Raw genomic sequence first — 57,671 nt, 5'->3', positions numbered from 1 at the left:
TACTACTTCACAAGATGATGAATTTGCAGGATGATGGCTACTTCGCAAGATGATGCTAGTTTGCAGGATATGGCTACTTCGCAGTATGTTACTATTTGGCAGGATGTTGCTACTTCGCTGACGTTGCTTTCTCCTCGCAGGATGTTTCACATTTTACTGAGTTTCACATTTCACTGGACTTCACTCCTCCTTATCTACTTGCCATCTTGACTCTTTCACCCTGCTAACTACTGTTACCTCATTATATTTACTGTTACCTTACTATCTACTGTTACCTTATCTACTATTACCTCACGCTACCTCATTGCCGCCTTTCTGCAACCTCATTCCTATCTCACTCCTGCCGCATTCCTACTTCACTCTTACCTCACTGCCATCATACTTCGAACGCCAAACTTCGACACAACCAAACACCAGTTAGCGCCATGGGTCGAACTCTTGCTTGGGCACCTGCATAGCATATAGCACAATATGCTTGGAAAAGGAGCGTGACATCATGATGAGAATAGAGCTATCGGCGATTCATTACGTGTATCTGGCCTTCATCGTGTTCATTTTGGTGCTGATGATCAAGCGGCGGGATACGACAATGATTTGTGTGACCGGCATATTTGCGCTGGGATTGCTTGCGACGGGAACGCTCAGCGGTTCGGTATCGGGCATTTTCAATTCGTTTATCTACGCCACCAAAGAGTTGATGAGTACGATCATGATCATCTCGATCATCGTGGCGATGAGCCGGGTGCTGATGCGGACCGGCATCAACGAAACGATGGTGGCGCCACTCACGCGTTTTTTGCGCACGCCTTCGATGGCGTATTGGGGCATCGGCTTCATTATGATGGTGACTTCTTTTTTCTTCTGGCCGTCGCCGGCGGTCGCCCTGATCGGGGCCGTCCTGCTTCCGGTGGCGCTCCGCGTCGGGCTGCCGGCGCTTGGCGCGGCCGTCGCGATGAATTTGTTCGGACATGGCATCGCCTTGTCCGGCGACTATATTATTCAAGGCGCGCCGAAATTGACGGCGGATGCCGCCGGGCTCCCGGTCGGCAGCGTCATGGCGGCGAGCGTGCCGCTGGTGATCGTGATGGGCCTGGTGAGCACCGTCACGGCCTTTTGGATGATGCGCCGGGACATGCAAAACGGGGTCTGGAGAGACGGGCTAGCCGCAGCGAAAACCGGCGCGGGCGGCGTGCTGGGGGATGAACATGCACCCGGCAAAGTGGAGCCGGCCGCGCTTCACCCCAAAGCCCGCCAATGGCTCGCCATCCTGATTCCGCTGCTGTTCGCCGCCGACGTGGTGGCAATGCTCCTGCTCCACCTTCAAGGCGGCGATGCGACGGCGCTTGTGGGCGGGACGGCGGTGCTGATTTTGATCGCGGTGACGCTGCTGGCTCACCAAAACCGCGGCCTGGAGAAGGTCACGTCCTATCTGATCGACGGGCTTGTCTTCGGCTTTAAGGTGTTCGGCCCGGTCATTCCGATCGCCGCCTTTTTTTACCTCGGCGATGCCGCGTTTGCGGAACTGTTCGGCGAGGTCCTGCCCAAAACGTCGCACGGCATCGTCAATGACCTTGGCGCGGCCCTGGCCGGCGTCGTACCGCTGAACGGCATCGTCGGCGCGATTACGCTGGCCGTCACCGGAGCGATCACCGGCCTGGACGGCTCCGGCTTCTCGGGCATTTCGCTGGCCGGCTCAATCGCGGGGCTGTTCGGCACCGCCATCGGCTCGGGGACGGCGACGCTGACCGCGCTCGGCCAGGTGGCCGCCATCTGGGTCGGCGGCGGCACGCTGATCCCGTGGGCGCTGATCCCGGCCGCGGCGATTTGCGGCGTCAGCCCATTCGAACTGGCACGGCGCAACCTGAAGCCAGTGCTGGTCGGGCTGGCCGTAACGACGGTGGTGGCGATGTTTTTGGTGTAGCTAACGAGCGGTTCTCCCGGTTCGCGTTGCGTGCTGCACAACGGCTGGTCGGACCGTACCGGTTGTGTCGATTGGGAAAGACGGGAGAACGCCGGGGATGCCTACATCGATGTTGATAAAATCGAACTCAGGTTTATTTTGGGATCAGGGAGGCGATTTTCTGCCTACTTGCGGGCATGGTAGAGGGCGATGCGCAGGTAGAGAGGGGAGAGAATCTGGGGGCTAAGGGACACCAGAGCCGTTATTTTCAAAAAAACGGAGGATTATAAAATGTAACGGACACAGAAGACCTTATTTACCTCAAATCGGCCCGGATGAACGGGTTTAGAGCGAAATAGGATCGCCTGTGTCCGTTAGACTGGGAAATACCCGGGAAATGGGCGGATAAGGTCGCTGGTGTCCGTTAGAGCAGCGCCCAAAGTTTAGGAAGATCCTCCAATCGCTCCAAAGTAGAAGTCAGAGCCAGTAAAGGACGCCGTCAGGCGTTTTTCTTAAAATTGTGCTTAAAGCTATTGGACGGGGTGACGAAGCTGATCGGGATACTGACCGGAATTACCACGTTACTTACCGCCCGCAAGCAGGCACAAGACAAGAAAAACCACCGGGATTAGGTTGGCGCCATCCGGTGGTTTTTCTGTTTATTTGATTGAAAATCTCGCCGTGGTTGCCCATCGTTCCTTGTCTACCGCGATCCAGCATCGCGGTATTTTTCATTTTGCGTATTTCCTAAACACATTATACCCACAAGCAGGGGTTACGTAAAAGCTTGATGATGGAGATATTCCGCAAGTTTAATCACCTGTGGAATCTAAAATTTTTATTCATCCCTTACCCTTGGTTTTTCCTGATCTTTCATGAAACTGGAGAGGCTCCATTACGTATCATTAGATAGTATGTTAAAGAGGTAGTTCAAAAAGTCATCTTTTGATCACGAAGTTGGTCATGAAGTAGATTCGACGTCGAATCTTGAATTCAGCCGGGCCTTCCGTTGCTCACGTAGCCCGACCTACGCTCCGCTACTCAGTCCCTAGCTTCATCCAACTTTCTCGGTGCTGAAAAGCCGACTTTTTGAACACGCATTTTATATGGAAAGGGTGAGTCGATTGGACCAAGGCATGAGCGTGAAATTATATGAGAAAATGCCGGACGGGGAGCTGCGGGAGCTGGAAGAGCGCACCTGGAGCGCCAACATGGTCGCCGCGCTTGAGCATGTGAATTATCTCGTTGTCGGCAACCGCGAATATGAAGCGGTGGAAGGCCGTCTGAACGTTGACGAAGGGAAATTGGAGCTTCTGCTCATTCCGATCGCGCACGATTAAAGGATGTTTTCGTAAGGAGGGTTCGGATTTGGCGAAAGAAGAGGAAGCAGTAACGAAAAAGCAAATGCAACCGACGGAGACCATATCGCCATTGTCGCCAACGGAAGAGCCGGCCGGCTCTAAATTTTTCACTCCGGACGGCAAGCCGCTGCGCGTATTGTCCACATCGCTGGGGATCGCCCTGCTGGCCAACGCCTTTTTGATTCCCGCTCCCGGAGTTTCGGCCACCAGCGGTGATACGGCAGGGGACGGACCGAAGCTGGTCGAATGGTCGACGGATGAAGTGAAGCAGTATTTTGACAAAAACGTAGACTGGAGCATTCCGCTTCCGGCGGACGAAGAGCAGCAGGGCGGCGCCGAAGCCGGCAGCGGTACGGGGACGGACGGCGCTTCCGGCTCCTCCGGCGGCACCACCGTCGTCAACCATTACAGCTCAGGATTCGGCTGGGATGACATGCTGCTGTACCATCTGCTGTTCAACAACGGTTCGTTTTATTCGTCGAGCCGCTGGTACGACAACCACCGCGGTTATTACGCGGGCACCAATACGCCTTACGCTCCGCGCACGTATTCCAGCGGAACGTTCCAGAACAAGCAGGTGGCCGGTTCCGTCGTGCGTCCGAAAACCTCGACCTCATCCACCGGGTCGATCGTCAGACGCTCCACCTCGTCGCAGGCTGGGGGAATCGGCGGCAAATCGAGCGGACTCGGCTCGTCTTCCAGCACGTCCTCCGGTTCTTCTTCGAGCAAAAGCTCGATTTCCGGCTCGAAGTCCGGCGGCGGCAAAGGGTTTTTCGGCGGATGAGCGGCGGGATGACCAACGGGGCGGCTGGCGGAATGAACGGCGGCGTGTTCGAAGTGATCGGCCGGCCCCATCCGGACCGGAGCGAACGGGTGAAGCGGCTGCATGAGCTCGGATTTACGTGGGCGAATATCGAAGAAGAGCAATACTGGATCGACCAGATCGTCCTGATGCCCAGAGCCGTCAATGAAGAGCTGGAGCAAGCGGCGACCGCCATCTGGCGCATTTTGGACAAAACCGTCCGTTACGTACATCGCCGCCGCGATTTGTATGAGCTGATCGGGATTCCGCCGATCCTGTGGAACATGCTCGATGATCTGCCGCTGCCGGAGCCGGGGCTGATCAGCCGTTACGCGCGGTTTGATTTCGCTGTGGCGAATGACGGCACCATCAAGCTGCTGGAGCTGAACGCCGATACGCCGACGGGTTACGTGGAAGCCTCGATCGCCACGCCGTGGGTGCTGGAGCAGGCCGGGTACGCTTCGCCCAACATGCGGATGAAAGAGCTGGTTAAGGAGGCTTGGGCGCTCGAACGCCCGGATACCGTGGCTTGCATGGAATACGGCCGCCATCTTGAGGACTCGGGGACGATCGAAGCGCTGGGCAGACACAGCGGGCTGGAGCTTTTTTACGAGGATTGCCTGGAGCTCTGGGTGGATGAAGGTGTTCTGAAAAATAAAGACGGCCGCGCGATTGAACGGATGTTTGCTTTGTACCCCAAAGAGTGGATGGCGGTGGACGATGGGGGCGAAGCGCTGAGCTACGCGATCGAAACCGGACGGCTAACCTTGTTTAATGGGCCGCACAGCATTTTGCTGCAATCCAAAGGCCTGCTCGCCGCCGCTTGGGGGCTGTATGAGCTGGGCCTGCTGTTCGACGCGGAAGAGCGCGAGGCGATCGCCCGCTACGTCCTGCCGACCTATAATAAACCGGTCTTCTCGGGCAGCTTCGTGTCCAAATCGATGTTTGGGCGCGAGGGCGGTTCCGTGCGCATGTTTGACGCGGAAGGGCAGCTTGAGCTGGAGGATCGGGAGGGCTTTGACAGCAGCGTGCTGTTCCCCTCGGTGTACCAAAAAAGAGCGGAACTGGCACGCATCGAAACGGCGGAAGGCGAACTTCATTTGTTGACCGGCCTGTTCGTCCTGAACGGAACGCCCTGCGGTTTGCTTGGCCGGGCCGGCGGGCCGATTACCGGCAACGCCAGTCATTTTATCGCGTTGGGAGTGAAATAAAATGCAGCTGCAAAATAGAGCCTGGGTCCGGCGTTTCCTGGCGGCGGCCGTCGCCGTTTTGGCCGTGCTGGCGCTAAGCGCCTGCGGTGGGCAAAATAGCGTGTTATCCACGGATGCCGGAGGGGCGGAAACGAGTTTAACGACGTCGCGCGTGCCGTGGGATTACCGGCTCGTCGAGGGGACGGTTGGCGACTTGGTCGGAAGCGACATGACGATTTTACCCGATAACGATCTGCTGCCGAACGACAATAACTATGCGACGGGCGACAAGATTTGGGTGCTCCAGTTCATGGATGCCGAGCTGACGACCGACGAGAACCAGAAAAACGAAGTGCGTTTGTCCTCCTGGACGACGCTGAAGTCTTACCCCGATCAGGCCACCGCCGAAAAAGACCTGGCCGAACTCAAGGTGTCCGTGACGACGGACGTTGATTTGGTCGGCGTGTACAAAACGGAATACAAGGGGCAGACCCGGAATTTTGCCGTGTTGGAGCTGCCGACCGGCAACCGCATTAAGCAGCCGATCGACGACGCGCGGTATACGGCTTTAAAGCAGGCCAAGACCGCGTCGGTTGTGCTGGAGGAAGTGCATGATTTTGCCGATTATGATTTGGCGTATGCGAAATTTCGGGGGTGGGCGAATTGACGGTAGTCATTAATCTTGTCGTAAGCGTGATCGTAATGATCTTGCTCCAGTTGTTGGGGATGATCATTTTTAATTGGATGACGCCCTATCGCGACATGGAAGAGCTGAAAAAAGGAAATGTGGCCGTGGCTTTGGCGCTCGGCGGGAAGTTCATGGGTACGGCGATTATTCTCGGGATAGCGGCCTATACGAACACCTCGATTTGGCACATGATGTTATGGTTTGCTGTGGGATACGTGTGCTTGATCGCTTCGTATTGGATTTTTGAGTTGGTGACGCCCGGGTTCAAAGTCTCCGACCAGCTCAAGAAGGGCAACGTCGCCGTCGGCACGCTGCTTTGCCTGGTGTTCATCGGCATGGCCTTTGCCGTGAGCAGCCTGATTATTTAATAGAATCCGGGGAAGGGGCGGCCCTCGTGCATTTTTTGCTCAGAATAACGACGCGGTTGATGCGTTTGCGCAAAACCTCGCTGGCGCTCGTGATCGTCCTGTTTGTCAGCTTGAGCGCGACGATCGCTTACGGGTTGGAGCCGGCTACGTTCGGGACCTGGTTTAATGCGCTGTACTGGGTGCTAACGACGATGGCCACCGTGGGCTACGGGGACTTTTTTGCCGAAACGGTGCCGGGAAAAGTGTTTACGATCTTTTTGTACATTTTTGGGATCGGGCTGCTCAGTTTGGTGATCGGCAAAGTGATCGATTCCATAGGAAGCCTTCAGCGGCAGAGAGGGGCGGGAGCTTTGAGCTTTCGGGGCGAAAATCATATCATTCTGATCAACTGGAGCAAAAAAGCGCAGTCGGCGGTGGAGGAAATTTTGAGTTATTCCCAAGGCAACCAGATCGTGCTGGTCGATGAGATCGGCCAGCATCCGCTGGCGCACATGCATCAGATTCATTTCGTCAGCGGCGACCCGGCCGCGGACGAAACGCTGATTAAGGCGGGCATCGGCAAGGCCAGGGCGGCGATTATTTTCGCCGATGCGCGGATTGACGAATTTTCCCTGATCGACGGCAAATCATTGCTGATCGCCTCCAGCATCGAGCGCCTGGCTCCGCACGTGCATACGACCGTGGAAATCACGCACGAGAAAAATATCCAGAACTTCCGCCATGTTCAAGTGAACGAGTTTGTTCTCTCCCATGACGCCATCTCCAGACTGGCGGTTCGTTCCGCGCTGCAGGAAGGGAACGCGGAACTGATACGCCAGTTGCTTAGCCGCCAGCATGGCGACGACATCTATGAAATTCGGGCGAAAGCCGAATGGAAAACGTACCGGGAAGCGTTTGAAGATCTGCTGCGGCAAGGAGCTACGCTGCTGGCCGACCGCGGCGATCTTGGCATCAACCGCAAGCTCGACCAGCCGATTCCGGCGGAAGCCCGCCTGTACATCGTGTCCGACGAGGCGACTTACCGCCGGATCAGCGGAGCCTAAATAGCGCTGGATTTTATGGATTAACCTAAAAACGCCGTCAGGCGTTTTTTTGTTTTTTAGAAAAATATGTATTGCCGACCTCAAGACAAGTGTGCTACTATTGCGTTGTGACTGAAAACGTTACCGATAAGGATGCCGGAACGGTTTTCGGAATCGTTACCGAGAGCGCATTCATCAATGTGCGGAAGCGTATTCATTCCACTAAAATTTATACCATTCTCTCAAGGGGGAACGAACATGAAGGTCGGAAAACTGTGGAGTCTTGTGCTGGCTTTGACTTTGTTCGCCGGACTGGCGGCAGGCTGCGGCGGCGGAAGCGGGCAAGCGGGTGACGGCGGAGGCGGCAATTCGGGGAAAGCGGGAGAAATCTATTTCCTGAACTTTAAGCCGGAGATCGCCGCGATTTACGAGAAAATCGCCAAAGATTACGAGGCGGAAACCGGCGTGAAGGTGAAAGTGGTCACGGCTGCGGCCGGAACATACGAAACGACGCTGAAATCGGAAATCGCCAAATCCGATGCGCCGACGATTTTCCAAATCAACGGCCCTGTCGGTTATCAGAACTGGAAGGACTACAGCCTGGATCTGAAGGATACGAAGCTGTACAGCTATCTGTCCGACCAAAGCCTGGCCGTTACGAGCGATGGAGGCGTTTACGGGATTCCTTATGTCGTGGAAGGCTACGGGATAATTTACAACAACGCAATTATGCAGAAGTATTTTGCTTTGCCGGACAAAGCCGTTTCGATTGCGTCGATGGATGAAGTGAAAAACTTCGATACGTTGAAAGCGGTTGTAGAAGATATGACGGCGAAGGCGGACAAATTCGGCATCAAAGGCGTATTCTCCTCGACCTCCCTCGCTTCCGGCGAGCAGTGGAGATGGCAGACCCACTTGGCCAACTATCCTTTCTACTATGAGTTCAAAGAGGATACGGCCTTCGACAATCCGATTTTGGCGGGGATGTCCAAAACGGAAGTGGAATTCAAATACAATCCAAACTTCAAAAACCTGTTTGATCTGTACATCAACAACTCAGTGACGAAACCGGCGCTGCTCGGAAGCAAATCGGTCACCGATTCCATGGCCGAGTTCGCGCTGGGGCAATCCGCCATGGTGCAAAACGGCAACTGGGCCTGGGCGCAAATCAACGAAGTTGACGGCAACGTCGTGAAGGCGGAAGACATCAAGTTCCTGCCGATCTACACCGGGATGTCCGGGGAAGAAAGCCAAGGACTGGCCATCGGTACGGAAAATTATTTGGCGATCAACAGCAAAGTGTCGCCCGAGAAGCAGCAAGCTTCGATCGCGTTCCTGGAGTGGCTGTTCTCCAGCGACAAAGGCAAGGCGTACGTGACGAACGAGCTTGGCTTCATCGCTCCGTTCAATACGTTTAACGAGGGCGAAAAACCGGCGGACCCGCTGGCGAAAGAAGTTTCCGATTGGATGAACAAAGACGGCATTACCTCGGTGCCGTGGGCGTTTGCGGCCTTCCCGAGCGAAGAGTTCAAAAACGTATTCGGCGACGCGCTGCTGCAATACGCGCAGGGCAACAAAACGTGGGACGACGTCGTCACGACCGTGAAGGACTCCTGGAAAGCCGAAAGAGCCAAATAAAATTAAGTTTTGTAGTGCGGCGGCGTTTCCGGCCGGGTGCGCCGCCGCTTTAATCCGGGTAAGGAGAGAGGCCCATGCAAAAATCGATACAAAAATACTTCGCCCTTTTTGCATTACCGACAATACTGGCTTTTACCGTTATGTTTATCATTCCGTTTCTGCTCGGCATCTATTTGTCGTTCACGGAGTTTACGACTGTGACCGACGCCAAATGGGTTGGCCTCGGCAACTATGTCAAAGCCTTCTCAAATCAGGATTTTCTGAATGCGCTTTGGTTTACGGTCCGCTTTACCGTCGTGGCCGTTATTAGCGTAAATGTGCTCGCTTTTCTCCTCGCGCTGCTGCTCACCCGGGGGAAAAAAGGAACCAACCTGTTCCGCACCGTTTTTTTCATGCCGAACCTGATCGGCGGCATCGTTCTGGGCTACATCTGGCAGCTCATTTTGAACGGGATTTTGTACAAGTTTGAAGTTACCTTGACCTCCAGCGCGGCGTACGGGTTTTGGGGGCTTGTGATTCTTATGAATTGGCAATTAATCGGGTACATGATGATCATTTATATTGCCGGCATTCAAAACGTATCCAAAGAAGTAATTGAAGCGGCCAAAATCGACGGATGTACCCGTTTCGGCATATTGAAAAACGTCACCATCCCGCTGGTGATGCCGTCCATCACCATCTGCTTGTTCCTGACGCTGTCGAATTCGTTTAAGCTGTTTGACCAGAACCTCGCTTTGACCGCGGGGGCGCCTTCCAAGCAAACCTCTATGCTGGCGCTCGATATTTACAATACCTTCTACGGCAGCGTCGGCTGGGAAGGGGTCGGCCAAGCGAAAGCGGTCGTATTTTTCGTGCTTGTTGCGCTGATCGCCCTGGTGCAATTGCTGGCTACGAGAAGCAAGGAGGTTGAAAACTGATGCCAAAAACAAAAGGAAGAGACGCGCTGCAATTTACCATGCTGCTCGTTCTCGGCGTGCTGTTTCTGTCTCCGATTCTGATCGTGCTGATGAACTCCTTTAAGGGCAAGTTTTTTATTAGCGATACGCCGTTTCAGTTCCCGAACGGTCAGACGTTCGTCAACCTGAAGAACTATACGGAGGGCGTGGCCAAAACCGGATTTTTCAACGCGTTTGGCATGTCGTTGTTCATCACCGTTTGCTCGGTGGCCGTGATCGTGCTGCTGACGGCGATGACCGCCTGGTATATCACGCGGGTGAAAACGAGATTTACGAAATTGATGTATTATATTTTCGTGTTTTCGATGATCGTTCCTTTTCAGATGGTGATGTTCACCATGACCAAAACGGCCAATATCCTGCATTTGGATAACCCCGCCGGGATCATCGTCATCTACCTCGGCTTCGGCGCCGGCTTGTCGGTGTTCCTGTTCAGCGGCTTCGTCAAGTCGATCCCGCTGGAAATCGAAGAGGCCGACCTGATTGACGGCTGCAATCCGGTACAATCGTTTTTCCATATCGTCCTGCCGATTTTGAAGCCGATTGCGATTACTGTCTCGATCCTTAACGTGATGTGGATTTGGAACGACTATCTGCTGCCGATGCTGGTCATCGGGACCGAATACCGGACGATTCCGATCGCCATCCAATATTTGAAGGGCGGATACGGCTCGATCGATATGGGGGCGATGATGGCGATGCTGGTGCTGGCGATTTTGCCGATCGTCGTATTTTACCTGCTTTGTCAAAAATACATTATCGAAGGCGTCGTTGCCGGCGCCGTGAAGGGGTAATCCGCGCGGGGCAAGGGCAAGGGGGTAACGGGCGTAACAGGCTTTTTGGGATTGGGGAATCTGAACCGGCCGTGCGCTAACTCTGTCCTCCCTTGTTTTCTACCAAGTATGTTGCTATATTTTGTAGAGAATAGCGGAAATTACGATGTAAGGGAAGATCGGATATGGCTTCAATGACAATAATCGATATTGCCAGAATTTGCGGGGTTGGCGTAACAACGGTTTCCCGGGCAATCAACAATCATCCTGACATCAGCGAAGAGACGAAAGCGATGATTATGAAGGTGATCAAGGAGAACCACTACGTTCCGAACAACAGCGCCCGAAATCTGAAGCGTTCCGCCTCAAAAACGATAGCCGTTTTGATCAAGGGGATCACCAACCCTTTTTTTAACCGGATGATACAAGTCTTCGAAAAAGAAATTCAGCGCAAAAAATATTCGTTCATCCTGCAGCGGGTCGATGAAAATCAGGATGAGATCGAAGTGGCGATCGAACTGGAGAAGGAAAAGCGGCTGAAGGGCATCGTGTTCCTCGGCGGTTATTTCGCGCATGCCAAGGAAAAGCTGGAGCAGCTGACCGTGCCTTATGTGCTCAGTACGATCGGCATGACGCCGGAGTACGATCCGCAGGAATATTCCTCGGTCTCCGTCGACGACTTTAAGGAAAGCTACAAGATGGCCGATTACCTGTGCAAGCTCGGCCACCGGAAGATCGCGATCATTACCGCCCCGATGTCGGACGTCAGCATCGGCAAGCTAAGATACGAAGGCTACAAAAAAGCGCTGGAGGACAATGGCCTGGAGCTGAACGAAAACCTGGTGCGCACGATGAAGGAGCATATCCAGAGCTATTCGATGGAAAACGGGTACGTCGTGACCAAAGAGCTGCTGGAGTCGGGGGAAGACTTTACGGCGCTGTTTGCCGTCTCCGACAGCTTGGCGGTCGGTGCCTGCCGGGCGATTTTTGAGAGCGGCAAATCGGTGCCGCAGGACTACTCCGTCGCCGGTTATGACGGCCTGGACATCGCTTATTATTATAATCCGTCCATTACGACCATCCAGCAGCCGGTGGAGGAAATCGCCGAAGAAACGATCAAAATCCTGTTTGATCTGATCAACAAAAAAATAACGCACGCCCACAAAATATTCCCGGCGGAGCTGCTGATCCGCGAATCCACGATCCCTCCGTCATAACGAAGCGTTGGCCATCTATAACGGCAAAGATGACTGCTGAATTATTCAGAGTCATCTTTTTTGTTTAAGAAAACCATCATCCACCGGTAGAGTAGACGCTGAATCAGAGCGGAAAGCTTCCCGATTTTGACAGCGACTTCATGAATCAGTTTCAGCAGTTGCTCGTTTTTCATAGGATGAAGGACGGCTCGATGGGATCAAATGCAAAAGTACATTTGAATTTCTGTAAATATTTTGCTTTTGAGCGGTTGAAGTGCAAAAATACATCTCATTTGCGGCTATTGGATAAAAAAGTAGCTTATAGTCGGAAATGAACTGCATATTTGCAGTTGAACCGCCCATTTCGAGGGATTTCGGCGAAAATCGCATGCCCTTTTGCATTTCGCGGGATTTCCCCAGGCTTGCTCACCGCAAATCTTGCTCACCGCAATTTGCGCTCGGTGCAATTTCACAGCAGTTCCTTCCGCTTCCGCAAATACGCGAACAATACGGCGCCGCACAGGGCGCACAGCAGCGCGCATACGCCGATAAAGGCGTATCCGGCCTGGAGGCCGCGCAGTAAGCCGAGCTCCGGGTCGCTGGCGTTCGCAAACAGCTTCTTGATGCCGTCGGTGATGGCGCCGATCAAGTAATTGCCGATAACGCTGCCCACGCCCATCAGCGTCACGATAAAGGTGATGGCGGAGTCGCTGCCGGAGCGGTATTTCTTGGCGATCAAGGCCATCACGGTCGGGTAAATCGGGGCGATCCCGATCCCGGCGGCGGCGAACAGGAATGCTCCGGGCTCGCCGGCCCAGATGGCGGCCAGGGTGCACAGCCCGGAAAAGACGGAGAAAAGGATCAGCGACAGCGTGAAGCCGATTTTATCCGTGACCGGTCCGAGCAGCAGCCGTGCGAACGTAAAGCATATGAAAAACGCCGACAGCATGCCTGAGGCGCTGGAGGTGTTCCAGTGGTAAGCTTTTTCCAGGAAGTTGACCAGCCAGCCGCCGACGGCCATTTCGGAAATGACGCCAAACGATAAGACGAGCACGATCAGCCAGATGGCGGGATCCCGCATCAGCTGTTTTACGGGCACGCGCTCACCGCCGTGCTCTTCCTCCCCCGGAAACCGGCTTAGAAACGCCGGAATCATCGGGATGACCGACAGCGACAACATGATCAGATACATGCCGCGCCAATCGAGTGTATAGCCGCCGATCGTCACGCTCATCAGCCCGGAGGCGATCATCGGCGCAACAATCGAACTAAGACCGTAGAAGAAATGGGCGAGATTCATCATCGTCCCGGTATTGCCGACGAAAATACGCGCCGCCAGCACGGCGAGCGCGATTTCCAGCATGCCGTTGCCGACGTACATGAAGAAGTAAGACCCGCTCAAGGCCGGGTAGGTGCGGGAAGCGAATATGAGCACGCCGGAGGCGGCCATCGATCCGAAGGCGAGCAGGGTGACGGCTTTCGCTCCCCATTTGCGCGCCAGATAGGCGGTAAACGAGCAGGCCAGCAAATAGCCGAGCGAGTTGAAGGACAGCAGCGTCCCGACCTGCATTTCGTCGATGCCGAAGTCGGTTTGGATGCGCGGAATCGCGGGCCCTTTAATGTTTTCGGAAAATCCGAAAATAAAAAAGCCGACAAATACCGTCGCCAGCTGCAAATAATAATTCCGTTTGGCAAACCGAGGTTTAACGCGGCCCGCTTCCGTACGGGTTGTTTCCGAGCCTTGTGCCGTTGTATCAGACTGCGCTTTCAAGTGATGCCCTCCCGCTGTCGATCCGACAAGTAGTGTTATGAATGAGTTCATATGCGAACAGAAGAATCGTAACACACTTCTAGGCGGGCGGCCATATAGAAAAACTCCCCTTCCATATAAAATTCCGGAAGAGAAGGGGAGGCTCGGTACTGCTTATTTTTGCAAAATTTGTTCCATGACGTCCAGCCCTTTGGATTGGCCCATGGCCAGCGGCCCGACGATTTCCGTGTCGATGATGTAAAGGTTGCCGTTTTTGACGGCCTTCAGCTGATTCCACACCGGGTTTTTGCCCAGCTCATCAAGTGAAAGCTCCGCCGTACCGGTAAAATCCTCGCCGAGAAAAATATAATCCGGATCGATCCCGGCCACGCCTTCCAGGCTGATTTCGCTCCAATCCTGCATGTCCGGGAATTTGGCGAAGCCCAGGCGCTCGTAATACGGCTCCATCCGCACGCCGCCGTAGTAGTTGAACCCTTTGCCCCAGGTCATCATGAAAATCGCGGTTTTCCCTTTCACCCCGGCCTTGTCCAGGTTGGCGGCCAGCGCGCCCGACTTCGCGTTATAGTCGGCGATATATTGCTCCGCCTTTTCCTCTTTGCCCAACACCGCGGCTACTTTCGTTATCGTATCCTGCCAGTTTTCGGATTGGTGGATAAGAATCGTAGGGGCGATTTGGGCCAACTGATCGTAAATTTTCAAATCGTCTTCCCAAGCGATGATCACGTCGGGGTCCAGCGCCAAAATGCTTTCCATATTGGCCGTGTCGCCCAGGTCGGCGATTTTCCCCTGTTTCGTAAAGCTATCGTATACCGGGAAATTTTGCAGCGATTTCAGCCCGACCACGCCGGCCACCGCATCTTGTTCCCCGATGGCAAAAAGATGCTCCGCATACGGGAAGTAGGTGATGGCGATCTTTTTCGGTTTTTCCTCCAGCACGGTTTCTCCCTTGTCATGGTGAATCGTGATCGGGAACTTGGCTCCGCCCGCGTCTGCGGATACGGAACCGTTCCCGTTTGTCCCCGTATTAGCTCCGTCTTGGTTGGAGTTTTGCGCGGCGGCGCTGTCGTTTCCGTTCGGCTGAGTGGAAGCGGATGGCGTTCCGCAGGCTGCCGTGGCGACGATGAACAGGATGGCGATGATGGGCAGGACGCCCCAGCGTTTAATGGATGCAAGCATCGGTTTTCCCCCACTTCGTTCTGTTGATAATGATTTTCATTTTCAGATCACATTATAATGAACGATCCAAGGGTTTGAAATAGACAATTGTCAAAAGAGAGGTGGATTATTTCCGCTTTGGGCACGGAATTCGCTGGGAGAACAACCGGTATGCTTTCTGAATAACCTGCTGAAATAATGGGCATCCCCGTAACCGACGCTCTCTGCGATCTCGCTTACGCTGCAGCTCGTGGCGACGAGCAATTGGCGTGCCCGGCTCATCCGGTGCCGGATAAGATAATCGATGGGAAACATGCCCGCATATTTGCGGAACGCGTAAGCGAATTTTTTGACGTCCATTTCGTATAATCCAGCCAAGGTTTTCAGATTGAGCGGCTCCATATAATGCTCATGGATGTAGCCTAGGGCATGCTCGATCATGCTTCGGCTTCCGGCATTCAAACGGCTGCGCGCACAGCTCAACATTTCATAAACCGTCCCGTAAAACAGCTCCTTGGACCTGACGGCCTGCAAAGGGCCGGGGGTCGTCATGGACGTTTGCAGCAGCCGCAGCAATTCCATGATCCGGGGCTGTTCGCCGGTATCGAGCATATAATGGGTCCGCGTATAAGCATCGGGGGAACTGCCCGCCGGCGAATCCAGCGTGTAGTGAATAAGGGCGTATTCGAATCCGCCGGGTCCAACCTCAACCTGCAATGCCATGCCCCTGGGGCCGTGGACGATCAGGCCAGGCTGCAGCTCGTAAGGCGTGTTGTCAAAGGTAAAGACGGCTTGTCCGCGCAGGGCGAAAACCAGGCCGGCGTATGGCGTCGGGCGGGACTTGGTATGGCCTTTGTAAATGCCGGGCTGCAAATGGGTGAAATACACCCCCTGCAGGGAGAGCTCTCCTGCGGCAAATTGCTTTGCTAATTCGTTCAGGTCCACGACCGGCGTCACCTGCTTCCTCAAAAATGTGGTGGCTGCAGCTCTATTTTACCGGAGGAACGGGACTTAAGAAAGGAATGAAACCTGTAAATTTATCCATAATATAAACGCTTCGTTCTACATTATCCTTAAACCTGGAGGAGAAGACGTAAATGACAGGTTTGCTATATAAAATAACGCGGCTTTTTCTGCCTCTGCTGGTGCTCGCCTCCTTGCTGCCGCTGCAGGCTGATGCGGACCCGGCGGTGGAAGAGTTGAAAGCCGGGTTCCGCCAGCTGTGGATGGAGCACGCTTTTTGGATGAGAAACTACATCGTCAGCGCCAGTGCCGGACTGGACGATCAAAGCGTTGTGCTTGCGAGGCTGCTGGACCATCAGCAGGATATCGGGGATGCGATTAAACGGTATTACGGAGAAACGGCGGGGAATAAGCTGGCGGATCTGCTCAGGGAACATGTTCTTGTGGCGGGTAAATATCTGGATGCGGTACAGCGGGGCCATCGCGAAGATGCGTATAAATACAAAGACGATTGGTACCGCAACGCCGAGGATATCGCTGTTTTTTTGAGCCAAACGAATTCCCGGTGGTCTTTCGAAACGCTGAACGGATTGTTAAACCGTCATATGGATTTAGTGACGGCCGATTTCAACGCCCGGTTGAACAAGGACTGGCCGGCGGATATTAACGCGTTTGATCAGGGGAAAGATCATCTGCTCAAGCTGGCCGATGTGTTGGCTTCGGGTATTGTACAGCAGTTTCCGCAAAAGTTCGGGATGCCGGGGACGGGGGGCAAATAGCATAGGAAACACCCGCTTGCCGCCGGTATATCAGCGGTGGGACGGGTGTTTTTTGGACTTATTCAGCCGATCCGATTTTGCGCAGAAAGTCGTTAATGTGATTGTGCATCTCCACGATTTCCTCTTTCGTCACCTTGGTGCCTTCGTACAGCTTAAGCGGCACCTGCGCGGCTTGCTCTTGCAAAGCCCGCCCCCGCTCGGTCAACGCGATGATGACGTTGCGTTCATCCGCCTTATCCCGCGTTCTTGTGATCAGCTCCATATTCTCCAGCTTTTTGAGCAGCGGCGTCAACGTTCCCGAGTCGAGAAACAGCTTCGCTCCCAGATCTTTGACGGTAACGTTGTCCTGTTCCCATAAAGAGAGCAGCGTAATGTACTGCGTGTAAGTGAGTCCAAATTCCGACAGCAGCGGGCGGTACAACTTCATGATCTCCCGGGAGCATGTATAAAAAGCAAAACAGAGCTGATTGTCCAATTTCATCCATTCATGCGGCTGCATGAGAGTATCACCTGCCATTGAATTGTATGCAATTTTTATTCGCGTAATTATAGCACCCGCGGGCGCGGCAAGTCAAAGCGATCGGCGGGCGGAAGGCGGAAGGCTCGGGCGGCAAAAAGTCAAGGCAGGATGAACGCGGGTCGACAGGGACACGGGTTAAGCCGAGCAAGAAAGTGTCATTTGACATCTCCAATTAAATTGCATACAATTTAATTATATCATACTTGTAAAAAATGGAGGAGATTTATCATGTCCCTATACGAAATAGAGGTTAAAACGATCAAGGGCGAGGTGCAGACGCTGGAGCCTTATCGCGGGCAGGTGCTGCTCATCGTCAATACGGCCACGAAATGCGGGTTTGCTCCGCAATTTAAAGGACTCCAAAAGCTGCACGACACCTACAAGGATCAAGGTTTTGCCGTGCTTGGCTTTCCCTGCGGGCAATTCGCCAACCAAGAGCTGGCCACCGATGAGGAAGTTGCTCAATCATGCGAGCTGAATTTCGGCGTTTCGTTCCCGCTCTTCGCCAAAATCGACGTCAACGGCAAAGATGCCCATCCTTTGTTCCGTTTGTTGGCGAACGAAGCGCCTGGTCTGCTTGGTTCCAAAGCGATCAAATGGAACTTCACGAAGTTCCTGGTCGACCGCAGCGGCAAGGTCGTGAAGCGGTTTGCCCCGGCGGAGGAACCGGAGAAAATCGAGGGTCATATCCGCGAACTGCTTGACGCTGGGGTTCGGGCGTAAGCAGGGATAGTAAAACCTCCACTTTTCAGGGTGGAGGTTTTACTGCGTCTGTACCTAATTGGAAAAAATCCAATAGATGGACGGAAATCGAACGCCATTTTGGGCTCTCATTGGAAAATATCCAATAGAATTCGCTCAAATTGCCCGTTTTACGCCCTCCCGAACCTCATCTGTTGGAAATATCCAATCAAGCTTTTGTATTTGCCAGAAAAATTCCAATTCTATTGGATAGTTCCAATCTGATACTAGTCTGATTGCCGGTCTAACTCCAAATTAAATCCAAACTAACTAACTCGCAATTCTAACCCCCAAACTAACTCCCAATCTGCCCCGGCCGTTACACCAGTTTTTTGCGCAGGGCGCCGGAGATCAAGTCGATGATCGTGATCATCACGATAATGCCGAGCATAATAATGCCGACGCGATCCCAGTCGCGCGAGCTGAGGGCGAAAATCAGCGGGGTGCCGATGCCTCCGGCGCCGATCACCCCCAGAATGGTGGCGGAGCGGAGGTTGATCTCAAACCGGTACAGCGTATACGACAGGAATCCCGGGAGCACCTGGGGCAGTACGGCGAACCAGAGGATCTGCAGCCTTGTGGCGCCCGCGGCGATTAGAGCTTCGGTCGGCCCATGATCCATGTTTTCGATCTCGTCGGCAAACAGCTTGCCGAGCATCCCGACCGAGTGCAGCCCGAGGGCCAGCACGCCGGCGAAAGACCCTGGGCCGACCGCCTTGATGAACAGCAGCGCCATGACGATTTCCGGAAATGTCCGGACGAAGCTCAGCAGCATTTTGCCCGGGCCGGAAATCCAGCGCGTACGGCTCATGTTGGCTGCGGCCCAGAAGGCGAACGGAAGGCAAACGACGGTGGAAATGACGGTGCCCAAAATGGAGATCGCCAGCGTCTCGAGCAGCCCCCTAAGCAAATCCTCGCCCTCCGGCAAATAGACGTAACCCCAATCCGGCGAGAACAGGCCGGCAAAAATCGACTTCGTGATCTGGCCGGCGGTTTCCTTGATACCGTCAAAAGGAATACCGGCAAAAGCCCAAATATAAACGAGGACAAGCAAAACGTAAATCAGCCAGCGGTAACGGCTTTTTTTCGGTTTGGTTACTTTTTCGCGCCATGTATTCGTCGTCATAACAATTTCTCCCGCACTTTCGCACTTAAATAGTCGATGATCAGCACGACCGCCAGCGTAAACAGGATGATCATGCACGTTTTGTCGTATTCCAGAAACCCTAGCGTCACCTCGTAATAATGCCCGATGCCCCCGGCGCCCACCAGGCCAAGCACCGCCGCCGCGCGGACGTTGATTTCAAACGTATACAGCACGTAGGAGATGAAATGCGCCTGGATTTGCGGGACGACGCCAAAAATAATGCGCTGCGCCGTGGTGGCTCCCACGGCCGTCATCGCCTCCAGCGGCCCGCGGTCGATCGTCTCCAGCGCTTCGTAAGCCAGTTTGGTAACCAGGCCAAACGAGAAAACGGACAGCGCCAGGATACCGGCCAGCGGACCGAGGCCGAAGATAGCGACGAAGATGGCGGCCAGCAGCAGGTCGGGAATCGCCCGTACCAGGTTCAGTACGAAGCGGACGGGCTGGCGGACCCAGGCGCTGCGGGTCAGGTTGCCGGCGCACAGCAGCGCCACCGGGACGGCGAGAATGGCGCCGAAGGTGGTGCCGATCAGCGCCATGCGGATCGTCTCCAGCATCGCCGGTACGATGTTGTCGAAGTAGCTCCATTTCGGCGGGAACATTTCCTTAAGCAAATCGAGCATATTCGGGGCTCCTTTGACGAGTTCGCCGAACGTCGCTTCCGTTTTTACTGCGCTGCCCCATAACAGCAAAATGATGATCACGGCCGTCAAATAATGCTTTAGCTTACTTGGGGCCTTCGGGCGGCCTGCGAGCGCGGCGGCCTGGGGTTGCCGGTTTGCGTTCGTATTCATCAGGCCCGCGCCTCCAATACAGCTTCGGCCGGCACCTGGCTGGCGAGCAGCTCTTCCCGGTCGATCGGCCGGCCATAAATTTCCGCAAACCGCGCGTCGGTCGCCTCCGATACGGGACCGTCGAAGACGACACGGCCCGCTCTTAAACCGATGATGCGGGTCGCGTATTGGCGGGCCAAATCGATAAAATGCAGATTGACGATCGTGGTGATGCCAAGCTCGAGATTGATGCGCTTCAGATCGTCCATTACCTGCTTGGTCGTCAGCGGGTCGAGCGAGGCCACCGGTTCGTCGGCCAATACGATTTTGGCTTCTTGCGCAAGCACGCGGGCGATCGCCACCCGCTGTTGCTGCCCGCCGGACAGCTCGTCGGCCCGGGCGTACGCTTTTTCCGCGATGTTCACCCGATCCAGCGCCTCAAAGGCCAGCTCGATATCCTCTTTTGGAAACAGGCCAAACAACGTGCGCAAAGTGGAGTGGTAGCCCACCCGCCCGGCCAGGACGTTGCGCAGCACGGTAGAGCGTTTGACGAGGTTGAAGCTCTGGAAAATCATGCCGATGTCGCGGCGGATTGTCCGCAGCTCTTTGCCCGCGGCCTTCGTGATCGCTTTGCCGCCGATGAGGATATCGCCTTCGGAAATGTCGTGCAGCCGGTTGATGGAGCGGAGGAGCGTCGATTTCCCGGCGCCGGACAGCCCGACGATGGCCACGAATTCGCCTTTTTCGATTCTGAGGTTGATTTGATCCAGCCCTTTGGTGCCGTTCGGATAATATTTAGATACATTGCGAAGTTCTATCACGTAAGGACCATCCTTTATTTAAAATATCTTAAAAAACGCATAGCCAGCACGGGGCCCCGGGGGCGCTCCGACTGGCTTGCACGTTTGCTTGGAGACTTGATTGTTGTTGAATGATGGAGAGGGGGGCCGCAGCGATTGCCACGGCGGTGTCTTAAACTACTCGGTTTTTACTTTTTCGTTGTACTCGCGGACGATGTCGAATACGCTATCGTTGGATTCAACGTAGCCTTCATGCGTGTAAATGTCGGCGATGATTTTGTGGCCTTCGGTATCTTTGCCGATATCGATGAAAGCGTCCTTCAGCTTTTGCACCCATTCGGCGCTCATGTCGGAACGGACGGAAATCGTGTCGTTCGGAATCGGCTCCGTAAAAGCCAATACGCGGGTGTCTTCAAACACGGTCGGATAGTCTTTTTTCACGGTGTTGCGCGCATCCTGGAAGATGGCGGCGGCGTCCACGTCGCCGTTCAGGACGGCGATCACGCCTTGGTCATGGCCTTTGACCGTGATCGGCTCAACGTCGGACAGCGGGTCCAGGCCGGCTTCCTGAAGTTTGGCGGCAGGCCATACATACCCGGCGGAAGAAGTTACGTTCTGATAAGCGATTTTCTTGCCTTTGAGATCTGCCACCGATTGGATCGGCGAATCTTTTTTCACGATAATCATCGATTTGTAGAAATCTACAAGTTCATTCGTAGGAGCGCCGGTGTCATCCTGCACCCCATAACGTTGCGCCTGCAAAATCACTTCCGCCGCGCCTTTTTCCTTCGCCAGCACGTAAGCGGTCGGCGGCAGGAAGCCTACGTCCACTTGCTTGGAAGCCATCGCTTCAATGATCGTGTTGTAGTCGGTCGACACGCTGACTTTGACCGGAATGCCGAGACGGTCGGACAGCAGCTTTTCGAGCGGTTTGGCTTTGGCTTCCAGCGTGTCGGCGTTTTGCGAAGGCACGAACTGCACGGTCAACGTCTCCGGTACATAACCGGTGTCGGCGGGTTTCGCGGCGCTATCCGTCTGGGCGTTTCCGCCGGCAGCTCCGGTGTTGGCCGGCCCGCTGCCGTCCGCTGCGGCGTTTCCGCTAGTGTTCGCCGGGGCGTTGCCGCCGCAGCCGCTGATGAGGGCAACCGTAAACAATAAAGGCAACATGAACTTAGCAAGCTTTTTCAAACCTATGACCTCCACACATTCTATTTTTTGAGTTCACTTGTTTAATATATAAGAGGTTTATTAACGGCCAGTAAGGAGATAGGCTGAGTTTTGTAAATTTTTGAGAGATCGGTTTAACATGGCACTTAAAAATGCCTGTTAGAATGGGATCACGTGCGGAGGCCGGGCTGGTTTCGGATCGTGTGCGTAAAAGGGAAAAATTCGAAAAGGATGGACGCGGAAAATGAGCAAACGTATGGAGTGGCGGCAGATAGATGGAGAAACGAGGGCGGATGCCGTGTCGGACCTGCCGCAGGCCGGCAAAGTGGAAGAGAGCAAGGCGGGAGGCGACCAAAGGCGGGGGCCGAGTGATGAAGCGGTTTGCGAATCGGTGTGCGAGATTCTGGTCACGAGCGATGTACACGGGCATATTTATCCGACCGATTACCGGACACATGAGGAGATTCCCCTGGGCCTGGCTAAGCTGGCGGCGATGATCCGCCGGGAACGGGAGCGGACGCCGGACCTGCTGCTGGTGGATAACGGAGATGTCATTCAGGGAACGCCGCTTTGTTCTTTCTATGTAAAACAACGTCAGGAAGAGATGCATCCGGCGGTCGCCGTGATGAACGAGTTGGATTATGATGCGGCGGTTCCGGGAAATCATGAATTCAATTACGGACCGCGGATGCTGCGGCGGGTAATGGAGGATTCGCGGTTTCCCTGGTTGTCGGCGGGGATTGTGGATGCGGGACAAAGGCAGCCGGCTTTCGGCCAGCCTTATCTCGTCAAAACGACCGAGGCCGGCGTCAAAATCGCCGTCTTGGGCGTGACGACGCACTATATCCCGCATTGGGAAAATCCGCGGCATATCGAAGGTTGGGAGTTCCGGGACGCGCTGGAGACCGTAAAGACCTGGGTGCCCCGCATCCGCGAACAGGAGCGGCCGGATCTGATGGTCATCGCTTATCATGGCGGCTTCGAACGGGACTTGCTTACAGGGGAGCCGGCCGAGCGGCTGACCGGGGAAAACCAGGGATATGCGATGTGCCTGGAAGTGCCGGGGATCGATGTGTTGATTACCGGGCACCAGCACCGCTTGATCGCGGCGGAGGTCGGCGGGGTTACGGTGATTCAGCCGGGCTCGGGCGGACAGGCGCTGGGGAAAATCTCCGTTCGCTTCCAAAAAAGCACGGACGGGGCATGGACGATTATGGAAAAAAAGGCGGAGCTGTTGACCCCGGATGAAACGACAGAAGCCGACGGCAAGGTGTTGGGCATAGTCCGGAGCCTCGAAGCTGATACCCAAACCTGGCTGGATCAGCCGATTGGGGAGGTCAGCGGGGATATGGAAATCCGCAGCCCGCTCGCCTGCCGGCTGGCGGATCATCCGTTTATGGAATTCGTGAACAAGGTGCAGATGGAGGCCGCCGGGGTGAAGGTGTCGAACGCGGCTTTGCTCAGCAATGCATCAAAAGGTTTTCGCGGGAGCATTACAATGCGTGATGTGCTGACCAACTTCATGTATCCGAACACCTTGGCCGTATTGCGGCTTAAGGGGAAGGATATCCGGGAGGCGCTGGAGCAGACGGCGAATTATTTCATCGTGGAAGAAGGCGGGAAAATCGCTGTGAATCCGGCTTATATGGAGCCCAAAGCGCAGCATTACAACTACGATATGTGGGAGGGCATCGAGTACGTGCTGAACGTGTCCCGGCCCCCCGGCCGGCGCGTGGCGCTGCTGAATTACAGCGGCGAGCCCTTGCGGGACGACGCGGAGATCGACGTGGTGATGAACAGCTACCGCGCCGGCGGGGGAGGGGATTACGACATGTACCGGGGCAAACCGGTGGTCAAAGAAATCCAGATTGACATGGCCGAACTCGTGGCGGAATATATCCGGGAGCGCGGCACCATCATGGCAACCTGCAATCATAATTGGCAGATCGTCCGCTAACGGGTAGTAGGCGGTTACTCCGCTAGGACGGGCCTAAATGGAGTGAAAGCGGACAATTCTTCCGTGCTTAGCGCGGTTATATCCGTGGTTGTGTTTTTCTCAATATCGTACCGGTACAGGTGGTATTCGTCGGACGGCTGTTCGCTGATGAAGTCCACGCTGTTGCCGTCTTTATGCCATAATGCGAATGCGGTCGTGATGTAATTTTTATCGCCGCCGACTTTGTGCAGGGAGTTTTCTTCCGGGTCGTACAGCGCCGGGATGGCGCTGCTGGTGTCGCCAAACGAAAGCGCCAGCGTATGGCCGTCGGGCGACCAGTTATAAGCATGGACCGTTTCGACGACCGCCTGGCCATATTCCTTTTGCATGGATCCGATTTCGGCGTTGGTGTCGATTTGTTTGCCGCTTTCGAGGTTCACCACGATCAATTTATCTCCGACATTACTATAGAACAGGTTTATGGCCAAATACCGGTCATCGGCGGACAGGGCCAACGAACGGATCTCCTTTGGGTCCGGATCGAACTTAATGGTATAGCTCTTCTGGCCTTCCGTTTTGACGGCTATGGAAGCGATAACCGGGGTTCCGAACTCCCCTTTCTTTTTCTCGGCCGTAACGGTGATGCCGCCGGCTGTCCAAGTGAGTTTGCTGTCATCTTCGCTAAGTTTCGCGGCTAAATCACGGGCATAATAAACGGATAAGTCGACCGGACCGCCTTGATCGCTTGGACTGCTGAGGTCGCCTTGACTGTTTTGGCCGGTCTGATCGCTCTGATCGCCCGGATTGCCGCTTGTATTGGCGCTTTGGTTTTCCGGTTGTTGTGCGGCGGAGTTCGTTGTTTGGCCCGGCGTTTGCGATTCGCTTGATGCGCTCCCGGGGGTGTTCGTATTTCCGCAGCCGGCAATGGCCGCGCAAACCAAACCTAGAATAAGGACAATGGTAATTCGTTTCATGTTGCAGCTCCTTTGGGTTTTGAATAAAAACATTTATAATTGTAAGACGCAAAGTAAAAAGAGGAAGTTACATGAAGTTAAGGGGAAATTTTCATGCCTGTGCCGGTTAGTTCCATCCTGTCCGCTTTGTTTCTTTTTTTCGCACTTCTGGCCATGTTGTCCATCGTATATAAAAGCTGGCGAAACGGGATATCGCCGATGCCCGCCTCGGCGGAGGTGCGCAGGGCTGTCGTTGCGGAGCTTAGCCGGCTGACCGGGCCGGCCGGGGGCAGGGGGCCAACGAGCGGCTGGATGCTGACAGGTGGTCGGGAGCAGGCGGCCGCCGAACCGGTTGCGCCGGCTTCCGCTTATTCTATCGTCGAGGCCGGTTCCGGCTGGGGGACGCTCGCTTTGCATCTCGCCCAAAGCCGCCCGGACTGGCGGATCACCGGCATCGAAAATTCCTGGATTCCTTGGGTGGTTTCCCGGCTGGCTTTGCGTTTAAGCGCCTGCAGGAACACCGTTTTTCTTAGGGGAGACCTGTATGAATATCGTTACGAACAAGCCGATGTAGTGGTCTGTTATCTCTATCCCGGCGCCATGAAGCGGCTCGATCCCCTGCTGCGCCGGCAGCTTCATACGGGGGCGAGGGTCGTCAGTATTTGCTTTGCCCTCCCCGGTTGGCAAGCGGAAAAGATCATCACTTGCCGGGACATGTACCGGACTAAAATTTATATTTATAAGATAGAATAAAGCAGGGTATGGTGTTTTCTGCCATGAATGGCTTAATCAGCCGCAAAGACGAATGACGGGAGTTGAACTTGATGAGCGAACGCATGAATGAGCAGGCGAACGTACAGGTGAACGAACAGGAGCTTGTCCAGTACATCGCCGGCCGGACGAAGGCGGACCCGCAGAAGATCCGGCTGGTATTGAAGCATGAAGCCGACTATATCGAACGCGCGCATCAAAATGCCAAGGATGAGGTTGAGATCGACGGGGACGAGCTGGTGGATTATGTGCTCCGCCAACGCGATGTCCAACTGGACGAGCTTACGGTTGAGTCGATTCTCGATTTGGAGATGGATTATTTGACGGAAAAAGGCCTCGCTGGTTATGTCGATTAGCCTCACTGGGGAAGCCGTAGATTTAAAATGAAGGTTTAAACGGCAAAAAGGGTGTTTCAGTCTAGTTCCTGCCGCCGAGCGGCAAGGTGAGGGTGGAGCGCCTTTTTGCTCATTTCATTGGAAAAATCCAATAGATTGACGGCCATCGATCGCAATTTTGGACTCTCATTGGAAATATCCAATAGATCTCGTTCAAATCTCAACTTTTACCTTCTGCAAAATAAATTAATTTATTTTAATCAACCAACTTTAAAAATATTTAAATTAGGAGTACTCTAGTAAATGAAAGTTCCATAATTTTACTAGGAGATGAGTGCAAGTGAAAGCTTTGAGATGGCATGGTGTCAAGGATTTGAGACTGGAAAACATCGAGGAGCCGAAGCCGGCTAAGGGCGAAGTGAAATTAAAGGTGGAATGGTGCGGCATTTGCGGCAGCGATCTGCACGAATATACGGCGGGGCCGATTTTCATCCCGCTTGAAACCCACCCGCTCAGCGGAGACAAGGCTCCAGTCGTGATGGGGCATGAATTTTCCGGACAGGTGGTGGAAGTCGGCGAAGGGGTAACCCGGGTGGCCGTCGGCGACCGTGTCGTCGTGGAACCGATCTATGCCTGCGGAACCTGCGCGGCTTGCAAACAAGGCAAATACAATCTTTGCGATAAAATGGGCTTTTACGGCCTGGCCGGCGGAGGCGGCGGATTTTCCGAATATACGTCCGTCCCGGAAGGAATGCTGCATAAAATCCCGGATTCGGTTTCCTTCGAGCAAGGGGCTCTGGTCGAACCGTCCGCGGTGGCGCTGCATGCGGTGCGCTCCAGCAAATTGAAAGTCGGCGACAAGGCGGCAGTGTTTGGCACAGGGCCTATCGGCCTGCTTGTAATCGAGGCGCTCAAGGCCTCGGGAGCTTCGGAAATCTACGCCGTTGAGCTGTCGGAAGAACGGAAACAGAAAGCCGCGGAACTGGGAGCGATCGTCATCGATCCGAAGGAATACGATGCGGTCGAGGAAATTCACAAGCGCACCCAGGGCGGAGTGGACGTAGCCTATGAGGTTACCGGGGTTCCGCCGGTATTGACACAGGCGATCAACTCCACCAAAATCGGCGGAGAAACGATGATCGTCAGCATTTTCGAGAAAGAAGCTTCGATTCATCCGCAAAACATCGTCCTGAAGGAACGCACCGTGACCGGTATTATCGGCTACCGCGACGTATTTCCGGCGGTGATCAGCCTGATGGCTCAAGGTTACTTCCCGGCGGACAAGCTTGTAACCAAACGCATCAAGCTGGATCAAGCCGTTGACGAAGGTTTTGAAGGGCTGCTCAAAGAGCGGAATCAAGTCAAAATCTTGGTGAAGGCCGAGTAAGAAGGTTTTCCGCGGGCGGGGATTACACCCGGTAAACGGTAATTCCCCGCTCTTGGAACGGTTTTACGTCATATTCGGAGGCTTCGGTTCCGGTAATCAGCGTATGGACGGCGCTGTTCGGGGCGACCGTGTGCAGCGACAGCTTGCCGATTTTGGTATGGTCGGTGACCACGATGATTTCCCCCGCCGCGGCGATCATGCCCTGTTTGGCCGGAACCAGCAATGCCTCGGGATGCATCAGCCCGTGCTGAGGGTGAAGCGCCGGGGTGCCGATAAAAGCTTTTTCCACATGCAGCGACTTCAACACATGATCGGTAAACATGCCGTTCAGCATGTAGCTGGACGGATACAGTTCCCCGCCGGTCAAAATCACCTTAATCCCCGGAGCGTCACGCAGCTCCACGGCTACGTTCATGTCGTTGGTGACCACGGTGATGTCGGAACGCCCGACGAGATGGGTGGCGATGTGCACCGTCGTCGTCCCCGAGTCGATGATGATGTTCTCCCCGTCCTCCACAAGGGAGGCGGCGTGGCGGCCGATGCGCATCTTTTCCTCCAAATGCTGGTTTCTCCGTTCGTGAAAAGCCGGCTCGTCATGCGTCCATTGCTCCATTATGACACCGCCGTGCGTTCTTTTCAGCACGCCCTCCTGCTCGATTTCCGCCAAATCCCGCCGTATCGTCGCCCCGTGCACGCTAAACTCCTGGGCCAGCGCGGCCACGGTGGCCGTCCGGTACTGCCTCACATATTCCACAATGCGTCTTTTTCTTTCGGCTGCCAACAAGGCGTATCTTCCTTCCTGCAGGACAAGTGCGCAAAAATGCGCATTTGCCCATACTGATATAATCGTGGTTTCATATTTGCCCCCATTTTATCAAAGCCATGTTTGGCGGGTGTTAAAACAAAGTAAACATTACGGCAAATTCGTGAAGCTTTGCCTGCTTTTGGGCGCTAATTACCGCTGTGCCAAGCCGCGCGATTCGGCAAGGAAGATGGCGGCGGACAGATTTACATTTCCTTGGATTTGTTCTAATACTCCCGAAATGAACGGCTTTTAAAATCAAATTAAGCTCAAATGAGCAAAACGGATCAAAAATTGCGCATATTGGATTTTTGCGGTAAGGAGGATGGCTCTTGGCATCCATTCAATTTGTGAATGTGACGAAGGCATTTGAGAAAAACGCGGTCATCAGGGACCTCAATCTGACGATCGCGGACGGTACGTTTACCGTGCTGGTCGGCCCGTCCGGCTGCGGCAAAACGACGCTCCTGCGCATGATCGCGGGATTGGGCCCGCAAACATCCGGTCAGGTGCTCATTAACGGAAAGGACGTTTCACGGATTCCGCCGGGGCAACGCGGGGTGGCGATGGTGTTTCAAAATTACGCGATCTATCCCACGATGTCGGTGCGCGAAAATATCGAATTCGGCCTAAAAAACAATAAAGTGCCGAAAGCCGAGCGCGCCCGGCTGGTCGAGAGCATCGGCGCGACGGTGGGCCTGTTGGATTATTTGGACCGCAAGCCGTCCGCGTTGTCCGGCGGGCAGCGCCAGCGCGTCGCATTGGCCCGCGCGATGGTGAAGAAGCCGTCCGTGTTCCTCATGGACGAGCCGCTCTCCAACCTGGACGCCAAGCTGCGCGTGCAGATGCGCATCGAACTGATCGAGCTGCACAAGAAGTTGGGCACCACCTTTGTGTATGTGACGCACGATCAGGTGGAAGCGATGTCGATGGCGGATACGATCGTATACTTGCTTTGGAACGCTCCCTTTGGAACGCTCCCTTTGGAACGCTCCCGTGTCCGCTTGTACTTTTTAGAAGGGATCAAATGCAAAAATGCATTTGATCGTTGGTTATTTTCCCGTTCCGAGGCGCTTCGCCTGCAAAAGTGCAGTTGAGTAGAGTGTATTTGGAAAAATATGGTTGTATGACAGAAAATGAACTGCACTTTTACAGTTCGATAGGCATTTTCGGGAGCCTTCGACATAAATCGCCTGCACTTTTGCATTTCGTCGAGGGCGCACCGTGATGAACGTTTGCGGCTGACGCGTGGCTGGTTCGCAGAAGACGTGTGTCTGATGTGCGACTGATACGTGGCTGAAGTGTGACTGACGTATAGTTGCTTGTGCCGACTTATAACCGACTTGTAGCTGATATGCAGCAAGACGTGCGGCTGACTGTGGCAGGTGTGTTCGGTGACGTTGTGCAGTCTGTTTGTGGTCGATGTGTAGTCTGGTCTTGTGCCGCCGATGTGCTATCCCCCGGGTTTCCCTCTAAACGGCGGACTTCTCCCCGGAAAACCGCCGGATCAACGCCGAGCGGGTCATCACCAGCCGCATCGGCACGAGCTTTTCCGCATGGGGGACGACGCGGCGGCGGTTGCTCGGGTGGAAAACCGCCAGCAGCAGACGCAGGTACGAAGTCGTCAGCGCGCGGAAGGTGCGGTTTTCCATCTGATACGTTTCAAAACCCAACCCGTGCGTGATGCCGCGATGCAGTAAAGTTACGCCCTGCAGCGCCTTGACCTGGCTCAGCTGCGGGTTTTTCTCCATTTCCGCGCAAATCTGCCGCATGGCGCCGCGCGTCAACCGGGCGATCATGAGCGCAACCCGGTTTTCTTCATGGGACTGCAGCAGCGCGAGGATTTTCCGGTTATCCAAATGCAGCTCCCCGATCCAGTCTCCGTCATGAATCCACGTTCCGTCCTCGCATAACATACACTTGCCGTGATACTTCGTGACGAACATTTTGCAGATGCCGTATTCCCCCGCATATTTGGAGCGCAGGCGGCTAAACACCTCGAATACCCGCTCCCAGGCCATCCAACCCCATTGGACGGCTCGCTTGATTACAGAAACCGAACGCATTTCAACTATCTCCTTCCAAAACTAATATTATTAATTCAGGCGGCTCCCGCAAACAAAACGACAAGCAGCGCGGTCAGCGACCCGATCAGACCGCCGGCGAGGCAGTCCGAAGGATAATGAACGCCCAGATATATCCGCGACATGCCAACGACAAACGCAAGCGGCAGCAGGATTTGAGCCAGGCCGGGGGTAGCGAACAGAAACGGAACGGCGGTGGAAAACGCGGCCGTCGTATGCCCGGACGGAAAGGAGTAATCCTTCAGCGGGCGAATCGAGATCCGGGCGCCCTGCAGCGCCGCGTAGGGACGGGTCCGCTGAAACGTCTTTTTGACCAGAACGGCTGCCAGATGGCTCAGCGCCAGAGCGCACAAGCTTTTCCAACCGGCTTTTTGCCAAGGTCCTACCGCAAACAGAATGACTGAAAGGGTGACGGCAATCGTGAACGCCGCGCTGCCCAAATGGGTGATTCCCTTCAAGACCAGGTCGAGCGCGGGATGGCTAAGCTTATGATTGCACCAGAAAAACAGCCGGTTATCGTATTCGCGCAGCCGCTCATAATAGCGATGCATCATGTAAAACACTCCACTCCCCTGAAAAAATAACGGACTATTCGTGGTGTGCCGCTTGGGTATTCCCCGCCCGCGCGGGATTTTTAAACGAGTCCGCTATCGGCAGGAAAGCTCGGCATTAGCACACGATTAAACGGATGATTTAATGCTCTTGCCCGTAACGTTCGAGCATTTGCCCGGCTTGGTGCCGGATCGGCCGGATCCAGTAGAACAGCATGATGCCGAACAACAGCAAAGCGCTGACGCCAACCGTTACCGTCTCCCCGAAGCTTTCGGCCACCCAGCCGCCTAAAATCGGACCGATGATCACCCCGATTCCTTCGATGCCCGACAAGACTCCCCAACCGGTCGCTTTTTGCTCGGTGGGGACGAAGTAGGACATAATGGCGTTCCAGGCGGGAAGCACGGCGGCATAGGCCGCGCCGAAACCCAAGGCCAGCAGCATCGTACTGACCATCTGCCGGGAATAAATGAGCAGCCCCAGGCAGACGGCCAAGGCGCCGAAGCCGGCGACGAGCAGCCATTTATGACCCCATTTGTCGGCCAGGCGGCCCATAGGGATCAAAAGCAGCACCGTCATCAACCCTCCGCCGAGCAGCACGATCGAATACGCCGAGTAATCCAGGGCCAGATATTCGGAAGCAAAGCTCGGCAGGACGGGCACCAGCAGCCCGGCGGCCAGCGTCTGCAAAATCATGCCGGGCACAAGCGGCTTCATTTGCGCCAGCTTGTTCCGCATTTGGCTCATCTGCTGTTTAAAGGGGATGGCTGTGATCATGCCCTTGGACCGGAACACGCTGCCCTTCACGGCCGCCAGCGCCCAGCCTCCTGCCCAAAGCCCGGCCAAAAGCCAGAACGACAAGGAATAGCTGCGGTCGAGCAGAAAATTAACGGCAACCGGCCCGAGGCCAAGCGATATGAGCCAAATCGTGTATATCGCTCCCATTTGCGAGCCCCGGTGGTCCTCCCGGATTTCCGAGAGGCAGAGCAGCCAGATCGGGGAGACGCCTATCCCGAGCAGCCCGGAGCCGACGATGATCGCCCAGGGAGCGCTGATGCCGAAGGATACGAGCAACCCAAGCAGACCGAGCAGCAAAAACGCGTTCAGGATCAATCGTGCCGGAAACCGGTCAAGCACGTATCCGGCGATGACCTTGATCAGGGTGTCGGCCAAATAATGGATCGATATCGCTGCCCCGACCGCCGCCAAGGTGATTTGCCGGTCATTGGCATAGGCGGGCAGGAATGAAATCAGAAAAGCGCTGCGGGCCATTTCGGTCAGGAACAAAATAGCGGAGCAGTGCAGAAAGGAAGGGGGCAGCTTGCTCCAAAAGCCCCTTTGCGCGGAATTTTTCATCGTTTCGAACCCCTATACAATGGAATTGGTTTCGCATGGTTGAACGCCCGGCGGTCAATGGCCGGCTGTCACCGTCAGCCGTTGGCCGTGGCAGGCAGTCCGTGAACCAGCCGCAGCACGTCCTTGACGATCGTGTCGGCGGCATGCCCGGCGGCGAGCGCGTCGCATTGCCGCATCATTTTGTCCCGGGTAGCTTCGGAGTTGAGGATTTCGCTCACCAACGGGAGAAGCTGGCGCACGTTTTTGGCCACGGCCGCGGCGCCTTTCCGTTCCAGGTAACGGGCGTTCTCGCGCTCCTGCCCGGAGAACGGCTTGTAAACGACGATCGGCGTGCGAATTTGGATCGCTTCGGATAAAGTGATGCCGCCGGCCTTTGTAATGATGCAGGAAGCGTCCCGCATCCGGTCGTGAACCGCGTCCACGAACCCGAACACCCGCAGCCGGGAATGCCCGCCGAACCGGCGCTCCAGCTTCCGCCGCAGCTTGTTGTTCCCCCCGCATACGATGTCGATCCGGACATCCGGCAAAGCCAGCAGGCTGGCCGCCAGCCGCTGAATATCCGGCAGAGGCACGAGGGCTCCCATCATGACAAGGATGGAACGGGCAGGCTGCTGCGTGCCCTGCGGCTCCGGAAAGGACGGCTCGTAAAACGGTTCCCGCAGCGGAATGCCGCTGACGGTGATCGTTCCCGGCCGCACTCCCCGGCGGATCATTTCCTGCTTCAAGTCATCGGTGGCCACATAAAACCGGTCCGGACGGTTATGCAGCCAGCGGCTGTGCAGGCTGAAATCGGTAACGACGGTAAATAGCGGGATGTGAATGCCATGTTTTTGCAGTTGATGCGAAATTCCCCCAAACGGGAACGTGCTTACGATGGCGTCCGCCTTTCGCTCCTTCAGGATGGAGATCAACTTCTTCATCCCCAGCACGCCGGCCCATTTGGCCAGGGCGCTGGTCTCCTCGATATTCCGGGTGGCGTAGTACGTCCAGCCGTAATAGTCCAGACCGTAATTGGAGAAAAAAGGGCTGCATATATACAAATAACGGGAAATGGAGTTCATGCCGGGGTGGGCTTCCTGATACAAGTCGAGGATGCTGGCCGATCCGATGCCGAACCGGGTGAAGGCTTGCTGCAGTGTTCGCGCCACTTGAATATGACCGTTCCCGTATCCGGCGGTCAGAATGACGATGCTGATGTCCTGCTTCATGGTTTATACCTGCCTTTTTGCCAAAATCGTTCGCTTTCGTCCGTTCCGTTATTGCGCTTTGGTATCCAGTATAAGGGAAGCGCGGGGGGAACCGAACTGGCCGCGCGTCGTGATTTCAATTCCGACTTAAGTCCAGTAACGATCTGGACTGGCCTGTGAACAGGCCGCCAAATCCCCCCGCGCTGAACCACTTCCACTGTATTGTCCCAGTGTTTTCACGGTTTCAACAGAGCGCCTGATCTTTGTTAACATAGGGGCGGACCTGCGGGATATTGCAGTTTTGAGTCTTTTTGCACTGGCTCACATTGGAATTTATTAGGTATAATGGAAGTCGATTTTTTATCACCCTAGTCATTTGGTTGCAGATGAGGAGAGGTTTTGGAGGTTGCGATGAAGGAGTTTAGGGATCGCCTGGTTCAAATCCAGGAGGATCAGGCCAAAATGCTGAAAGAGTACCAAGCGTTGGTCGCGGAGTATGAATCCTATGATTACATTCGCGAAAACGAAACGCTTCGCCGGCAATACGAGGAGCTCAAGCGGCGGGCCGACGCGCTGGAGGAACGGCTGGGGCGGCTCGATCATGAGAATCGGGAGCTGCGCCAGGCGCTTTCCGGACAGATGCTGGATGAGAAGCTTGGCTTGCTGGCCTTATCGAGAAAGAAGCTGTACACCTATTTTTCGGAGAAGGTGATCGGCCAGGGGAACCGGCTTGAAAGCTTGGAGGCGTCCGCCAAGCAAAGAATCGATCATTTGATCAAGCAGACGGACAGGCAGCTGGATGCCGACCGGGAAGGAATCAAAGCCCGCTTGCAGCAATTTCACGAGGAATTGGAGCAGCGTATGGCGGAGCACCGGAAGCGGCTGCTCGTAGAGGAGCATCGCATCCGTCAGGAGACCTGGGCCGGGTACGAGAAGCTCGCCGCGGAAGGCGTCGATGAGGAAACGGTGCAGCGCCGCCGGAAACAAAACCAGATCGAAATGAAGATCGGATTGAACTGGATCAACAAAATCGGTATTTTGCTGATTATTTTTGGGGTAGGCGCGGCGTTCAAGTATTCTTATACGACCTGGTTCAGCGGATATATGAAGGGGTTGGCCTTTTTCCTGCTGGGGACGCTGATGATCGCGGGCGGGGAATGGCTGTTCCGCAAAGGAAAAAAGATCTTCGCCTTGGGTTTGCTCGGCGGCGGGATTTCAGTGCTGTACGGCTCGGTTTTTTACAGTTACTTTTTATTACATATCATCAGCTTATACGCAGGGTTTGCCATATGCGTCCTGATCACGGCGGGGGCTGTGTTTTTGTCGCTCAGGTACAGGTCGCGGACGATTTGTTCCCTGGGCCTGATCGGCGGTTATCTGCCCTTACTATCATACATAAACGCGTTTGGCCTTGAGGGCGGCGCTGTTTATGCGGCCATGGGGTATTTGCTGCTGCTCAACGGTTTGATTCTGCTCGTCTCGTTCCGGAAGCGGTGGCCGGCCGTCACCTATATCAGCTTCCTGCTTCATACGCCGTCCATGATCGCCCTGGCAGCGCTGGCGGAACAGGCTTGGATCGCGATGCTGTACGCCGTTTGCCTGTTTTTGATGTATTTGGGGATCACGCTCTGGATTCCGTTCAAATCCAAATTGAAGCTAAGCTGGTGGGACTTCTCTTTGCTTGCTTTGAATACCATCGTTAGCTGCGGGACCATGTACGGTCTGATCGCGAAAGCGGAGCTGACCGAATTCAGAGGGCTGCTGGCCCTGCTCTTCTGCCTGGTCTACACGGCGTTGGGACGGTTTGCGCAAAAGAAGCTGGCGCAGGAGAAGGCCGCCCGCATTCTGTTTTATGCCACCGCGCTGACGTTTGCGGTTCTGATGATTCCGTTCCAGCTCGATGTCCGCTGGGTCACCATGGGCTGGCTTCTCGAGGGGATGGCCCTCGCCGTCTTCGCCGGCCGCAGCCGGTTGAAGCCGCTGGAGCGCGCCGGATGGGGCATCGTGCTGCTCTGCGCGGCCGCGTTCTTCTGGATGGATTTTATCCGTTATTTATTTGGCGTCGTCCGTCCGGGCGATTTCAATCTGCAGTACAGCTCCGTTTCTTTGGGGCCGCTGCTGCTACTGCTGTATTACGCGCTGCGTTTCAGAAACCCGGAGGGAAACCGCCGTTACCTTGCTTGGGAGCATTCGTTCATCTCCTGGGTAAAATACGTCTCGCTGAGCAATTTATGGCTGTACCTCGTTTATGAAGCAGGCTTCGTATACGATCGGCTCGTGCCGGCCTCTATGAGCCACGTAGAATTGTACAAGTGGCTGCTGATCGCGGCGGTAACGATGGTGCTGGCCTTTGCATTAACCAAATTCGCCTTGCTTTACGATAAGTTTGTAAAAATTTATACCCTGGTCTTGTATTCGATCAGCTACTTCATTGGTTTCGTCGTTACGATGGCGTTGCCTGCGCTGCAGGAAGAAGCGGCCCGGAACGGGGCGGCGGAGTATGTTGCGCTGATCGTGCTGATCGCCTTTAACATCGTCGTTTTCTTTAGCGGCAAAGACGTGCTGTTTGCGGCGGTCCGCCGCGATTTCCGCAGCACGGAATGGTATCCGGTCATCATGGGGGCGTACCTGTTTGCCGTCCTCACCGCCTTTTTAGCCGTGCAGTTCCGGCTGGGAGACGCCGGTTTATGGTTCAGCCTGGTCTACCTGTTGCTGGCGATCGGTTACATCGTTTACGGCTTCCGCTACAGATACGTGTATATTCGGCGGGTTGGTCTGGGGCTGACACTGCTGTCCACCGGAAAAATGCTGCTGTACGACCTGTCGCTACTGACGACGGGCAGCAAAATCCTCGCTTTTTTCGCGTTTGGCGTGGTGTTGCTTGCTATCTCCTACATTTATCAGCGGGTCACCCTCCGGCTGGAGGGTGTGAAGGAAGAAGGAACTGCGGAGGAAACAGCGGTATCAAATTCGGCGGAGTAATTTGGTATAATGGGTTAAAAATCTGAAGGAGTTTGGCTATGGAATTTACCCCATCGGATAAAGTGCAGCAAATGGCCACCGGTATTTTTACGGAGTTAGCCCGGCGCAAACGGTCCGCTTCCGCCCAGGGAATCGAAGTTATCGACCTGAGCGTGGGCAGTCCCGATCTTCCGCCGCCGCCTCTGGTCGCGGAGCAACTTGCGTCCTCGGCGCAGCATGCGGAAAATTACGGATATGCGCTGGGAGGAACCCGGGAGTTTCATGAAGCGGTCAGTCATTTTTACCGCAGGCGGTATGGAGTGGAGCTTGATCCGGAGGAAGAGGTGCTCCAAACGATGGGCTCGCAGGACGGGCTTGCCCATTTGGCTTTGGCGGTCATCAATCCCGGGGATTACGTGCTGATCCCTGACCCGGGTTATCCGATTTATGAGGCGGGGGTGGTCCTGGCCGGGGGCAAGGTGTACCCGCTGCCGCTGCGCGAGGAAAACGGATACCTCCCGCAGTTGGATCAGGTTCCGGATGAAATTGTGGCGCGGACGAAAATGATGATTCTCAGCTATCCCGGCAACCCGGTGCCGGCTATGGCGGATGCCGCTTTTTTTGAGGAAGCGATCCGGTTTGCGAAGCGGCATAACATACTGATTGTCCACGACTTCGCCTATTCCGAATTGATCTTCGACGGGCGCCCGCGGCTAAGCTTTATGGCGATTCCCGGCGCCCGGGAAGTGGGCATCGAGTTCAACTCGCTGTCCAAAACGTTTAATATGGCCGGCTGCCGGATTGGCTATGCCGTCGGCCATTCCGGGGTTTTGCGGGCGCTGGGCATGCTGAAATCGAACATCGATTACGGCGTGTTCCTTCCGGTTCAGCAGGCGGCCACGGCCGCGTTAATGGCGGATGATCGCTTGCTCGATACGCAGGTGAAGGAGTACGAAGCCCGCAGGGATACGCTGATATCCGGGCTGGCGCGGGTCGGCTGGGAGGTGGCGAAATCCCCGGCAACGATGTTCGTGTGGGCAAAAATCCCCGCAGGCTGGACTTCGCGCGAATTGGCGTTCGCGCTGATCGAGCAGGCGGGCGTGGCGGTGGTGCCGGGCGATGCGTTCGGCCGTCAAGGGGAAGGGTACGTGCGCATCGCGCTCGTGCAGCCTTCCGGCCGGCTTGCCGAGGCCGCCGAGCGGATCGGCCGTTTTTTGCGGCGGGATGATCTTCGCAGTCAAAATCAACCATAGGGCGGAATATCCTCGAACATGTGTTAGAATAGGTGAAGCACAAATTTTTATAAGTTGAATTTGAGAATATGGACAGATTAGGCAAGAGGGGGAAACGATTCTTTAGTTCATTCAGGAGAAATCCGGGAACAACAGCGATCGTAAGAACATTTCACCCGGCTGCCTCATCCGTACATCATTAGTCGACTTATAATAAATCAAAATATAGTGGAAGAGGATATTACGATGAATCAACGACATTCGATATATGGGTTGACCAAAGACCGGCTTGCCGCCTGGCTGCTCGATCATGGACATAAAAAGGGGCGGGCCGAACGGGTCTGGGATTGGCTGTACCGGCAGCGGGCCGCCGATTTTCAGGCGATGGACGACGTGAATGCCGAATGCCGGGTGCTGCTTGCCGAGCATTTTGCGGTAGAAACGCTAGAGGAGCATACCCGGCAGGAATCTGTCGACGGGACGATCAAGTTTTTGTTCCGATTGCAAGACGGCAATCTGATCGAAACGGTGCTGATGCGCCATAAGTTCGGCCTGTCGGTATGCGTGACGACGCAGGTCGGCTGCAATATCGGCTGCAGCTTCTGCGCGAGCGGCCTGCTCAAGAAAAGCCGCGACCTGACGAGCGGGGAAATCGTGGAGCAGGTCATGAAGGTGCAGCTTCACCTGGACCGCAAGGGCCGGGGGGAGAAGGTCACCCATATCGTGGTGATGGGGATCGGCGAGCCGTTCGACAACTACGACAATATGGCCGATTTTCTGCGCGTCATCCAGGATCCGAAAGGGCTGGCTATCGGGCCGCGGCATATCACCGTATCGACGAGCGGGCTGGCTGATAAAATTATCGATTTCGCCGACTCCGACCTGCAGGTCAATCTGGCGGTATCCCTGCACGCCCCGAACAACGAGCTGCGGACCCGGATCATGAAGATCAACCGGGCGATTCCGATCGAGAAGCTGCTGGCGGCGATCGACTATTACTTGGAGAAAACAAACCGGCGGATCACGATCGAGTACATTTTGCTGAAGGACGTAAACGATGGCACAGAGCACGCTTTGGAACTGGCTGAACTGATGGGCGACCGGCTCGTCAACGTCAACCTGATCCCGTACAATCCGGTGGACGAACACGCCCAGTATCAAAGAAGCTCGCAGGAATCGGTGCTGGCTTTTTATGACGTGCTGAAAAAGCAGGGCATCAGCTGCAGCGTCCGGCTGGAGCACGGCACCGACATCGACGCGGCGTGCGGCCAGCTGCGCAGCAAGCAGTTGAAGCGGCCGAGCTGAAGCGGCAGGGGCAGGCGGCCCGGCGCCGGACGAAAATGAAGGACTTGGAGCTCAGCTCCAAGTCCTTTTTTGAGTAGTCGAAGGCAGCACGACGTGTCGAGGGGGCGGCCGCTTAACCGGGCCAATTGCAAAAGTGCAGTTGAAATGATCCGAATTCCGGCTATTAGAGCGATGAGATGCAAAAGTACATTTGAAAATGGCGCTTAGAGACAAATTTGATCAGAATGGCGAAAACGGCCTGCACTTTTGCATTTGACGAGTCACTTTCGGGGCATTACACGAAAACCGCATGCACTTTTACACTTCGCGTGGAATTGGGGAGTAACCGCCGCCTGATGCCGCGAGAAAACTAGTTTTAAAACTGCCGCCAAGCGCGTTCCAGGCCGCCTAATATATATGCGGTCCAGTCTGCCTAGTATACGCGGCCCAGTCTGCGTATGCGGCCGAGTCTGCTTAAGGAGCCTCCCCCGATAAAATAGCGGAACTTTATGGTCTTATTTTCCAGGAGGGAGCCCGTTCATCTCCATTAGCGGAATTTTTTGTTCTTATTTTCCAATGGACGGTACCGAAAGCGGCCATTTCCCTGCGACTGGAGAAAATAGCGGCATAAAATTCCTCTATTACACTCAAAATGGGGGATATCGCCAAAATAGCGACATTTTTTTCCTTTATATCATCTTTTGCAGCGCCCCCGGCCCCTGGGGAGATAAATGCCGTCTAAATATGTCTTGAAATGACCGCTTCCAGTTGGGCGGCCACCGATTGCGATCCACGAAGGAGGTCGTCTCTGGACAGTACTACCCGCACAAACCGCTCATCCAGCTCCAGCGCTTCGGCGAACAAGCCGCTTAAGCCGCGGGCGCGGCGATCGACCTGCAGCACCAGCTCCAGCGCGTCGCCTCTCGGGAAAAACAGGATTTCCAACTCGTCCAGGTATCCGTGGAATCTGCCTCCGGGCGCGTATTCGAACTCCTGTACGAACGGCAGGCCCCTGCCAAGTCTTGGAGCATAATCGTTCGTCACCTCGCGCAGGCGGAACCCGAGCAACTCCACCGCGTCCAGCACGGTTTGCATTTTCTGGTCCGGCACGACGTGGATCAGGTCTTCGTCCTTCGGATCAACCCCCATGTCGATGTCGAGCCCGGTCTCGATCCAGATCGGTACGCTCCGCAGCGTCACCGGCATCTGGTCCGGCAGCCTGAAGCGGAACGGAATTTGCTTCCTTTCGCCGGCTTTCAGCTCGAAGCCCGGGGTAACCAGGTATTTGGCGATCGTGGCGGTGCCCCTTAACTTGCTGTCACCCTGCTCGCGTATGTAATGGGTTTTTAACATCAAATGAATGTTGTCGATGGACTGGTCGGCCTGTCCTCCCTCCAGATAGACGGTTCCGCTGATTTCCCCGCCGAGGGCGACCTCGAACGCATCCAGCTCCGTATTGATCCGCGCCGTCCCGATCCCCACGCTGGCTAACATTTTCTTAAAAAAGGACATGATATCAACCTTCCTTCACCATTTTAATTTGTCTGCAGGATTATGTATGCAGCGGTTACGGAAGTTAATACGCTCTTTTTGCGGCCACGGTTTCATTTCTCCATACGGATTACCCGGTATTCATACGCGGCAACGGCGAGCGCTCCGGCGGCGGCCTTGCGCCCGGTCATGACATCCAGGCCCTCGCGGGGGAGGGTGACGGTTCCTCCCAAGCCGTCCATATTGATAATAACCCAAAGATCGTTGCCGTCATCCCCGGTTCTGGGGACAACAAGCGTGCCGGGGGTGACGTCGCTGCGCAGGGCTACTCCCGCTTCATCGGCATAATGCCCGATCAGCTTTTGCAGCAGCAGATCGCCCGCTTCGCCGCACGGCAGGGAGCCGAGCATGACGATTTTGCCGCGCCCATGGAGACGTTCAGTAGCAAACGCCAAGCCGGGGGTCAAGCCGGCGGCGATGGTGCCGACGACGGCGGTTTCCCGGCCGGCCGGCGCGAAGACGGCGCTCCATAAGGAGAGCGGAGCGGTGACGCCGAAAGCTTCTCCAACCGATCCGGTGCCTTCCATCGGATACGTATACACCGTTTTGACGCCGGCCCAAGCCTCCAGCTCGCTAAGTCCGGCATCCGTCGGAATCGTATGCTCGCCCGTCCGCCCGCCGGTCAGCGGCCCGGCCACCCAGACGCCGCCTTCCGCAACCCACCTAAGCGCCCGCTGCAAAAACTCCGGAGACACGTACGGGAGGAAGGGGGTGAACAGCAGCTTGTACCCCGTCAATTCGCCGCCTTCGGGAACAACATCGCGATATAGGCCCAGCGCTAAAAACCGCTTGTAAAAATCGTTCATCAACCCGCGGTAATTCAGCTTCCGGTGCGGCTCCGTCTGCAGAAATGCCTTGGCGCGGTCGGAATACGTGATCGCCACCTCGGCGCGCGCTGGCCGGCTCGCCAGCAAAACCGGCTCCAGCTCCCGCCGGGCCGCCTCGGCTTCCAGCACGCTGCGGTAGCCGATCGTCGGCTCGCCCCAGGCGCTGACGACGGAGCCGTGCGGCTGCTCGCTGCCCGAGCGCTGCTGCCGCCACAGCCAATAGCAGAACCCGCCTGCGCCCAAGGCATAGGCGGCCACCGCTTCGGCCTTGACGTACCCGTTCGGATGCGGCGTGGCGTAGCTTTCGAGCGACGCGGCGAACGACGGGCTCGTCTCCATCACCCAAAAGGCCTCTCCCGGCTTCAGATTCCGCCACAGATCGCAGTTGAACAAATAGGCGTGGGCGTTCGCTTGGGAAGCGTACGAATCGAAGGCAGCGAAGTCGAGATTCCGGAACAGCCTTTCATTGTCCAGATGAAACGGAATGTTGCTGTTATGGGTGATCGGCGCAGCGGAGTAACGGCGGATGATGGCCGCCTGCTCATCGGCGAACTCGGCGATCTGTTCCATGGTGAACAGCCGGTACATCGTGCGCAGCGACGAGTTGTGCAGAAACGGCGTTGGACCGGGCTGCGGCACCTCCTCAAAACGCCGGTACGTCTGGCTCCAGACGTTGGTGCCCCACGCCTCGTTCAGCGCCTCGATCGCTCCGTAGCGCCGCTCCAGCCAGCGCTGCCACAGCTCTTTGCAGGACGAGCACAGGCAGTCGGCGACATGCGCCTTAAATTCGTTGTCGAGCTGCCAGGCGACCACCCCGGGCAGCCGGCCGACCGCCTGGGCGATCCGTTCGGTAATCAACGCGGCCCGCTCGCGGAAATAAGCGTTGTTCGTGCAGACATGCTGCCTTGCGCCATGGTTCATGACGGTTCCCTGCTCGTTCACGTGCATCCGCTCCGGATGACCGTGGCTCATCCAGATGGGCGGCGTCGGAGTCGGCGTGCACATCACCGTTTCGATGCCGTTCTCATAAAGCAGTCCGATCACCTCCACAAAAAAGCCGATATCGATTCGGCCTTCCTCCGGCTCCAGCACGGACCAGGCGAATTCGCCCATCCGCACGACATTGATGCCCGCCTCCTTCATGGCCGCGATATCCCGCATCAGCACGTCACGGCTCCACAGCTCGGGATACAGGGAAGCCCCGTGATAAAGTTTTCCGTTTGTCATCTAATCCACCTCTCCCCGTCAGTCTGCGCCAGTTGCGGGGGACGGTGCAATAGCAATCTTTTGCCGGGTTCGCACTTTTTTGAAAAAACGGGACCGTCCCCAGGCGGCAGGCGCGTTCAAGAAAGTCCAATTGCCGGAAAGGAAGGGCCGCTTCATAATGAGACTACATCGGTCGCAAACCGGCGGAGCAGCCCGCAGCCAAATGGCGGCGAAGCCGGCTTGACGATTCGGCAGAACGTTTTGGGAGGTGAATGGGGTGAAGCAAACGGCTGCGGCAAGCATCCGAATGAATCAACCGCCTATAAAAAGCAAACGGGAAACGAAATGGAGACGCCTCAGGCGCGACAAGTGGCTGTATCTGCTGCTGACGCCCGGGGTCCTGTATTTTATCATTTTCAAATATGTGCCGATGTGGGGCGTGCTGCTGGCTTTCAAAAACTATCAGCCGTTCCTCGGATTCTGGAAAAGCGAATGGGTCGGGTTCGAGCACTTCAGGGTCTTTTTCCAGAACCCCGACTTTTTTATGCTGCTGCGCAACACGCTGGTGCTGTCGCTTTATAACCTGATTTTTTTCTTCCCGGCGCCGATCATTTTGGCTCTGCTTCTGAATGAAATCCGCCGCTCCTTCTTCAAACGGACGATCCAGACGATGATTTATGTCCCTCATTTTATTTCGATGGTCATCGTGGCCAGTTTGTCTTACGTGTTTTTGACGACCGAAGGCGGCATGGTTAACGAATTTTTGTATGCGTTTACAGGTGAAAAGGTCGATTTCCTGTCCAGCCCGGACTGGTTCCGGCCCCTGATCATTCTGCAGACGATTTGGAAGGAATGCGGCTGGGGGACGATCATCTTCCTCGCGGCGCTGGCCGGGGTGGACGTGGAGCAGTACGAGGCGGCCATCGTCGATGGGGCAAGCCGCTGGCGGCAGTTATGGCACATTACGCTGCCGTCGATCCGCAGCACGATCGTGATCCTGCTTATTTTACGCATGGGGACGATTCTGGACAACGGTTTCGAGCAGATTTATCTGATGATGAATGCGCTGAACCGCGAGGTGGCCGAAGTGTTCGACACGTATGTGTACACGCTGGGGATCACCCAGGGGGCGTTCAGCTACAGTACGGCGGTCGGCTTGTTCAAGTCGGTCATTGGCGTCACCCTCGTGCTAGGCACGAACTGGCTGGCCAAAAAATCCGGGGAATCGGGACTTTATTAAAAAGGAGGCGCGGCTATGGCCAAACAATACAAAAGCACGGGCGAAAAGGTGTTTGACGTGTTCAACTACGTCTTCCTCAGCCTCTTTGGGCTGCTGGCGATTCTCCCGTTCATCTTCGTCATCTCCGGCTCCTTCGCCACCGATGCGGAAATTACGAAACGCGCCGTGTTTCTCATTCCGCGCACGTTTTCATTGGACGCGTACAAGTTTATTTTTTCGACGGACACGATCGTCCGCAGTATCGGGGTGTCCATTTATGTCACCTTGGTCGGTACGATCGTCAATCTGTTCTTTACGGTGACGATGGCTTATCCGATGGCCCGGCGCAACCTGATGGGCCGGAACTTGATTCTGAATCTGGTCATTTTTACGATGCTGTTCGGCGGCGGCATGATCCCCACGTACCTGGTCATCCGCGATCTCCAGTTGCTGGACACGCTGAATTCGCTCATCCTGCCCGGGGCGATCAGCGCTTTTAACCTGATCATCGTCAAAAACTTCTTTCAGGAGCTCCCTCCGGAGCTGGAGGACGCCGCCAAAATCGACGGCTGCAATGAGCTTGGCTTGCTGTGGCGCATCGTGCTCCCCTTGTCCAAGCCGGTGCTGGCGACCTTTACGTTGTTTTACGCCGTCGGGCATTGGAATAACTTTTTTTCGGCGCTGCTGTACATCAACGATCCGGCAAAATGGCCGCTGCAGGTAATGCTGCGCCAGATCGTCATGCTGTCCCAATCGGCGGGGGACATCAATTCCATGGACCCGACTTTCGTGCAGCCGCCGGAGCAGTCGATCAAGATGGCCGTCATTGTCGTCGGCACGATCCCAATCCTGTGCGTGTATCCGTTCCTGCAAAAGCATTTCGCCAAAGGGGTGCTGCTCGGTTCGATCAAAGGCTGACCGGCTGCCGGAATCGCATCAATAGCGCATGATTGAAAAACCCTTGTGTAAATTCATGGACTTTTCCCTGGAAGGTCCGATGATTTTGCAATATAGGCAAATACAAACTCATACCATTAAAAGGAGGTCAAAACGTTTATGACTGTAAAATCGAGTTGGAAGCGCTGGGCCGCTCTGCCGCTGGCGGCGGCGCTGATGTTCGCGGCAGCCGGATGCGGCGGGGGGAACGGCGGAAGCGGGGGACCGGGAGCGTCTCCGGCCGCCACCTCGGACGGGGGAGGGAACGCCTCGTCGGATGGGCCCCTGAAATTGTCGATCATGCTGCCGGTTTTCAAGACCAATTATCCGAAGGACGACGGGCTGGTCGTCGAGGAGATCGAAAAGCGGACCAATACGGAAATTCATTTCGAATGGGTACCGAACGCCTCCTACGCCGACAAGTTCAACATCACCCTTGCTTCCGGCAAACTGCCGACCATCATTTACGTCGGGGACGTCAAGGGCCCGAGCTTCGTGGGCGCAGCCAAGTCCGGGGCGTTTTGGGAAGTAGGCCCATATCTGAAGGACTATAAGAACCTGAGCGGCGCGAACCCGATCATCATGAAAAACTCGTCCATCGAAGGCAAAAACTATGGGCTTTACCGCGGACGGGTGCTCGGGCGCAACGGAATCGCCTTCCGCAAGGATTGGCTCGATAAAGTCGGGCTGCAGACGCCGCAAACGATCGACGATTTTTATAATATGCTGAAGGCGTTTAAGGACCAGGATCCGGACGGAAATGGAAAAGACGACACGTACGGCATGGTTTTGGTCAAATGGACCGGTCAATGGGCCAGCGGTTTCGATACCATCAAACTGTGGTTCGGCGCGCCAAACAAGTGGGGGGTGAAGGACGGCCAGCTCGTCCCCGAGCACGAGTACCCCGAATATCTGGAAGCGCTGAAATTTATGAAAAAGCTGTACGACGAGAAGCTGATCAACTCCGATTTTGCCGTCATGGACAGCGCGAAATGGGTTGACCCGGTGGTCAACAATAAAGCGGGCGTTATCGTGGATGTCGTGGACGTGGGCGCACGGATCGACGACAAAATCCATGCCGCGCTGGCCAAGGAAGGCAAAGACGAGCCGGATCAGCATTATATCGACGTGACGGGCGGCGTCACGGGTACGGACGGCCAGCTCCACACCTTGCCCACCTCCGGTTACTCCGGCATTTTGGCGATTCCGAAATCGTCGGTCAAAACCGAAGCGGAACTGAAGCGGGTGCTCGCTTTTCTCGATCAGCTGAACGAACCGGAGATGCAAACGATGCTTAACTTCGGCCTGGAAGGCGCCCACTATAGCCTGGTGGACGATTATATCGAGCCGATCAAAGATACGGCGAAGCTGGAATCCGAGGTCGAAGGCTTAAACCAAATGCTCGCGTTTATTCCCGAGGACCGTGCCAAAAAGGTTAAGCAAACGCCGCTGCGGGTCAAGCAAGCTGAGGTGCAGAAGGCGAACGAACAGTACATCGTTTCCAACCCGGCGGAGCCGTTTATCTCCACGGTATATTCGCAAAAGGGGCAGCAGCTCGACAACATCATCAACGACGCCCGCATTAAGTTTATCGTTGGCCAAGTCGACGAGGCCGGCTTGAAATCCGCTTTTGAGCTGTGGAAAAAGTCCGGCGGAGACGATCTCGTCAAGGAAATGAACGAGCTTTACAGCAAGGAGAACCCGTAAGCACACCAAGCGTACCAAGCGCACCGTAAAAAGATCATCGGATAAAGGCATGGGATACAGCTGCCCCAAAGGTTCATGACGAGCCATTGCGGGCAGCTTCCTGCACTTATATTCCCAAATCATGTAACTCGTATTGCATTTTACCATGTATGCGTTTACATTTTGAATATACCTTAATTCGGTTGGTGAGGAAATGAAAATGGGGAAAGGGCGGTATTACCGCAAAAACCTGATCTTAATGCTGGTGGTCTCCGCCATTCCGGGAATCATCACCGGGGCGCTTGTCTACGGCATGATCGGCGGGCGGCTGGAAAACGAGCTGCTGCAGATGCATCACCGGCAAATCGAGCAGCGGGCCGGCAACATCGACGAGCAGTTGACCAATCTGGAGCTGCTGCTGTCCCATTGGGCGTTTGATCCGAAATTCGATTACAGCCTGGACGGGCTCGATTTCACCATCGATTTCGAGCGGGCGCGGGACATTACGAAAACGCTGGTCGTCATGCAGGGCTCCAATACGATGATCAAGCAGGTGGAGCTGTATTTGGGCGGGGATGAGCCGGTCCTGTTTAATCCCGAATACGGGGAGATCAAGTCCGCGGCGGTGACCGGCCTGTACGACAAGCTGATCAGGACGCGGCAGAGCACCTATTGGACGGAGTGGGCTTTTGACCCAAGCGATCCCGGCGAAAAGGAGCTGACGCTGGTGCATCATATTCCCGGCGGCAGCCAGGAGCCGTTCGGGGCGCTGCTGATCCGGATGGATACCGGGAAAGTGGCGGATATGCTGAAGACGATGACGCCTTATAACGTGGGGGAAACGTTTCTTGCTCGAACGATCGGCGGGCTGTTCGCCTCGGCCGGCGGCAGCGCGCCGGATTCGCCGTTCGTGAAGCGGCTGCGGGCGGAAATCCGCGAGCGGGGAAGCACCGATAAAGCTTCTTTTGTCTTCGCATGGGAGGGGAAAACCTATGCCGTCACGTACGGCGCGTTTTCCCGGATCGCCAATGAATGGGTATATGTCTCCGCTTCGCCGATTTCCAGCATCACGGCGCCGGTGATGTTTGTGTCGAAGCTGATTTTTATCGTGAGCTTCAGCGCCTTGATGTTGGCCGCTTTGCTGTCCTGGCTGGCGTCCAGGCGGATGTATTCGCCGATTCGCCGGCTGTTCAAGACGCTGCTGCCGGAGCATGCGGCCGCGGCGGGCCAGGAGGACGAGTTTGCGCTGATCGAGCGGCAGTGGCTGAATTTGCACTGGGAGAGCCACGACCTGCAGCGGAAGCTGGCGGAGCAGCTTCCCCATGTGAAGGAGAGCTTTCTCCACCAGCTGCTGCACGGTCATTTGTACGCCTATTCCGAGCAGGAGCTGCGCCGCCGGATGGAGCGGTTTAAATGGGAGATGGAGAACCGCCGCTTTGTTTTGCTGTATGTTCAGCTGACGGGGATCACGAGCCTGGGCGGGAAATTCAAAAACGGCGACGAAGGGCTCGTATCCTACGCGGCGGCGAACATTATCGGCGAGCTCGCCGCGCAGCGCTTCAGCCAGTGCGATACGATTCATTTTCATGATTTGTCGACCGGAATTGTGCTGATGGTGCCGAACGAAACGTCCTATATGCCCGAAGTTCAAGCCTTTAGCGAAGAGCTGATTCGGACCGTGAACCTAATCTTGAAGATGCGCGTCACAGTGGCGGTCAGCCGGGCCGTGGGTCAGGTTACGGACATTCCGTTCGCGTTCGAGGGGGTGCGGCAGGCGGCGAGCTATCGCCCTGTCGGAGGCGAAAACCAGGTCATCGAGATGGAGAAGCTGGACCGCGAAGGGGCCGGGGAGGGGGAGCCGGCTTATTCGTTTACGCTCGAGCGCGAGCTGATTCAGGCGATGCGCACCGGCCAGGAGGAGGACGCGTACCGGCTGCTGGGTGAATTCCTCGCCGCCTTAAGCGCCAGAGGCGCCAAAACGATCGACGTGCAGCAGGGGATGCTGCAGCTGCTTGGCCATATCCAGCACGCCATCATGCAGTCCGGCATTCATCCGAATCGCCTGTTTAAAGGCGTCAATCTGTACGAGGCGCTTTCGCAAATCCGCGAGCTGGAGCTGATCCTGACCTGGTTCCGGGAAAAAGTGCTCGCCCCCTATCTCAAAGAGCTGTCTCTCCGCGCGAATGCGGGGGTCAAGCTGCTGATCGAGCAGGCGATGATTTATTTGCAGCAAAACTACATGAAGGACATTTCGCTCGACAGCTGCGCCGATCACGTCGGTACGAACCCGTTTTTTCTGAGCAAGTCGTTTAAGCAGGTAACGGGGCACAATTTCATCGATTATTTGACCGAACTGAGGATGGAGAAAGCCAAGGAACTGCTGCGCGACACCGGGCTGCGGATTTGCGATGTGGCCCAGCAGGTCGGGTACCAGCACAGCTATTTCAACCGGATTTTCAAGAAGCTGGAGGGGATGACGCCGACCCGGTACCGCGAGCTTAGCCAGTAAAACGGCACTAGCGTTGCATAAACTCTTGCACAAGACAAGTTGCAGCCCTGATACTTTCCGGATTTCCGCAATGGCTCAGGTTTTCGAATCGAAATTGGGGCCGCCGGAAATCTAACGGTTGCAGCAACGGCTATTTTGCGAAAAAAGCCATTTTCTAAATTCTAACGGTTACGAGCGTCGTTATTTGCCTGAATCCACGTGGAAATAGCCGGGTTTAGGTTAAATAAGCGCCATGGCAACCGTTAGAAGTTGAAATCAACGTTTTGGGGACAAATAGCGGTTGTGGCAACCGTTAGAATAGTTGTGTGCAACGCTAGTGGCAAAACGGCGGAATTCCGGAGGCGCAACAAAGTCCAAAGCGGAGGAAAATGTGCAATCCGGCTAATTCCGGCGGGCCGGGGCGCGGGGAAACACGGGCAAAAATGTCTCATTGCCGGCAAAACCGGCCTGTGCCTACAATCAGGGCATATCCGGAATAAGGAGATGATTGCCGTGTCTGGAGCTTTGTCTGAAGCGGGGCCGATCTATTTGCGGTGGCTAAGCGAGCGGGGCGAACCGGAGCTGTCTGTCGGCACGACCTGGGGCGTCCCCTGGAAAAAAGGCGTGCTGGCCCGGGAGGAGGTGCCGGGGCTTAGGCTGGGCTGGCTTGGCGGGGGCGCTGGGTGTGGCGGGGCCAGCGGATCAGCCGGGCCTATCGCGTCCAGCGGGCCTGCCGTGTTTGCCGGGTCTGGCGGGTCCACTGAGCCCTCCATGTTTGCCAAGTCTGCGGGGGGAGGATGTGCGGGCAGTGTGGACAACGCAGGTAGCGCCACGGTTGGCACCACTGGCAGTACGGTTAGCTTGTCGGCGTCGGATGGGACTCCGGGGGCTGCTTTGGTCCGGGAACATGCGGCGCGGGCGGAGTTGATCCCGGACGTGATTGCGGACGTGGTCCCGGGCGAAGTGCTTGTTCCCATGCAAAGCTGGCCCACGGCCTACTGGCCGGACGGAAGCGTGAAATGGACCGCCCATGCGGCGGTATTCGGAAGAGGCGAAAGCGGGACGGAAACGCCGGCAACGGCGGCGGGAAGTTTGCCTTCGGGCGGCGCTGCCGAGCGGCTTGACCCGGGCGGAAACGAACGCGCCTTCGCGGCAGGCGGGGCGCTTTCCGTCGAGGAGCAGGATGACGTAATCCGGGTGGACACGGGGGTCATCACCTGCCTGATCGGCGCCCGCGGCCAAAAGGTGATCCGCAGCATCATGCGGGGCGGCGCGGAGGTGTGCAGCGGCGGAACGCTCGTCTGCCTCCGTGAAGCGGAAAGCGCCGCAAGCGGGGTGCGCGTCCGCCGCGAGGAGCCGTTTGCCGGCCGCATCCACCGGGCCAAGGTGGAGCAGGCTGGCCCGGTCCGTGCGGTGGTAAAGCTGGAGGGGCGGCATCAAGCGGCGTCCGGCGGGAGCAGGGAGTGGCTCCCGTTTACGCTGCGGTTGTATTTTTACGCCGGGCTGGAGTCGATCCGTTTCGTCTATACGTTCCACTATGACGGAAATCCCCATCAGGACTTCATCAAAGGGCTGGGGATTTCCTTTGCCTTGCCGATGCACGGGCCGCTGTACAACCGGCATGTGCGTTTTGCCGGCGAACGCGGCCTGTTCAGCGAGTCGCCGAAAACGCTGCATACACGCCGCACGAAGGGCCGTTATCGTGAGCTTTTTGCCGGACAGACGGCGGGGCGGAAGGTTGCGTTTGACCCGGATCAGGACGCATATTTTCTTGGCTTGCTGGACGATTCGGCGACCTGGGACGCCTTTAAGCTGGTGCAGGATTCCTCCGAGCACTACCGCATCGCCAAGCGGACCGGGGCAGGCTGCAGTTGGGTGAAGGCGGCGGACGGGCGGCGGGCCGGCGGTTTGGGATATGCCGGGAGCGAGGGCGGAGGACTTGCCGTTGGACTTAAAGACTTTTGGCAAAAGCATCCCTCCGGGCTGGAGGTAACCGGCATGGCCGGAGAGGAGGCGAAGCTCACCGTTTGGTTTTGGTCGCCGGATGCGGAGGCCATGGATCTGCGGCATTACGACACGAAGACACATGTGGAATCTTCGTACGAAGGTGCCGAAGAGCTGCGGGCCACGCCCTACGGTATCGCCAACACGAGCGAGCTGACGGTGTGGTGCGCCGGAGAGACGCCCGCTGCCGGGCTGCTCGCCCGTATGGCGCGCGAGGCCGGAGCGCCTTCCCGGCTCGTTTGCGAGCCGGAGTATACTTACGCGGCGGGGGCGTTCGGCATATGGAGCCTGCCCGACCGGAGTACGCCGGCCAAAGCATATCTCGAGGACCGCCTGGACGGGATCATCGCTTTTTACCGGCGGGAGATCGAGCAGCGGAATTGGTACGGATTTTGGGACTACGGCGATTGTATGCACAGTTATGACCCGGTCCGGCACGTGTGGAATTATGATTTGGGCGGCTGCGCCTGGCAAAATACCGAGCTTGCTCCGAACATGTGGCTGTGGCTGACGTTTCTCCGCACGGGCCGGGAGGATGTGTTCCGGATGGCGGAGGCGATGACCCGGCATACGAGCGAAGTGGACGTTTACCATTTCGGCGAATACGCCGGACTCGGCTCGCGTCACAATGTCGTCCACTGGGGCTGCGGCTGCAAGGAGGCGCGGATCGCGATGGCCGGGCTGCACCGTTACTACTATTATTTGACCGCGGATGAGCGGATCGGGGACATGATGGATGAGGTGAAGAATGCGGATTACTCCACGGTAACGCTGGACCCGATGCGGGCTTATTTTCCGAAGGATGAACACCCTGCCCATATTCGCGTCGGACCGGATTGGGCGGCATTTAGCTCGAACTGGATGACCCGCTGGGAGCGTTATGAGGACGAAGCCTACCGCGACAAGATCATCACGGGGATAGGCTGCCTGAAAGCGGCCAACTTCCGGCTTATTTCTGGGCCAACCTACGGGTATGACCCGCGGACCGGCGTGCTGACCGGCATGGGCGATGACAACTGGGGGCGGCATTTGGCGATTTGCATGGGCGGCCCGCAGGTATGGTTCGAGCTAGCCGGGCTGCTGGAGGACCCGGAGTGGGAGGAAATGCTGGCGGAGTTTGGCCTGTTTTACAATTTACCGCCGGAGGAGAAGCTGGCCCGTACCGATGGGGCGATCGGCGGCGGACGGCTGCGGTTTGAGCACCCGGTGCTAAGCGTCGCAATCGCCGCTTACGGGGCGTATTACCACAATGACGCGGCGACGGCGGCGTTGTGCTGGTCGATTTTGCTGGACAATGATTTCGGGCGCACCGATTTGAGCCGGGCGGAAGTCCCGGCGCTGCATGCGGAAGAAGTGCTGGAAGTGGACTGGATGAACACGAACGAGGCTTCGCAATGGTCGCTCAATACGATCATCAGCCTGGAGCTGATCGATCAGTTTTTGCCGGAGCAAAGCGGGATGAGCGGGTAAACGCGGTAAAATAACGAATCATTGGCCAGGGGGGATGAAGGCATGAGGATGCCAAACATCTATTTTTGCTTTCCGGGCGGGAAGCACAAGGCGCTTACGATGAGCTACGACGATGGGCGAAGGGCGGATGAGAGGCTGGTCGGCATTTTTAACCGCTATGGGATTCGCGGGACGTTTCACATCAATTCCGGGCTGCTCGGGGGTGAAGATCGCCTGACGGCGGAGGAAGCGGTGGCCTTATACCAGGGGCATGAGGTTTCCGCCCACACGGTATGGCATCCGACGATAGCGCGTTGTCCGATGGTGCAGATTGTCGATGAAGTGATGGAGGACCGCCGGAATTTGGAGCGGCTGTTTCGGACGACGGTGCGGGGAATGTCCTACCCGAACGGCTCATACAGCCGGGAGATTAAGGACCTGCTGCCGCATCTCGGCATCGAATACGCGCGGACGGTGAAGACGACTCATGGTGGTTTTGACCTGCCGGAGGATTGGCTGGAATGGGAGGCGACCTGCCACCATAAAGACCGTTTGCTGGAGCATGCGCAAACCTTCACGGAGCTGCACAAAACGCAATATTTGTATTTGATGTACGTGTGGGGACACAGCTACGAATTCGACAACGACAACAACTGGGAACTGATCGAACGGTTTTGCGAAATGGCCGGCGGACGGGAAGACATCTGGTACGCGACCAACATTGAAATCGTCGATTACATGAAGGCCTGCAAATGGCTGCGGTTCTCCGCGGGGCGGGAGTTTGTGCAAAATCCGGGGGCGGCCCCGGTTTGGCTCAGCGTCGACGGCGGCATCGTCGAGGTCCCCGGCGGGGGCCGGGTGGAGCTGCGCTGAAATTTGTTGGGGTGTCCAGTGGGGGCTGGGGAGAGCTGGACTGAAAGTTTGTCGGGTGTCCAGTGGGGCCAAGCGGAGTTGCGCTGAAATTTGTGGGGTGTCCGGTGGGGGGCGGGGAGAGCTGCGCTGAAAGCCTGGCGCGGTGTTCGGCGGCCTTCAACCTCAAAATAGCGGTACTTAATGTACTTATGATCCGGAGCTAGGCATGTTGATACTCATTAGCGGACTTTTTTGTACTTATTTTCCTCTGAATGGTCCGGAGAGCGGGCATTTCCTGGTGATTCGAGAAAATAGCGGCATAAAATTCCTCTATTGCACTCAAAGCGGGTGATATCGCCGCAATAGGGACATTTTTTACCCTTATATTTTTCACTGAAGTTTCTCCGGCAGCCAGGATGTTGCGGATTTTATCTAATTGTTTTGTCAAACGCCGTTTTTGGTTTTGAGCCGGAATTTGTGGTGGAAATTTGAGCAAGAGCGGTTTTTAAATGGAGCGGAGGTGGAGTAACGATGGGACTGGAACCAGTGAATCATAGTGCGATGGATGCGGGGAGGACAAGTGAGACGGAAACACGTTTGAGGGCAGAAAGCCGTGGTGGTGGCGCGACGGACGGGCAAGCTTCTTGCCGGTTAGCGGAAATCGACATTTCGGCGGCTGGTCCGCGCTGTAAAATGCTGCTGGGCGATTTAAACGGCGACGGCCGGATGGAGATGCTGCTCGTCCAGCCCGACAACCGCCAGGATGTGCGGTATATCCCCCATCAGGTGCAGTGCCTGACGGTGTTTGACCTGGACGGAAGGCTGCTGTGGCAGCACGGCAAACCCGATCCCGGGGCGGGCAGTCAGGGTTCGGATTATCCGGCCCAAATTTATGATTTGGATGGGGACGGCAAGCTGGAAGTGCTGTGCGTGATGAATGGGCGTTTTTATGTGCTGGCTGGAGAGGATGGTTCGGTAAAAAAGGTTTACGATTTGCCGGACCCCGAAGCGCATGACTGTATCGTTATCGCCAATTTGAGCGGCGGGGGGCGGGCTTCCGATATTCTTTTGAAAGACCGATACCGGCGCATATGGGCCTTGAACCACGATTTCGAGCTGCTGTGGACGCATGAGGGGAACACGGGGCATTACCCTTGGGCTTGCGACTTGAACGGGGATGGATACGATGAGCTGATGGCGGGGTACGATTTGCTGGATCACCAGGGTAATGTACTGTGGAGTTGCCGGGATTTGGAGGATCACGCGGACTGTATCTGGGTTGGGGACGTGAACGGCGATGGGGCTCCCGAGCTGGTGATCGGCGGCAGCGTGACCGTGATGTACAGCCGGGACGGCGAGGAGCTATGGCGGTACGAAGGCTCGATCGAGTCGCAGCACATCGCGCTCGGCAAGTTCAGAAGCGACCTGCCCGGCCTGCAGATTGCCGGATTGGACCGCATGGTACGGGAGGACGACGGCAAAGGCTTAAAAGGCAAGGATGCCTTATTCATGCTGGATGGGGAAGGCCGGGAATTATGGAAAGAGGAGCGGCAAACAAGCGGCTGGCTGACGATCGCCGAAACGGTAAGCGGCTGGTATCCTGGCGCACCAGACTATATTTTGGCGTACCGCCGCGGCGGAGGCGTATTCCCGGCCCTTTATGACGGGGAGCAGCGGATTGTCACTCAATTTGACCACGAAGGGTATGCGGTGCATGGCGATTTGCTGGGGCGGGGTACGGAGCAGGTGATCATTTATGACGATGATCTGGCCGTTCTGTTCGCGAGCGGACCGCTGGAGTTAAGCGGAGCATTTGACGCCGGTTCCAATGGCTTTGATTCGCTTGGAGGGGAAAGCCCGTCTGAGAACTCCCGGCCGCCTGGCCCGCTGCCGCAACCGAAACGCCTTTACAATTCCACCTTGTACCCGGGAGGAGAAATTGATTGGAGAAAGGGGTGAGGTTTTGGTGCCGCCTTATTTTCACGAATACGATGCGATGGCGCGGGTTGCGGCAGGCCGGGTAGAGCCGGTGTTGTCCGCCGTGGCGGGCAGGTATGTTGGAGCGAATCCCCCGCGGCCTCCGGTGTACCGTGTGCACTCCCGGCGCGGGTTCAAGCGCTTGGCGGACTGCCGTTACGACATGGATTTGGCCCGGCGGTGGCCGGATTTGGTGCCGGGACAATTCGTATACGTGTGGGGAATGCTGTGGTGTGAGCAGGAAGGGAAGACGCCTTTTTCCGTCAGCTGTTACAGCCCGGTCAAAATTTATATCAACGGCGGTCTCGTTTTTCAATCGAATTTAAATGATGACGTGTTTCCCGACCGGAGAGCCTTCTTTCGCGCAAAAACGGGAAGAGGACGGAACGACATCGTGCTGGAATTCACGGCGGCCGGTACCGGCTGCGGCGGCGTGTTTGGCACGGGCAGCGTGAAAGGAGCACCCTTGGATTTTTTGAATCCGACGCTGGAGCGGCGCGGCTGCGAGGGCTGGGTTTACAGCGAGCCGCAAGCGAAACGGTGGGATCGGCAGCCGGGAGCGGCTGAAGGCGAGGAATGGGAAGGCTGGGGCAGCGGCGGGAAGCGTGAGGGCGATGAGAATGCCGAGAACGCCGAGAACGCTGAGAACGCCAAAAACGTTGCGAATTACGAAAACCGCGAGAACCGCGAAAATCGCGATAGCAGCCAGAACAATGGGAATAGCAGGAACGGTGAGAACAATGGGAACAGAGAGAACTACGAGAACTGCGAAAACTGCGATAAAGGCCAGGACAATGAAAACAGCATGAACGGTGGGAACAACGGGAACATCGAGAGCAGTGAGAACAGTGAGAACAGCCAGAACCTTGGCGGTATGGGCCAGAGCAGTAGTGCCTTTGGCTGTGTGTGGCATCCGCAGGACCGATGGTCGCCACAGGAACTGGAAGCGGGGTGCTTCGCCCGCTTGTTTGGTTCGGAAGCAAAGCCCGGTGACAAAGTGTTTGCGTGGTGCAAGCTGGAGACGCGAAAATTTCCGGCGATGGACGTGTGGATCACGGGCCATTATGAGAGCACCGCGACCGTTTATGTCGATGGCCGCCCGGTATTTCGCGGCACGGAGGAACGGGGCCGCTTCGAGATCGCATTGCGCGGCGTCGATTGCGGCACCCATGACCTGGTGGTGGAGTCGGTTTGCGGCGGCGGCAACTGGGGATTCGGGATCGACGAAGTGGGGGAGCTGGAGGAGGGCGAAACGGGGGATGCCTTCGAGGAGGGCGCAGGCGAAATCGCTGTGACCCAAGCATCCGAGTATCGGCGGGCCTCAGAGGCAACGCCGGCTTTTTCCCGCCGGAACCGCGTTCGTCTGATCAAACCCTATCCGGTGGAAGGAATGACGGAAACGTGGCTGTACACGGGTCCTTTTTCCGGGGAAAATGCCCCGCAGGCGGCCCCGGTGACCGTTATGGATGCCTTGCTGGGTCAAGGGGAGGAGGCAACGTTTTGGCGGATTGACCGGCCGGATAGTTGGGTTAGGCCCTTTACGGAAAGCCCGTTGTACGGGCGATGGAATTATCCGCTTGGGGTGACGCTTTACGGTCTGCTAAAAACGGAGCGCGCCCTGATGTCCCCTCATTTTACCCAATACGCGGCCGAGCATATTGAGGAGTGCAGTAAACTGCACGAGTACGCGCTTTGGGATCGGGACCGTTACGGTGCTCCCGGCATCAACCACCAGCTGGCGATGATCGATTCGCTGGACGATTGCGGTTCGTTTGGCGCCGCGATGCTGGAGGCGAACAAGCTGCGGCCGATCCGGGGAGCCGCCGAAGCGGCAGCCCACATTGCCGGTTACATCAGCCGTATACAGGATCGTTTGCCGGACGGGACGTTGTACCGGGCCCGGGGGACGACCGACTTTATGAAAGACACCCTTTGGTGCGACGATCTGTACATGAGCACGCCGTTTTTAAGCAAATATTACGAGCTGACGGGAGAAGAAGCCTACCTTGAGGATGCGGCCGCACAATTTTTGCTTTACAAAGAAAAGTTGTTTATGCCCGAGCTCCAAATTATGCACCATGTCTACGATATGAAGTTTGGCCGGCCGAACGGGGTGGCTTGGGGAAGAGGGAACGGCTGGGTCGTTTTTTCGCTGGCGGAACTGCTGTCGGTGATGCCCGACCGGCATGTTCTTCGCCCCAAACTGCTGACGTTCTATCGGGAGCTTTGCCAAGGTTATTTGCGGCTGCAGGGGGCAAATGGGCTATGGCATCAGGTGCTGACCGATCCGGAATCGTATGAGGAAGCGTCCTGCACCTCGATGTTCATTTACGCGTTCGCCCGGGGCGTCCGCCGCGGCTGGCTGGAGGAACCGGAAGCCTACCTGGAGTCGGCCCTGCGGGGCTGGCGGGGGTTGACCGAGAACTGCATCGACAAGCACGGCAACGTCTACGGCGTATGCCGCGGGTCCGGCTATTCTTTTAACAAATACTACTACAAGGATGAATTAACGTGGCAGTTGAACGATACTCACGGAATCGGCATCGTGCTGCTGGCGGGGATTGAGGCCGCTCTGCTGCTGCGCGGGAAGGGGGTGCCGGTTTTGGCGAATGTTGATCTTCCTTTGGAGAACGGCCCCTTCATCCCCGAAGGTTGGCGCTTATTGTATCGTAATCCGCTGCAGTCTTCGCAGGATACGGCGGGGTTTAGGATGGAAGGGGACGGGGCCGCGACCTTTCCCCTCGGGCGGCTGCGCCTGGAAAGCAAGCGGAGTGCGGAGAAAGGGCAAAAAGCCAACCTGGTGTACTGGTGCCCGGAGGAGTTTCCCGTGGATATGGCGGTGTCCTGGCGGTTCCGGCCGATCCGGGAGCCAGGGCTCGCGATTTTGTTTTTTAGCGCCAGGGGGTCGGAGGGAAGGGAACTGTTTGAT

The 57,671-nt window shown here is 56.1% G+C and carries 46 protein-coding genes and 1 pseudogene (1 of these 47 cut by a window edge); 29 read left to right on the top strand and 18 right to left on the bottom strand.

Going from position 1 to position 57,671, the window contains the following annotated elements; genetic code table 11:
• Positions 1–499: 499 nt before the first annotated feature.
• The gene (locus EHV15_RS06390; RefSeq protein ID WP_128635219.1) at positions 500–1,921 is read left to right on the top strand and encodes a hypothetical protein; all 1,422 of its coding nucleotides are present in this window, start codon (positions 500–502) and stop codon (positions 1,919–1,921) included.
• A 564-nt stretch (positions 1,922–2,485) separates the two neighbouring features.
• On the opposite strand, the gene EHV15_RS36360 is transcribed toward EHV15_RS06390, so the two are convergent.
• Entirely contained in the window at positions 2,486–2,635 is a 150-nt protein-coding gene (locus EHV15_RS36360; protein WP_178075779.1) for a hypothetical protein, read from the bottom strand.
• A gap of 389 nt (positions 2,636–3,024) precedes the next feature.
• On the opposite strand from EHV15_RS36360, the gene EHV15_RS06385 reads away from it, so the two are divergent.
• The 10 genes from EHV15_RS06385 (at position 3,025) to EHV15_RS06340 (ending at position 11,915) form a co-directional block, all read left to right on the top strand.
• Positions 3,025–3,240: a hypothetical protein gene (locus EHV15_RS06385; protein ID WP_128630499.1), complete on the top strand. Its 216-nt coding sequence runs from the start codon at positions 3,025–3,027 to the stop codon at positions 3,238–3,240.
• Positions 3,241–3,268: 28 nt separating this feature from the next.
• On the top strand, positions 3,269–4,045 hold the full coding sequence (locus EHV15_RS06380) for a hypothetical protein (protein ID WP_425464426.1): 777 nt from the start codon (positions 3,269–3,271) through the stop codon (positions 4,043–4,045).
• Positions 4,042–5,274, top strand: coding sequence for a glutathionylspermidine synthase family protein (locus EHV15_RS06375; protein WP_246061356.1), 1,233 nt, complete (start codon positions 4,042–4,044; stop codon positions 5,272–5,274). Before EHV15_RS06380 ends, EHV15_RS06375 begins: the two co-directional genes overlap by 4 nt.
• 1 nt (position 5,275) lies before the next feature.
• Complete coding sequence (locus EHV15_RS06370) at positions 5,276–5,920, top strand: hypothetical protein (protein ID WP_128630498.1); 645 nt, start codon at positions 5,276–5,278, stop codon at positions 5,918–5,920.
• A complete protein-coding gene (locus tag EHV15_RS06365) occupies positions 5,917–6,309 on the top strand; it encodes a DUF350 domain-containing protein (RefSeq protein WP_128630497.1) in 393 nt (130 codons plus the stop codon). Before EHV15_RS06370 ends, EHV15_RS06365 begins: the two co-directional genes overlap by 4 nt.
• 26 nt (positions 6,310–6,335) lie before the next feature.
• Positions 6,336–7,352, top strand: a complete 1,017-nt coding sequence (locus EHV15_RS06360) for a potassium channel family protein (protein WP_128630496.1) — start codon at positions 6,336–6,338, stop codon at positions 7,350–7,352.
• Between the two features lie 237 nt (positions 7,353–7,589).
• The gene (locus tag EHV15_RS06355) at positions 7,590–8,969 is read left to right on the top strand and encodes an ABC transporter substrate-binding protein (protein ID WP_128630495.1); all 1,380 of its coding nucleotides are present in this window, start codon (positions 7,590–7,592) and stop codon (positions 8,967–8,969) included.
• Between the two features lie 74 nt (positions 8,970–9,043).
• A complete protein-coding gene (locus tag EHV15_RS06350; RefSeq protein WP_128630494.1) occupies positions 9,044–9,886 on the top strand; it encodes a carbohydrate ABC transporter permease in 843 nt (280 codons plus the stop codon).
• The gene (locus tag EHV15_RS06345) at positions 9,886–10,719 is read left to right on the top strand and encodes a carbohydrate ABC transporter permease (RefSeq protein ID WP_128630493.1); all 834 of its coding nucleotides are present in this window, start codon (positions 9,886–9,888) and stop codon (positions 10,717–10,719) included. The genes EHV15_RS06350 and EHV15_RS06345 overlap by 1 nt, the downstream gene beginning before the upstream one ends.
• Before the next feature lie 164 nt (positions 10,720–10,883).
• Positions 10,884–11,915: a LacI family DNA-binding transcriptional regulator gene (locus EHV15_RS06340; protein WP_128630492.1), complete on the top strand. Its 1,032-nt coding sequence runs from the start codon at positions 10,884–10,886 to the stop codon at positions 11,913–11,915.
• Positions 11,916–12,053: 138 nt separating this feature from the next.
• Here the strand turns inward: EHV15_RS06340 and EHV15_RS06335 are convergent, their stop codons facing one another.
• The 4 genes from EHV15_RS06335 to EHV15_RS06320 form a co-directional block, all read right to left on the bottom strand.
• Positions 12,054–12,296 (bottom strand): hypothetical protein, encoded by a 243-nt coding sequence (locus tag EHV15_RS06335; protein ID WP_128630491.1) that lies wholly within the window; start codon positions 12,294–12,296, stop codon positions 12,054–12,056.
• Between the two features lie 67 nt (positions 12,297–12,363).
• Positions 12,364–13,569 carry an MFS transporter gene (locus EHV15_RS06330; protein ID WP_246061898.1) on the bottom strand — a complete coding sequence of 402 codons (1,206 nt, stop codon included), beginning with the start codon at positions 13,567–13,569 and terminating at the stop codon, positions 12,364–12,366.
• A gap of 249 nt (positions 13,570–13,818) precedes the next feature.
• The gene (locus tag EHV15_RS06325; protein ID WP_128630489.1) at positions 13,819–14,841 is read right to left on the bottom strand and encodes an ABC transporter substrate-binding protein; all 1,023 of its coding nucleotides are present in this window, start codon (positions 14,839–14,841) and stop codon (positions 13,819–13,821) included.
• 90 nt (positions 14,842–14,931) lie between these two features.
• A complete protein-coding gene (locus EHV15_RS06320; RefSeq protein ID WP_128630488.1) occupies positions 14,932–15,789 on the bottom strand; it encodes a helix-turn-helix domain-containing protein in 858 nt (285 codons plus the stop codon).
• A 128-nt stretch (positions 15,790–15,917) separates the two neighbouring features.
• Here EHV15_RS06320 and EHV15_RS06315 point away from each other — a divergent pair, with 128 nt between their 5' ends.
• The gene (locus tag EHV15_RS06315) at positions 15,918–16,562 is read left to right on the top strand and encodes a glycosyltransferase (RefSeq protein WP_246061353.1); all 645 of its coding nucleotides are present in this window, start codon (positions 15,918–15,920) and stop codon (positions 16,560–16,562) included.
• A 58-nt stretch (positions 16,563–16,620) separates the two neighbouring features.
• On the opposite strand, the gene EHV15_RS06310 is transcribed toward EHV15_RS06315, so the two are convergent.
• Entirely contained in the window at positions 16,621–17,061 is a 441-nt protein-coding gene (locus EHV15_RS06310) for a MarR family winged helix-turn-helix transcriptional regulator (RefSeq protein WP_128630487.1), read from the bottom strand.
• Between the two features lie 249 nt (positions 17,062–17,310).
• On the opposite strand from EHV15_RS06310, the gene EHV15_RS06305 reads away from it, so the two are divergent.
• Positions 17,311–17,805: a glutathione peroxidase gene (locus EHV15_RS06305; protein WP_128630486.1), complete on the top strand. Its 495-nt coding sequence runs from the start codon at positions 17,311–17,313 to the stop codon at positions 17,803–17,805.
• 337 nt (positions 17,806–18,142) lie between these two features.
• On the opposite strand, the gene phnE (EHV15_RS06300) is transcribed toward EHV15_RS06305, so the two are convergent.
• The 4 genes from phnE (EHV15_RS06300) to EHV15_RS06285 form a co-directional block, all read right to left on the bottom strand.
• Positions 18,143–18,949 (bottom strand): phosphonate ABC transporter, permease protein PhnE, encoded by an 807-nt coding sequence (gene phnE / locus EHV15_RS06300; RefSeq protein ID WP_128630485.1) that lies wholly within the window; start codon positions 18,947–18,949, stop codon positions 18,143–18,145.
• Positions 18,946–19,761, bottom strand: coding sequence for a phosphonate ABC transporter, permease protein PhnE (gene phnE / locus EHV15_RS06295; RefSeq protein ID WP_128630484.1), 816 nt, complete (start codon positions 19,759–19,761; stop codon positions 18,946–18,948). The genes phnE (EHV15_RS06300) and phnE (EHV15_RS06295) overlap by 4 nt, the downstream gene beginning before the upstream one ends.
• Positions 19,761–20,561, bottom strand: a complete 801-nt coding sequence (phnC, locus tag EHV15_RS06290) for a phosphonate ABC transporter ATP-binding protein (RefSeq protein ID WP_128630483.1) — start codon at positions 20,559–20,561, stop codon at positions 19,761–19,763. Before phnC ends, phnE (EHV15_RS06295) begins: the two co-directional genes overlap by 1 nt.
• Positions 20,562–20,717: 156 nt before the next feature.
• Entirely contained in the window at positions 20,718–21,728 is a 1,011-nt protein-coding gene (locus EHV15_RS06285) for a phosphate/phosphite/phosphonate ABC transporter substrate-binding protein (RefSeq protein ID WP_128630482.1), read from the bottom strand.
• 223 nt (positions 21,729–21,951) lie between these two features.
• Between EHV15_RS06285 and EHV15_RS06280 the strand changes: the two genes are divergently transcribed.
• Complete coding sequence (locus EHV15_RS06280) at positions 21,952–23,664, top strand: bifunctional metallophosphatase/5'-nucleotidase (RefSeq protein WP_246061352.1); 1,713 nt, start codon at positions 21,952–21,954, stop codon at positions 23,662–23,664.
• 14 nt (positions 23,665–23,678) lie between these two features.
• On the opposite strand, the gene EHV15_RS06275 is transcribed toward EHV15_RS06280, so the two are convergent.
• A complete protein-coding gene (locus EHV15_RS06275; RefSeq protein ID WP_128630481.1) occupies positions 23,679–24,617 on the bottom strand; it encodes a hypothetical protein in 939 nt (312 codons plus the stop codon).
• Between the two features lie 93 nt (positions 24,618–24,710).
• Between EHV15_RS06275 and EHV15_RS06270 the strand changes: the two genes are divergently transcribed.
• From EHV15_RS06270 to EHV15_RS06260, 3 genes are all read left to right on the top strand, one after another.
• Positions 24,711–25,349 carry a class I SAM-dependent methyltransferase gene (locus tag EHV15_RS06270; protein WP_128630480.1) on the top strand — a complete coding sequence of 213 codons (639 nt, stop codon included), beginning with the start codon at positions 24,711–24,713 and terminating at the stop codon, positions 25,347–25,349.
• A gap of 71 nt (positions 25,350–25,420) precedes the next feature.
• Positions 25,421–25,723, top strand: coding sequence for a hypothetical protein (locus tag EHV15_RS06265; RefSeq protein WP_246061351.1), 303 nt, complete (start codon positions 25,421–25,423; stop codon positions 25,721–25,723).
• A 319-nt stretch (positions 25,724–26,042) separates the two neighbouring features.
• Positions 26,043–27,089 carry a 2,3-butanediol dehydrogenase gene (locus EHV15_RS06260; RefSeq protein WP_128630479.1) on the top strand — a complete coding sequence of 349 codons (1,047 nt, stop codon included), beginning with the start codon at positions 26,043–26,045 and terminating at the stop codon, positions 27,087–27,089.
• Between the two features lie 22 nt (positions 27,090–27,111).
• Here the strand turns inward: EHV15_RS06260 and EHV15_RS06255 are convergent, their stop codons facing one another.
• Positions 27,112–27,873, bottom strand: coding sequence for a DeoR/GlpR family DNA-binding transcription regulator (locus EHV15_RS06255; RefSeq protein WP_128630478.1), 762 nt, complete (start codon positions 27,871–27,873; stop codon positions 27,112–27,114).
• A gap of 350 nt (positions 27,874–28,223) precedes the next feature.
• On the opposite strand from EHV15_RS06255, the pseudogene EHV15_RS06250 reads away from it, so the two are divergent.
• Positions 28,224–28,844 (top strand): annotated as a pseudogene (locus EHV15_RS06250) (ABC transporter ATP-binding protein); the annotation flags it as partial.
• A gap of 519 nt (positions 28,845–29,363) precedes the next feature.
• Here EHV15_RS06250 and EHV15_RS06245 read toward each other — a convergent pair.
• The 4 genes from EHV15_RS06245 to EHV15_RS06230 all read right to left on the bottom strand — a co-directional run bounded on the left by EHV15_RS06245 (position 29,364) and on the right by EHV15_RS06230 (position 33,091).
• On the bottom strand, positions 29,364–29,957 hold the full coding sequence (locus EHV15_RS06245) for a YkoP family protein (RefSeq protein ID WP_128630477.1): 594 nt from the start codon (positions 29,955–29,957) through the stop codon (positions 29,364–29,366).
• Between the two features lie 35 nt (positions 29,958–29,992).
• Positions 29,993–30,529, bottom strand: a complete 537-nt coding sequence (locus EHV15_RS06240) for a phosphatase PAP2 family protein (RefSeq protein ID WP_128630476.1) — start codon at positions 30,527–30,529, stop codon at positions 29,993–29,995.
• 139 nt (positions 30,530–30,668) lie between these two features.
• A complete protein-coding gene (locus tag EHV15_RS06235; protein ID WP_128630475.1) occupies positions 30,669–31,883 on the bottom strand; it encodes an MFS transporter in 1,215 nt (404 codons plus the stop codon).
• Between the two features lie 74 nt (positions 31,884–31,957).
• Positions 31,958–33,091: an MGDG synthase family glycosyltransferase gene (locus EHV15_RS06230; RefSeq protein ID WP_128630474.1), complete on the bottom strand. Its 1,134-nt coding sequence runs from the start codon at positions 33,089–33,091 to the stop codon at positions 31,958–31,960.
• A 390-nt stretch (positions 33,092–33,481) separates the two neighbouring features.
• Here EHV15_RS06230 and EHV15_RS06225 point away from each other — a divergent pair, with 390 nt between their 5' ends.
• The 3 genes from EHV15_RS06225 to rlmN all read left to right on the top strand — a co-directional run bounded on the left by EHV15_RS06225 (position 33,482) and on the right by rlmN (position 38,568).
• Positions 33,482–36,052 (top strand): DUF2339 domain-containing protein, encoded by a 2,571-nt coding sequence (locus tag EHV15_RS06225; RefSeq protein WP_128630473.1) that lies wholly within the window; start codon positions 33,482–33,484, stop codon positions 36,050–36,052.
• Positions 36,053–36,090: 38 nt separating this feature from the next.
• Entirely contained in the window at positions 36,091–37,284 is a 1,194-nt protein-coding gene (locus tag EHV15_RS06220) for an LL-diaminopimelate aminotransferase (RefSeq protein WP_128630472.1), read from the top strand.
• Between the two features lie 225 nt (positions 37,285–37,509).
• Entirely contained in the window at positions 37,510–38,568 is a 1,059-nt protein-coding gene (gene rlmN / locus EHV15_RS06215) for a dual-specificity RNA methyltransferase RlmN (protein WP_128630471.1), read from the top strand.
• Between the two features lie 717 nt (positions 38,569–39,285).
• Here the strand turns inward: rlmN and EHV15_RS06210 are convergent.
• On the bottom strand, positions 39,286–40,059 hold the full coding sequence (locus EHV15_RS06210) for a sporulation protein (RefSeq protein ID WP_128630470.1): 774 nt from the start codon (positions 40,057–40,059) through the stop codon (positions 39,286–39,288).
• Positions 40,060–40,151: 92 nt separating this feature from the next.
• Complete coding sequence (locus tag EHV15_RS06205; RefSeq protein WP_128630469.1) at positions 40,152–42,152, bottom strand: beta-galactosidase; 2,001 nt, start codon at positions 42,150–42,152, stop codon at positions 40,152–40,154.
• A gap of 286 nt (positions 42,153–42,438) precedes the next feature.
• Between EHV15_RS06205 and EHV15_RS06200 the strand changes: the two genes are divergently transcribed.
• From EHV15_RS06200 to EHV15_RS38005, 8 genes are all read left to right on the top strand, one after another.
• On the top strand, positions 42,439–43,371 hold the full coding sequence (locus EHV15_RS06200) for an ABC transporter permease (protein ID WP_128635213.1): 933 nt from the start codon (positions 42,439–42,441) through the stop codon (positions 43,369–43,371).
• 15 nt (positions 43,372–43,386) lie between these two features.
• Positions 43,387–44,268 (top strand): carbohydrate ABC transporter permease, encoded by an 882-nt coding sequence (locus tag EHV15_RS06195; protein ID WP_128630468.1) that lies wholly within the window; start codon positions 43,387–43,389, stop codon positions 44,266–44,268.
• Between the two features lie 138 nt (positions 44,269–44,406).
• The gene (locus tag EHV15_RS06190; RefSeq protein ID WP_128630467.1) at positions 44,407–45,993 is read left to right on the top strand and encodes an extracellular solute-binding protein; all 1,587 of its coding nucleotides are present in this window, start codon (positions 44,407–44,409) and stop codon (positions 45,991–45,993) included.
• Between the two features lie 193 nt (positions 45,994–46,186).
• On the top strand, positions 46,187–48,481 hold the full coding sequence (locus EHV15_RS06185; protein ID WP_128630466.1) for a helix-turn-helix domain-containing protein: 2,295 nt from the start codon (positions 46,187–46,189) through the stop codon (positions 48,479–48,481).
• 492 nt (positions 48,482–48,973) lie between these two features.
• Positions 48,974–51,934, top strand: coding sequence for an exo-rhamnogalacturonan lyase family protein (locus tag EHV15_RS06180; RefSeq protein WP_246061350.1), 2,961 nt, complete (start codon positions 48,974–48,976; stop codon positions 51,932–51,934).
• Positions 51,935–51,982: 48 nt separating this feature from the next.
• Entirely contained in the window at positions 51,983–52,786 is an 804-nt protein-coding gene (locus EHV15_RS06175; protein WP_128635211.1) for a polysaccharide deacetylase family protein, read from the top strand.
• 672 nt (positions 52,787–53,458) lie between these two features.
• Positions 53,459–54,724 (top strand): hypothetical protein, encoded by a 1,266-nt coding sequence (locus tag EHV15_RS06170; RefSeq protein WP_246061897.1) that lies wholly within the window; start codon positions 53,459–53,461, stop codon positions 54,722–54,724.
• Between the two features lie 37 nt (positions 54,725–54,761).
• Positions 54,762–57,671, top strand: the 5' portion of a protein-coding gene (locus EHV15_RS38005; RefSeq protein WP_425464464.1) for a DUF1961 family protein. The gene runs 381 nt beyond the window's last position; the window shows 2,910 of its 3,291 coding nt (coding positions 1–2,910); the start codon lies at positions 54,762–54,764; its stop codon lies beyond the right edge, outside the window.

Source organism: Paenibacillus oralis (assembly GCF_003863965.1).
GTDB lineage: Bacteria > Bacillota > Bacilli > Paenibacillales > Paenibacillaceae > Fontibacillus > Fontibacillus oralis.
The sequence above is the reverse complement of the archived record's forward strand: the minus strand, read 5'-3'. Positions and strand labels throughout refer to the sequence as shown.

Excerpts from the sequence above, each read along its gene's own strand:
- EHV15_RS06390 (WP_128635219.1), top strand. The coding sequence starts at position 500 with ATGAGAATAGAGCTATCGGCGATTCATTACGTGTATCTGGCCTTCATC.
- EHV15_RS36360 (WP_178075779.1), bottom strand. The coding sequence starts at position 2,635 with ATGAAAAATACCGCGATGCTGGATCGCGGTAGACAAGGAACGATGGGC.
- EHV15_RS06375 (WP_246061356.1), top strand. The coding sequence starts at position 4,042 with ATGAGCGGCGGGATGACCAACGGGGCGGCTGGCGGAATGAACGGCGGC.
- EHV15_RS06370 (WP_128630498.1), top strand. The coding sequence starts at position 5,276 with ATGCAGCTGCAAAATAGAGCCTGGGTCCGGCGTTTCCTGGCGGCGGCC.
- EHV15_RS06355 (WP_128630495.1), top strand. The coding sequence starts at position 7,590 with ATGAAGGTCGGAAAACTGTGGAGTCTTGTGCTGGCTTTGACTTTGTTC.
- EHV15_RS06350 (WP_128630494.1), top strand. The coding sequence starts at position 9,044 with ATGCAAAAATCGATACAAAAATACTTCGCCCTTTTTGCATTACCGACA.
- EHV15_RS06345 (WP_128630493.1), top strand. The coding sequence starts at position 9,886 with ATGCCAAAAACAAAAGGAAGAGACGCGCTGCAATTTACCATGCTGCTC.
- EHV15_RS06340 (WP_128630492.1), top strand. The coding sequence starts at position 10,884 with ATGGCTTCAATGACAATAATCGATATTGCCAGAATTTGCGGGGTTGGC.
- EHV15_RS06335 (WP_128630491.1), bottom strand. The coding sequence starts at position 12,296 with ATGCAAAAGGGCATGCGATTTTCGCCGAAATCCCTCGAAATGGGCGGT.
- EHV15_RS06325 (WP_128630489.1), bottom strand. The coding sequence starts at position 14,841 with ATGCTTGCATCCATTAAACGCTGGGGCGTCCTGCCCATCATCGCCATC.
- EHV15_RS06315 (WP_246061353.1), top strand. The coding sequence starts at position 15,918 with ATGACAGGTTTGCTATATAAAATAACGCGGCTTTTTCTGCCTCTGCTG.
- EHV15_RS06310 (WP_128630487.1), bottom strand. The coding sequence starts at position 17,061 with ATGCAGCCGCATGAATGGATGAAATTGGACAATCAGCTCTGTTTTGCT.
- EHV15_RS06305 (WP_128630486.1), top strand. The coding sequence starts at position 17,311 with ATGTCCCTATACGAAATAGAGGTTAAAACGATCAAGGGCGAGGTGCAG.
- phnE (WP_128630485.1), bottom strand. The coding sequence starts at position 18,949 with ATGACGACGAATACATGGCGCGAAAAAGTAACCAAACCGAAAAAAAGC.
- phnE (WP_128630484.1), bottom strand. The coding sequence starts at position 19,761 with ATGAATACGAACGCAAACCGGCAACCCCAGGCCGCCGCGCTCGCAGGC.
- EHV15_RS06280 (WP_246061352.1), top strand. The coding sequence starts at position 21,952 with ATGAGCAAACGTATGGAGTGGCGGCAGATAGATGGAGAAACGAGGGCG.
- EHV15_RS06275 (WP_128630481.1), bottom strand. The coding sequence starts at position 24,617 with ATGAAACGAATTACCATTGTCCTTATTCTAGGTTTGGTTTGCGCGGCC.
- EHV15_RS06270 (WP_128630480.1), top strand. The coding sequence starts at position 24,711 with ATGCCTGTGCCGGTTAGTTCCATCCTGTCCGCTTTGTTTCTTTTTTTC.
- EHV15_RS06265 (WP_246061351.1), top strand. The coding sequence starts at position 25,421 with ATGAGCGAACGCATGAATGAGCAGGCGAACGTACAGGTGAACGAACAG.
- EHV15_RS06245 (WP_128630477.1), bottom strand. The coding sequence starts at position 29,957 with ATGCGTTCGGTTTCTGTAATCAAGCGAGCCGTCCAATGGGGTTGGATG.
- EHV15_RS06240 (WP_128630476.1), bottom strand. The coding sequence starts at position 30,529 with ATGATGCATCGCTATTATGAGCGGCTGCGCGAATACGATAACCGGCTG.
- EHV15_RS06235 (WP_128630475.1), bottom strand. The coding sequence starts at position 31,883 with ATGAAAAATTCCGCGCAAAGGGGCTTTTGGAGCAAGCTGCCCCCTTCC.
- EHV15_RS06230 (WP_128630474.1), bottom strand. The coding sequence starts at position 33,091 with ATGAAGCAGGACATCAGCATCGTCATTCTGACCGCCGGATACGGGAAC.
- EHV15_RS06225 (WP_128630473.1), top strand. The coding sequence starts at position 33,482 with ATGAAGGAGTTTAGGGATCGCCTGGTTCAAATCCAGGAGGATCAGGCC.
- EHV15_RS06220 (WP_128630472.1), top strand. The coding sequence starts at position 36,091 with ATGGAATTTACCCCATCGGATAAAGTGCAGCAAATGGCCACCGGTATT.
- rlmN (WP_128630471.1), top strand. The coding sequence starts at position 37,510 with ATGAATCAACGACATTCGATATATGGGTTGACCAAAGACCGGCTTGCC.
- EHV15_RS06210 (WP_128630470.1), bottom strand. The coding sequence starts at position 40,059 with ATGTCCTTTTTTAAGAAAATGTTAGCCAGCGTGGGGATCGGGACGGCG.
- EHV15_RS06205 (WP_128630469.1), bottom strand. The coding sequence starts at position 42,152 with ATGACAAACGGAAAACTTTATCACGGGGCTTCCCTGTATCCCGAGCTG.
- EHV15_RS06200 (WP_128635213.1), top strand. The coding sequence starts at position 42,439 with ATGAATCAACCGCCTATAAAAAGCAAACGGGAAACGAAATGGAGACGC.
- EHV15_RS06195 (WP_128630468.1), top strand. The coding sequence starts at position 43,387 with ATGGCCAAACAATACAAAAGCACGGGCGAAAAGGTGTTTGACGTGTTC.
- EHV15_RS06190 (WP_128630467.1), top strand. The coding sequence starts at position 44,407 with ATGACTGTAAAATCGAGTTGGAAGCGCTGGGCCGCTCTGCCGCTGGCG.
- EHV15_RS06185 (WP_128630466.1), top strand. The coding sequence starts at position 46,187 with ATGAAAATGGGGAAAGGGCGGTATTACCGCAAAAACCTGATCTTAATG.
- EHV15_RS06175 (WP_128635211.1), top strand. The coding sequence starts at position 51,983 with ATGCCAAACATCTATTTTTGCTTTCCGGGCGGGAAGCACAAGGCGCTT.
- EHV15_RS06170 (WP_246061897.1), top strand. The coding sequence starts at position 53,459 with ATGCTGCTGGGCGATTTAAACGGCGACGGCCGGATGGAGATGCTGCTC.